The organism is Streptacidiphilus jeojiensis (assembly GCF_042510965.1).
Classification (GTDB): domain Bacteria; phylum Actinomycetota; class Actinomycetes; order Streptomycetales; family Streptomycetaceae; genus Streptacidiphilus; species Streptacidiphilus jeojiensis.
In genome coordinates this window covers 1-56,123 of sequence record NZ_JBEUKS010000016.1, presented here as the reverse complement: position 1 = coordinate 56,123, position 56,123 = coordinate 1, and the positions used below count along the sequence as shown (strand labels likewise).

Annotated in this window: 52 protein-coding genes (1 of these 52 running past the window's edge); 38 read left to right on the top strand and 14 right to left on the bottom strand. The window is 71.9% G+C overall.

Features of this window, described 5'->3' with window-relative positions; translation table 11 throughout:
* A protein-coding gene (locus ABUW04_RS33830) for a class I SAM-dependent methyltransferase (RefSeq protein ID WP_380568275.1) crosses the window boundary here: on the top strand, positions 1 to 261 show its end. 381 nt of this gene lie to the left of the window's left edge; 261 of the gene's 642 nt are visible here — the last part of the coding sequence; its start codon lies off the left edge, out of view; it ends in the stop codon at positions 259 to 261.
* A gap of 155 nt (positions 262 to 416) precedes the next feature.
* Positions 417 to 1,055 carry an MBL fold metallo-hydrolase gene (locus tag ABUW04_RS33825; protein ID WP_030248036.1) on the top strand — a complete coding sequence of 213 codons (639 nt, stop codon included), beginning with the start codon at positions 417 to 419 and terminating at the stop codon, positions 1,053 to 1,055.
* 78 nt (positions 1,056 to 1,133) lie between these two features.
* On the opposite strand, the gene ABUW04_RS33820 is transcribed toward ABUW04_RS33825, so the two are convergent.
* Both ABUW04_RS33820 and ABUW04_RS33815 read right to left on the bottom strand, forming a co-directional pair.
* Entirely contained in the window at positions 1,134 to 1,763 is a 630-nt protein-coding gene (locus ABUW04_RS33820) for a phosphatase PAP2 family protein (RefSeq protein ID WP_380568274.1), read from the bottom strand.
* Positions 1,760 to 2,416: a DedA family protein gene (locus ABUW04_RS33815; protein WP_030248027.1), complete on the bottom strand. Its 657-nt coding sequence runs from the start codon at positions 2,414 to 2,416 to the stop codon at positions 1,760 to 1,762. The genes ABUW04_RS33820 and ABUW04_RS33815 overlap by 4 nt, the downstream gene beginning before the upstream one ends.
* 128 nt (positions 2,417 to 2,544) lie before the next feature.
* On the opposite strand from ABUW04_RS33815, the gene ABUW04_RS33810 reads away from it, so the two are divergent.
* The 5 genes from ABUW04_RS33810 to ABUW04_RS33790 all read left to right on the top strand — a co-directional run bounded on the left by ABUW04_RS33810 (position 2,545) and on the right by ABUW04_RS33790 (position 5,913).
* Entirely contained in the window at positions 2,545 to 2,979 is a 435-nt protein-coding gene (locus ABUW04_RS33810; RefSeq protein ID WP_051724717.1) for a BlaI/MecI/CopY family transcriptional regulator, read from the top strand.
* Positions 2,976 to 4,058, top strand: coding sequence for a M48 family metalloprotease (locus ABUW04_RS33805; RefSeq protein ID WP_380568273.1), 1,083 nt, complete (start codon positions 2,976 to 2,978; stop codon positions 4,056 to 4,058). Before ABUW04_RS33810 ends, ABUW04_RS33805 begins: the two co-directional genes overlap by 4 nt.
* Before the next feature lie 30 nt (positions 4,059 to 4,088).
* A complete protein-coding gene (locus ABUW04_RS33800) occupies positions 4,089 to 4,505 on the top strand; it encodes a secondary thiamine-phosphate synthase enzyme YjbQ (protein WP_380568272.1) in 417 nt (138 codons plus the stop codon).
* Between the two features lie 146 nt (positions 4,506 to 4,651).
* A complete protein-coding gene (locus ABUW04_RS33795; protein WP_030248019.1) occupies positions 4,652 to 5,464 on the top strand; it encodes an SGNH/GDSL hydrolase family protein in 813 nt (270 codons plus the stop codon).
* 20 nt (positions 5,465 to 5,484) lie between these two features.
* Positions 5,485 to 5,913 (top strand): glyoxalase, encoded by a 429-nt coding sequence (locus tag ABUW04_RS33790; protein WP_380568271.1) that lies wholly within the window; start codon positions 5,485 to 5,487, stop codon positions 5,911 to 5,913.
* Here ABUW04_RS33790 and ABUW04_RS33785 read toward each other — a convergent pair.
* Positions 5,892 to 7,730, bottom strand: coding sequence for an AMP-dependent synthetase/ligase (locus ABUW04_RS33785; protein WP_380568270.1), 1,839 nt, complete (start codon positions 7,728 to 7,730; stop codon positions 5,892 to 5,894). The genes ABUW04_RS33790 and ABUW04_RS33785 overlap by 22 nt on opposite strands.
* 233 nt (positions 7,731 to 7,963) lie before the next feature.
* Here ABUW04_RS33785 and ABUW04_RS33780 point away from each other — a divergent pair, with 233 nt between their 5' ends.
* From ABUW04_RS33780 to ABUW04_RS33765, 4 genes are all read left to right on the top strand, one after another.
* Complete coding sequence (locus ABUW04_RS33780; protein ID WP_380568269.1) at positions 7,964 to 8,929, top strand: alpha/beta fold hydrolase; 966 nt, start codon at positions 7,964 to 7,966, stop codon at positions 8,927 to 8,929.
* A 220-nt stretch (positions 8,930 to 9,149) separates the two neighbouring features.
* Positions 9,150 to 11,786, top strand: coding sequence for a sensor histidine kinase (locus ABUW04_RS33775; protein ID WP_380568268.1), 2,637 nt, complete (start codon positions 9,150 to 9,152; stop codon positions 11,784 to 11,786).
* Positions 11,783 to 12,199 (top strand): roadblock/LC7 domain-containing protein, encoded by a 417-nt coding sequence (locus tag ABUW04_RS33770; RefSeq protein ID WP_030248008.1) that lies wholly within the window; start codon positions 11,783 to 11,785, stop codon positions 12,197 to 12,199. The genes ABUW04_RS33775 and ABUW04_RS33770 overlap by 4 nt, the downstream gene beginning before the upstream one ends.
* A gap of 8 nt (positions 12,200 to 12,207) precedes the next feature.
* Complete coding sequence (locus ABUW04_RS33765; protein WP_380568267.1) at positions 12,208 to 12,789, top strand: DUF742 domain-containing protein; 582 nt, start codon at positions 12,208 to 12,210, stop codon at positions 12,787 to 12,789.
* 139 nt (positions 12,790 to 12,928) lie between these two features.
* Here the strand turns inward: ABUW04_RS33765 and ABUW04_RS33760 are convergent, their stop codons facing one another.
* The gene (locus ABUW04_RS33760; RefSeq protein WP_380568266.1) at positions 12,929 to 14,764 is read right to left on the bottom strand and encodes a flavin monoamine oxidase family protein; all 1,836 of its coding nucleotides are present in this window, start codon (positions 14,762 to 14,764) and stop codon (positions 12,929 to 12,931) included.
* Between the two features lie 227 nt (positions 14,765 to 14,991).
* Between ABUW04_RS33760 and ABUW04_RS33755 the strand changes: the two genes are divergently transcribed.
* From ABUW04_RS33755 to ABUW04_RS33745, 3 genes are all read left to right on the top strand, one after another.
* Positions 14,992 to 15,486: a hypothetical protein gene (locus ABUW04_RS33755; protein ID WP_380568265.1), complete on the top strand. Its 495-nt coding sequence runs from the start codon at positions 14,992 to 14,994 to the stop codon at positions 15,484 to 15,486.
* Positions 15,483 to 16,214 (top strand): bestrophin-like domain, encoded by a 732-nt coding sequence (locus ABUW04_RS33750; protein WP_380568264.1) that lies wholly within the window; start codon positions 15,483 to 15,485, stop codon positions 16,212 to 16,214. Before ABUW04_RS33755 ends, ABUW04_RS33750 begins: the two co-directional genes overlap by 4 nt.
* A gap of 78 nt (positions 16,215 to 16,292) precedes the next feature.
* Positions 16,293 to 16,898 carry a GTP-binding protein gene (locus tag ABUW04_RS33745; protein WP_232241958.1) on the top strand — a complete coding sequence of 202 codons (606 nt, stop codon included), beginning with the start codon at positions 16,293 to 16,295 and terminating at the stop codon, positions 16,896 to 16,898.
* Between the two features lie 36 nt (positions 16,899 to 16,934).
* On the opposite strand, the gene ABUW04_RS33740 is transcribed toward ABUW04_RS33745, so the two are convergent.
* Positions 16,935 to 18,698: a hypothetical protein gene (locus ABUW04_RS33740; protein WP_380568263.1), complete on the bottom strand. Its 1,764-nt coding sequence runs from the start codon at positions 18,696 to 18,698 to the stop codon at positions 16,935 to 16,937.
* Between the two features lie 428 nt (positions 18,699 to 19,126).
* Between ABUW04_RS33740 and ABUW04_RS33735 the strand changes: the two genes are divergently transcribed.
* The 6 genes from ABUW04_RS33735 to ABUW04_RS33710 all read left to right on the top strand — a co-directional run bounded on the left by ABUW04_RS33735 (position 19,127) and on the right by ABUW04_RS33710 (position 26,360).
* On the top strand, positions 19,127 to 19,927 hold the full coding sequence (locus ABUW04_RS33735; RefSeq protein ID WP_380568262.1) for a hypothetical protein: 801 nt from the start codon (positions 19,127 to 19,129) through the stop codon (positions 19,925 to 19,927).
* A 76-nt stretch (positions 19,928 to 20,003) separates the two neighbouring features.
* The gene (locus tag ABUW04_RS33730) at positions 20,004 to 21,017 is read left to right on the top strand and encodes a LacI family DNA-binding transcriptional regulator (RefSeq protein WP_030247991.1); all 1,014 of its coding nucleotides are present in this window, start codon (positions 20,004 to 20,006) and stop codon (positions 21,015 to 21,017) included.
* Positions 21,018 to 21,214: 197 nt separating this feature from the next.
* Entirely contained in the window at positions 21,215 to 22,618 is a 1,404-nt protein-coding gene (locus ABUW04_RS33725) for an extracellular solute-binding protein (RefSeq protein ID WP_380568261.1), read from the top strand.
* Positions 22,619 to 22,709: 91 nt separating this feature from the next.
* Entirely contained in the window at positions 22,710 to 23,660 is a 951-nt protein-coding gene (locus tag ABUW04_RS33720) for a carbohydrate ABC transporter permease (protein WP_030247988.1), read from the top strand.
* An 8-nt stretch (positions 23,661 to 23,668) separates the two neighbouring features.
* Positions 23,669 to 24,562, top strand: coding sequence for a carbohydrate ABC transporter permease (locus ABUW04_RS33715; RefSeq protein ID WP_030247987.1), 894 nt, complete (start codon positions 23,669 to 23,671; stop codon positions 24,560 to 24,562).
* Positions 24,563 to 24,683: 121 nt separating this feature from the next.
* Positions 24,684 to 26,360, top strand: coding sequence for a glycoside hydrolase family 13 protein (locus tag ABUW04_RS33710; RefSeq protein WP_380568260.1), 1,677 nt, complete (start codon positions 24,684 to 24,686; stop codon positions 26,358 to 26,360).
* 201 nt (positions 26,361 to 26,561) lie between these two features.
* Here ABUW04_RS33710 and fahA read toward each other — a convergent pair whose 3' ends face one another.
* Together fahA and ABUW04_RS33700 are read right to left on the bottom strand one after the other, a co-directional pair.
* Positions 26,562 to 27,758, bottom strand: coding sequence for a fumarylacetoacetase (fahA, locus tag ABUW04_RS33705; RefSeq protein WP_380568259.1), 1,197 nt, complete (start codon positions 27,756 to 27,758; stop codon positions 26,562 to 26,564).
* Complete coding sequence (locus ABUW04_RS33700; RefSeq protein WP_380568258.1) at positions 27,755 to 28,993, bottom strand: homogentisate 1,2-dioxygenase; 1,239 nt, start codon at positions 28,991 to 28,993, stop codon at positions 27,755 to 27,757. The genes fahA and ABUW04_RS33700 overlap by 4 nt, the downstream gene beginning before the upstream one ends.
* Positions 28,994 to 29,342: 349 nt before the next feature.
* Here ABUW04_RS33700 and ABUW04_RS33695 point away from each other — a divergent pair, with 349 nt between their 5' ends.
* The 7 genes from ABUW04_RS33695 (at position 29,343) to ABUW04_RS33665 (ending at position 38,142) form a co-directional block, all read left to right on the top strand.
* On the top strand, positions 29,343 to 30,632 hold the full coding sequence (locus ABUW04_RS33695; RefSeq protein WP_380568257.1) for an extracellular solute-binding protein: 1,290 nt from the start codon (positions 29,343 to 29,345) through the stop codon (positions 30,630 to 30,632).
* 106 nt (positions 30,633 to 30,738) lie between these two features.
* Positions 30,739 to 31,734, top strand: a complete 996-nt coding sequence (locus ABUW04_RS33690) for a carbohydrate ABC transporter permease (RefSeq protein ID WP_380568256.1) — start codon at positions 30,739 to 30,741, stop codon at positions 31,732 to 31,734.
* A 47-nt stretch (positions 31,735 to 31,781) separates the two neighbouring features.
* Positions 31,782 to 32,684: a sugar ABC transporter permease gene (locus ABUW04_RS33685; protein WP_380568367.1), complete on the top strand. Its 903-nt coding sequence runs from the start codon at positions 31,782 to 31,784 to the stop codon at positions 32,682 to 32,684.
* Positions 32,685 to 32,742: 58 nt separating this feature from the next.
* Positions 32,743 to 34,434 (top strand): glycoside hydrolase family 13 protein, encoded by a 1,692-nt coding sequence (locus ABUW04_RS33680; protein ID WP_380568255.1) that lies wholly within the window; start codon positions 32,743 to 32,745, stop codon positions 34,432 to 34,434.
* Between the two features lies 1 nt (position 34,435).
* The gene (locus ABUW04_RS33675; protein WP_051724712.1) at positions 34,436 to 35,512 is read left to right on the top strand and encodes a LacI family DNA-binding transcriptional regulator; all 1,077 of its coding nucleotides are present in this window, start codon (positions 34,436 to 34,438) and stop codon (positions 35,510 to 35,512) included.
* A 183-nt stretch (positions 35,513 to 35,695) separates the two neighbouring features.
* Positions 35,696 to 36,979: an MFS transporter gene (locus ABUW04_RS33670; RefSeq protein ID WP_380568254.1), complete on the top strand. Its 1,284-nt coding sequence runs from the start codon at positions 35,696 to 35,698 to the stop codon at positions 36,977 to 36,979.
* A 137-nt stretch (positions 36,980 to 37,116) separates the two neighbouring features.
* Complete coding sequence (locus tag ABUW04_RS33665) at positions 37,117 to 38,142, top strand: LacI family DNA-binding transcriptional regulator (protein WP_030247964.1); 1,026 nt, start codon at positions 37,117 to 37,119, stop codon at positions 38,140 to 38,142.
* 110 nt (positions 38,143 to 38,252) lie between these two features.
* Here ABUW04_RS33665 and ABUW04_RS33660 read toward each other — a convergent pair whose 3' ends face one another.
* Positions 38,253 to 39,107, bottom strand: a complete 855-nt coding sequence (locus tag ABUW04_RS33660) for a sirohydrochlorin chelatase (protein ID WP_030247963.1) — start codon at positions 39,105 to 39,107, stop codon at positions 38,253 to 38,255.
* 456 nt (positions 39,108 to 39,563) lie between these two features.
* Between ABUW04_RS33660 and ABUW04_RS33655 the strand changes: the two genes are divergently transcribed.
* Positions 39,564 to 39,806, top strand: coding sequence for a DUF397 domain-containing protein (locus tag ABUW04_RS33655; RefSeq protein WP_030247960.1), 243 nt, complete (start codon positions 39,564 to 39,566; stop codon positions 39,804 to 39,806).
* Positions 39,807 to 39,907: 101 nt separating this feature from the next.
* Here ABUW04_RS33655 and ABUW04_RS33650 read toward each other — a convergent pair whose 3' ends face one another.
* Positions 39,908 to 40,492, bottom strand: coding sequence for an ATP-binding protein (locus ABUW04_RS33650; RefSeq protein ID WP_380568253.1), 585 nt, complete (start codon positions 40,490 to 40,492; stop codon positions 39,908 to 39,910).
* Positions 40,493 to 40,914: 422 nt separating this feature from the next.
* Between ABUW04_RS33650 and ABUW04_RS33645 the strand changes: the two genes are divergently transcribed.
* On the top strand, positions 40,915 to 41,781 hold the full coding sequence (locus tag ABUW04_RS33645) for a helix-turn-helix domain-containing protein (RefSeq protein WP_030247955.1): 867 nt from the start codon (positions 40,915 to 40,917) through the stop codon (positions 41,779 to 41,781).
* Between the two features lie 34 nt (positions 41,782 to 41,815).
* Here ABUW04_RS33645 and ABUW04_RS33640 read toward each other — a convergent pair whose 3' ends face one another.
* Positions 41,816 to 42,394 carry a TetR/AcrR family transcriptional regulator gene (locus ABUW04_RS33640; protein WP_037593945.1) on the bottom strand — a complete coding sequence of 193 codons (579 nt, stop codon included), beginning with the start codon at positions 42,392 to 42,394 and terminating at the stop codon, positions 41,816 to 41,818.
* A gap of 152 nt (positions 42,395 to 42,546) precedes the next feature.
* Positions 42,547 to 44,076 (bottom strand): MFS transporter, encoded by a 1,530-nt coding sequence (locus tag ABUW04_RS33635; RefSeq protein WP_380568252.1) that lies wholly within the window; start codon positions 44,074 to 44,076, stop codon positions 42,547 to 42,549.
* 87 nt (positions 44,077 to 44,163) lie between these two features.
* Between ABUW04_RS33635 and ABUW04_RS33630 the strand changes: the two genes are divergently transcribed.
* The 3 genes from ABUW04_RS33630 (at position 44,164) to ABUW04_RS33620 (ending at position 46,431) form a co-directional block, all read left to right on the top strand.
* On the top strand, positions 44,164 to 44,556 hold the full coding sequence (locus ABUW04_RS33630) for a MarR family winged helix-turn-helix transcriptional regulator (protein WP_084713289.1): 393 nt from the start codon (positions 44,164 to 44,166) through the stop codon (positions 44,554 to 44,556).
* Positions 44,557 to 44,632: 76 nt separating this feature from the next.
* A complete protein-coding gene (locus ABUW04_RS33625) occupies positions 44,633 to 45,199 on the top strand; it encodes a winged helix-turn-helix domain-containing protein (RefSeq protein ID WP_380568251.1) in 567 nt (188 codons plus the stop codon).
* Entirely contained in the window at positions 45,196 to 46,431 is a 1,236-nt protein-coding gene (locus tag ABUW04_RS33620) for an MFS transporter (RefSeq protein WP_380568250.1), read from the top strand. The genes ABUW04_RS33625 and ABUW04_RS33620 overlap by 4 nt, the downstream gene beginning before the upstream one ends.
* 70 nt (positions 46,432 to 46,501) lie before the next feature.
* On the opposite strand, the gene ABUW04_RS33615 is transcribed toward ABUW04_RS33620, so the two are convergent.
* From ABUW04_RS33615 to ABUW04_RS33605, 3 genes are all read right to left on the bottom strand, one after another.
* Positions 46,502 to 47,431, bottom strand: coding sequence for a DMT family transporter (locus tag ABUW04_RS33615; RefSeq protein WP_051724708.1), 930 nt, complete (start codon positions 47,429 to 47,431; stop codon positions 46,502 to 46,504).
* A 235-nt stretch (positions 47,432 to 47,666) separates the two neighbouring features.
* Entirely contained in the window at positions 47,667 to 48,620 is a 954-nt protein-coding gene (locus ABUW04_RS33610) for a M56 family metallopeptidase (protein ID WP_380568249.1), read from the bottom strand.
* A 150-nt stretch (positions 48,621 to 48,770) separates the two neighbouring features.
* The gene (locus ABUW04_RS33605; protein WP_380568248.1) at positions 48,771 to 49,409 is read right to left on the bottom strand and encodes a DUF5134 domain-containing protein; all 639 of its coding nucleotides are present in this window, start codon (positions 49,407 to 49,409) and stop codon (positions 48,771 to 48,773) included.
* Between the two features lie 368 nt (positions 49,410 to 49,777).
* Here ABUW04_RS33605 and ABUW04_RS33600 point away from each other — a divergent pair, with 368 nt between their 5' ends.
* From ABUW04_RS33600 to ABUW04_RS33575, 6 genes are all read left to right on the top strand, one after another.
* Entirely contained in the window at positions 49,778 to 51,055 is a 1,278-nt protein-coding gene (locus ABUW04_RS33600; RefSeq protein WP_380568247.1) for an MGDG synthase family glycosyltransferase, read from the top strand.
* Complete coding sequence (locus ABUW04_RS33595; protein ID WP_030247935.1) at positions 51,052 to 51,777, top strand: polysaccharide deacetylase family protein; 726 nt, start codon at positions 51,052 to 51,054, stop codon at positions 51,775 to 51,777. Before ABUW04_RS33600 ends, ABUW04_RS33595 begins: the two co-directional genes overlap by 4 nt.
* A gap of 204 nt (positions 51,778 to 51,981) precedes the next feature.
* Entirely contained in the window at positions 51,982 to 53,379 is a 1,398-nt protein-coding gene (locus ABUW04_RS33590; protein WP_030247933.1) for a DUF6421 family protein, read from the top strand.
* Complete coding sequence (locus ABUW04_RS33585; protein WP_380568246.1) at positions 53,376 to 54,173, top strand: SDR family NAD(P)-dependent oxidoreductase; 798 nt, start codon at positions 53,376 to 53,378, stop codon at positions 54,171 to 54,173. Before ABUW04_RS33590 ends, ABUW04_RS33585 begins: the two co-directional genes overlap by 4 nt.
* On the top strand, positions 54,170 to 55,252 hold the full coding sequence (locus tag ABUW04_RS33580) for a threonine aldolase family protein (protein ID WP_030247931.1): 1,083 nt from the start codon (positions 54,170 to 54,172) through the stop codon (positions 55,250 to 55,252). The genes ABUW04_RS33585 and ABUW04_RS33580 overlap by 4 nt, the downstream gene beginning before the upstream one ends.
* Positions 55,253 to 55,332: 80 nt before the next feature.
* The gene (locus ABUW04_RS33575) at positions 55,333 to 55,899 is read left to right on the top strand and encodes a GNAT family N-acetyltransferase (RefSeq protein ID WP_380568245.1); all 567 of its coding nucleotides are present in this window, start codon (positions 55,333 to 55,335) and stop codon (positions 55,897 to 55,899) included.
* Positions 55,900 to 56,123: the final 224 nt, after the last annotated feature.

Here is a 56,123-nt window from a genome sequence, read left to right as displayed (position 1 = left end):
CAGGACGTCGCCGAGGACCTGCTGACGACCTACCTGCCCTCGGTGCGGCCCGGCGGCAAGGTGGTGCTGATCACCCCGCAGGAGGCCGGCTACGCCAGCGACGCCACCCATGTGCGCTTCGTCGACCTGGACGGGCTGCGCGACCACGCCGAGACGGCCGGGGTCGAGGTGGTCCGGGCCTACTCCTTCCCGCTGCCGCGCGCGGCCGGACGGACCTTCAAGTACAACGAGTTCGTGATGGTGGGCAGGCTCCGTCCGTAACGGGAGCTGACACACCTTCCGGCGTCCCCGCCCGTACCGCCGCCGATGCCGCCGCCCACTCCGCCGTCCGGCCCTCCGCGGCTGAGGTGCGCCGCCCCGGACGGGTGCAGGATGGACTGATCACCCAGTGGCAGCGACAGACGACGAGGAGAGCCATGCGCCTCACCAAGATGTCCCACTCCTGCGTCCGGCTGGAGCGGGACGGCCGGACCCTGGTGCTCGACCCCGGTGTCTACTCCGAGGCCGAGGCCCTGGACGGCGCCGACGCCGTCCTGATCACCCATGAGCACTTCGACCACTTCGAGGAGTCCCGGCTCCGGGCCGCCGCCGAGGCCAACCCGGCGCTGGAGATCTGGACCAACGGCGCCGTGGCCGAGCAGCTGACCGGCCTGGGAGTGGGGCGGGTGCACCGGGTCGGGCACGGCGACGCCTTCACCGCGGCCGGCTTCGAGGTGGAGGTGCACGGCGAGTGGCACGCGCTGATCCACCCCGACATCCCACGGGTCGGCAACGTCGGTTTCGCCGTCGACGGCAAGGTGTTCCACCCCGGGGACGCGCTGACCGTACCCGATCGGCCCATTCCGACGCTGCTGCTGCCGGTGCACGCGCCCTGGTCCAAGACCGGCGAGGTCGCCGACTACGCCAGGGCGGTCGGCGCCGAGCGCGCCTTCGCCCTGCACGACGTGCTGCTGAGCCCGCTGGGGCTGGCCGGGGTGGAGCGCTTCATCGGGCTCCTGGTCGAGGACGCCGGCTACGAGCGGCTGGCGCCGGGCCAGGGTGTCGAACTGCACTGAACCGGGCCGGGCCCGGGCCCTACGCGGGGCAGGCCCGACGCGGGGCAGCCCGCGTCGGGCCAGGGCCGGGATCCCGACCTAGGCGGTCAGCAGCGGGCGCAGGAAGCCCGACTTCAGCCGGACCACCAGCGGCGGACCGTAGCGCCGGGCCGCCAGCACCACCGGTACCGCGACGACCGCTCCGACGACGAGGCCCACCAGCACGTCGTGCGGGTAGTGGGCGCCGACCCAGATCCGGGAGAAGCCCATCACCAGCGCGGCCAGCGTCGCGATGATCCCGAGCCTGCGGCTGATCAGCCAGATCGCGGCCGCCGCGGCCGCCGCGATGGCCGAGTGGTTGCTGGGGAAGGACCAGTCGCCGACCCCGGGGCAGGGCTGGACGGTCGCCGGGGAGGTGATCACCTGGCAGGGCCTGGCCTCGTCGAAGACGCTCTTGACGATGTCGTTGACGACGTACGCCAGGACCACCGCGACCGGGACGGCCAGCGCCATGGCCATCGCCACCGAGTCGCGCGAGCTGCGCGCCTGCCACCAGCACCAGACCATCATCAGCGCGAACAGGCCGAGGCCGTAGCTGGCGTACCAGGAGACCAGGTCGTCGAACCAGTGCGGGGCGTTGGCGGCCCGGGTGATGAACCAGTGGTAGAGGCTGCCGTCGATGGAGGCGCCGTCGAGCGCGGCGAGCTGTACGGGGGAGTGCTGGATCACTGAGCCGCCTTGGCGTCCCGGCGGCTGCGCAGCAGCTCCAGGGCGATCGGGATCAGCGAGACCACGACGATCAGGGCGATGATCGGCAGCAGGTACTTGTCGATGCTGGGGATGGTGTTGCCGAGGCCGTAGCCGGCCATGGTGACCCCGACGCTCCACAGCAGGCCGCCGACGACCTGCCACAGGGTGAAGGTGCGGACCGGCACGTTCAGTGCGCCGGCCATCGGGTTCAGCACGGTGCGGACCACCGGGATGAAGCGGGCCAGCACGATCGCCTTGGCATACCCGTACTTGGCCAGGATCTCCTCGGCCCGGACCGCGCCCCGCTGCAGGTGCTTGTTGCTGCTGCGGGCCAGCAGCGCCTTTCCGCCCTTGGCCCCGATCACATAGCCGACCTGGGCCCCGACCAGCGCGCCGACCACGGCGGCGACCAGGACCTCGGCCAGGTTGAGGTGGACGCCGTTCTTGCTGGTGGTGCAGAGCAGCCCGGCCGTGAACAGCAGCGAGTCGCCGGGCAGGAAGAAGCCGACCAGCAGTCCGGTCTCGGCGAACAGGACGACGGCGATGCCGATCGCCCCGAAGGAGGCGAGCAGCGAGTTCGCGTCCAGCGGGTTCACCGCCAGATTGATCAGGGCCGTCGGATCCGGGGCCATGGACGTCACACTCCTGCGATGGGGGACACTGTTCGAGTCCGGGCGCTATCGTCTACATGTGTGTAGACGTTCAGTGCCACTGTAGTGGATAGCCGCGGTAGGCCTGTGGGAGGCGGAAGTCCTTGACGATGATCGGACCGCAGCGTCGCCACCCCGGCGAGCTGGAGGCGAGCGTCCTCGCCGTGCTCTGGGCCGGGGAGCGGGCGCTGACGCCCGGCGACATTCAGCGTGCCATCGGTGGTGACCTCGCCCGGACCACGGTGAACACCATTCTCACCCGGCTCTTCGACAAGGGAGTGGTGGTCCGCACGCGTGTCGGGCGTGCCTTCGCCTACGCGCCGGCGCAGGAGGCACAGGACGCGCCCGGGCTCGCCGCCCGGCGGATGCGCTCCGAACTGGAGAAGGAGGCGGACCGCCCCACCGTGCTGGCCCGCTTCGTCTCCGGGCTGAGCGAGGACGACGAGCAGGTGCTGCGCGCCCTGCTCAGCCGGGAGGCGGGCCAGGACGGGCCGGAGGCCGGCCGGAACGGGTCGGGGCCGGTCGACGGGGGTGGTCGGTCGTGACCGTCAGCGTCTGGGCGCCGCTGCTGCTGCCGCTGCTGCTCGCGCCGCTGCTCGCGCTGCCCTCCATGGGGGCCCTGCCCGATCTGCTGCCGCCCAGGGCCGCCGCCTGGCTGCTCACCGCGACCGCGGCCGGGCTGTCCGCCGCGGGGGCCGCGGCGCTCGCCCTGCTGAGCGTGGCGGCGCTGCTGCACCTGCCGTTCGTCGCCGCGGTGGGCCACCTCGACCTGCCGGTCGCCCGGCATCTCGCCCCGGGGGCGGTGGTGCCGGTCGGCGCGGCCGCGGCGCTGGTGCTGGTCGTGCTGGCGGTGCGGGCGCTGCGGGTGCTGCGCCGGCACCGGGCGGAGCACGCCGAGGCCAGGTTGCTGGTCGCGCTCCACGCGGGCGCCGGGGCCGGTGACCTGATCGTGCTGCCGGACCGGCTGCCGGACGCCTATGCCCTGCCCGGCGGGCTGTTCCGGGGCGGGCGGGACCGGATCGTGGTCACCGCGGGCATGATCGAGGCGCTCCCCGCCGACGAGCGCGAGGTGCTGCTGGCGCACGAGCGGGCCCATCTGACCGGTCGTCACCACCGCTTCCTGCTGCTCGCCGACCTGGCCGTGGCGCTGCACCCGCTGCTGCGTCCGCTGCGCGACGGCGCCGCGTACAGCCTGGAGCGCTGGGCCGACGAGTCGGCCGCCGAGCGGGTCGCCGACCGGCGGCTGGTGGCCCGGGCGGTCGGCCGGGCGGCGCTGGCGGGGGCTGGCGCGGGTGCGCTGCGGATGGCGGCCGGACCGGTGCCGCGCCGGGTCGCCGCGATGCTGGAGTGCCGGGCCGCGCCGCGTCGGCGCCGGGCCTCGCTGCTGGCCGCCGCGGTGCTGGCCGGTGCGCTCGGGCTGTCGCTGGGCACCACCCTGGACGCGGCGAGCGATCTGCACGAGCAGGTCGAGGCGGCGCAGTCGGCGCCCTGGTGGCACGGGCCGCACGGCGCCCACGAGGCCGGCGACAGGGCAGCGGGCGGGACCCGGGACGGAGCGGTTCACGGGGCGGTCGACAAGGCGGTGGACGGGGCGGTGGACGGGGTCCGGGACGGCGCACGGTAGCCGCGCGCCCCGGTGGGCGAAGATGGGCGCATGTCCTTCACCACGCTGACGTTCGAGCTCACCACCGGCAGCCGCGAGGCCGCGGTGGACATCACCGACCGCTGCGACGAGTTCCTGCGCGAGGCGGCCGCGGGCCGCGACGGCCTGCTCAATGTCTTCGTCCCGCACGCCACCGCGGGCGTCGCCGTGATCGAGACCGGCGCCGGGAGCGACCACGACCTGCTGGCCGCGCTGCGCGAGCTGCTGCCCGCCGACGACCGCTGGCGGCACCGCCACGGCAGCCCCGGGCACGGCCGGGACCACGTGCTGCCGGGGCTGGTCGCCCCGCACGCCACCCTGCCGGTGGTCGACGGGCGGATCGCGCTCGGCACCTGGCAGTCGGTGGTGCTCGTCGACACCAACGGCGACAACCCCCGGCGCACCGTCCGGCTGTCCTTCATGGGCTGATGGGGCGGGTGGCTACACGAGTGACCAAATGGGTGACGACACGTCAGAATTTCATGGCATGGACACTATGGAAACGGGTTACCCGTCGGTATAAATGTGCGTGACGCACGTCACCCCGTGTGCCACCCATCTGCCGTGGAGGCCCCATGCGCTCACCCAGCGCACGCTCGCTCCGCACCGCGACCCTGACCCTCCTCACCACCCTCGGCCTGGCCGGCGCCGGGCTGGCCGCCGCGCCGGCCCACGCGTCCGAGCCCGGCTACGTCGCCCTGGGGGACTCGTACTCCAGCGGCGTCGGCGCCGGCAGCTACATCAGCTCCAGCGGCGACTGCGAGCGCAGCACCAAGTCCTACCCCTACCTGTGGCAGGCCGCCCACAGCCCGTCCTCGTTCTCCTTCGTGGCCTGCTCCGGCGCGACCACGGCGGACGTGCTGAGCAGCCAGCTCTCCACGCTCAGCAGCTCGACCGGACTGGTCAGCATCAGCATCGGCGGCAACGACGCCGGCTTCTCCAGCACCATGGAGACCTGCGTGCTGGACGGGACCAGCTCCTGCCTGTCCGCCGTGTCCACCGCCGAGACCTACATCAACGGGCCGCTCGCCGCCAAGCTCGACGCCACCTACGCGGCGATCAGCGCGCACGCGCCCAACGCCCATGTGGTGGTGCTGGACTACCCGCACCTCTACCAGGTCCCCGGGACCTGCCTGTTCGGCATCAGCGACACCTCCCGCAACGCCATCAACGGCGCGGCCGACGAGCTGGACAGCGTGATCGCCAAGCGCGCCGCCAACGCCGGCTTCACCTTCGTGGACGTCCGCGGGGCCTTCACCGGCCACGAGATCTGCTCCAGCGACTCCTGGCTGCACAGCACCACCCTGCCGATCGACGAGTCCTACCACCCGACCGCAGCCGGCCAGTCCGGCGGCTACCTCCCCGGCTTCACCTCCGCCGCGGGCTGATCCGTCGGACCATGGTCGTCATGAACGACGACCGCACCAACGACGACCGCACCAACGAGGACCCTAAGGGTCCGTCCTTCGTCCACCACGTCGAGCTGTGGGTGGACGACCTCGCCGCAGCCGAGCGCCAGTGGGGCCCTGTCCTGCTGGCACTCGGCTGCGCGCCGTTCCAGCACTGGGAGCACGGCCGCAGCTGGCGGGGCGGTGACGGCAGCTACCTGGTCATCGAGCAGTCGCCCGCGCTGCGCGCCGGCGGGCACGACCGCATGCGCGCCGGCATCAACCACCTGGCGCTGCGCGGCGAGCGCGGGCCGGTGCTGGCGGCGGCGCTGGCCGAGGGCTGGACGCAGCGGGTCGACACCGGGCGGGCCGTGCACCTGGTGGACGGGCAGGGGTTCGAGGTCGAGGTGGTGTACCGGGAGGAGGATCAGGCCGGGGAGGAGGCGTAGAGGGCGTCGATGTCGTCGGAGTAGGTCTTGGCGACGGCGCGGCGGCGGATCTTCAGGGACGGTGTCAGCAGCCCGCGGTCCTCGGTGAACTCGCCGGGGAGGACCCGGTAGGCGCGGATGGACTCGGCACGGGAGACGGCGGTGTTGGCCATGGCCACGCTGCGCTGCAGTTCGGCCTGGAGGTCCGGGTCGTGCCGGGCCGCGGTCGCCGGGGACTGGTCCGGCTTGCCGCGCTGCCGCTGCCAGCGCAGCAGCGCCTCGGCGTCCAGCACCAGCAGCGCGCCGATGTAGGGGCGGTTGTCGCCGACCAGCATGCAGTGCGCCACCAGGGGGTGGGACCGCACCCGGTCCTCCAGCACGGTGGGGGCGACGCTCTTGCCGCTGCTGGTGACGATGATCTCCTTCTTGCGGCCGGTGATGGTGAGGTAGCCGTCCTCGTCCAGATGGCCCAGGTCCCCGGTGGCGAGCCAGCCCTGACGCAGGGTCAGTCCGCTGGCCTCCGGGTCGTCCAGGTATCCCTGGAACACCTGGCCGCCGCTGATCCACACCTCGCCGTCCTCGGCGATCCGCACCGTGGTGCCCGGGACGGGGTGCCCGACCGTGCCGAAGCGCGGCTTGTCCGGCGGGTTGGCGGTGGCCGCCGCGGTGCACTCGGTGAGGCCGTAGCCCTCGTAGACGGTGATCCCCGCGCCGGCGAAGAACAGTCCCAGCTCCCGGTTCATCGCCGAGCCGCCGGACATGGCGTGCCGCACCCGGCCGCCCAGCACGGCCCGCACCTTGCTGTAGACCAGCCGGTCGTAGACCTGGTGCTGCACCCGCTGGGCCGCGCTCGGTCCTGGGCCGTCGCCGAAGGCGTGCCGCTCCACCGCCGCGGCGTAGCGCACCGCGGCGTCCACGGCCTTCTCGAACGGTGCGAGCTTCCCGGCCTCCTCCGCCGCCTCGCGGGCCCGCTGCATCAGCTTCTCGAAGATGTACGGCACGGCGAGGACGAAGGTCGGCCGGGCCGACTCCAGCGCCGGCATCAGGTCGGCCGGTGCCAGGCTGGGTTCGTGCGACAGCTGCACCCCCGCGCGCAGCGCCGCGACCTGCACCATCCGGCCGAAGACATGGGCCAGCGGCAGGAACAGCACGGTGGCCGGCTGCTCGCTGGCCTTGTTCTGGAAGACGTCGTGGTACCGGGCCACGATGTTGTCGGTCTCGGCCGCGAAGTTGGCGTGGGTCAGCACGCAGCCCTTGGGCCGTCCGGTGGTCCCGGAGGTGTAGATGACGGTCGCGGTGGACTCCGGGGTGACCGCCTGCCGGTGCCGGTCCAGCAGGTCGTCGGGGACGCTGCGGCCGGCCAGGGCCAGCGCCCGCAGCGCCCCGGCGTCCAACTGCCAGATGCTGCGCAGCTCCGGCAGGCCCTCGACCACCGAGCCCACCGTCATCGCGTGGTCCTCGTGCTCGACGACGCAGGCCACCGCCTTGGAGTCGGCGAGGATCCAGCGCACCTGCTCGGCGGAGGAGGTGGGGTAGACCGGGACCGGCTGGGCGCCGATGGTCCACAGCGCGTAGTCCAGCACCGTCCACTCGTACCGGGTCCTGGACATCAGGGCGACCCGGTCGCCGAAGCGGACGCCCTGGTGCAGCAGGCCCTTGGCGATGGCCACGACCTCGTCGCGGAACTCGGCGGCGGTGACGGTCTGCCAGCCGCCGTCCTCGGTGCGCCGGGAGAGGGCGGCCAGACCGGGGTCCGCGACGGCGGTCGCGAAGACGGACTCGGCGAGGCCGCCGTGGGTCGGCGGTTCCGTGAGGGCGGGAACCGAGAACTCGCGCACACTTGCTCTCTCCGTCGGCGGCGCCGTTTCTGCGCCGGTCTGTGCCGGAAAGTTACCCGAAGGTAAAACCTCTGGCCAGGGGTCCGCAGTCGATCTCCACCGATCCCCACCGATCTCCACGTGATGTGCACGCGTGGATCGGGTCAGGTCGTGCACACCCGTTGACGGGGCGTCGGGGCCGGACATAACTTACCAGTCAGTAAGTTCAGCTCTCCCCTCATCGGAGGCCGTTCATGTCCGCCGTCCCAGGCGTCCCAGGCGTCCCGGCCGTTCCCGCCGCCACTTCTACCACCGCTCTGCGCACGGTGACCACCGCGGACGGGGCCTCGCTCGCGGTCCGGACCGACGGCCCCGAGGACGCCCCGGTCACCCTGGTGCTGGCCCACGGCTGGACCCTGGACGCCGGCGCCTGGGAGCGGCACGCCCAGGAACTGTCGGCCAACGGGACGGTACGGGTGGTCCGCTACGACCAGCGCGGCCACGGCGGCTCCACCGGCGGCAGCGCCCGGCCCTGGAGCATCGACCTGCTCGGCGAGGACCTGGACCGGGTGATAGCGGAGACCGCGCCGAGCGGTCCGCTGGTGCTCGGCGGCCACTCCATGGGCGGGATGACGGTGATGGCGCTGGCCGCGGCCCGTCCCGAACTCTTCGCCGAGCGGGTGGCCGGGGTGCTGCTGACCAGTACCTCCGCCGGGCAGCTGGACCCGCGGGGCCGCCGCGGTGCGCCGCTGCGGCTGCGGGCGCTGGGCCACGTCGAGTCCGCCTTCTTCGGCTACTGCTCGCGCACCGCCGAGCGCTCCGAGCGGATCCGCACCCGGCTGCCCGGCCCGGACGGGCGGCTCAACCCGTACCTGGTCAAGCGCTACCTCTACGGCCCCAGGGCGGCCCGCGAGGCCGTGGTCGCCGGGGCGCGCATGATCCACGCCTGTCCGATGGCCGCGGTCGCCGACTGGTTCCCGGCGCTGATGCTCCATGACAAGGCGGGCGCGCTGGGCGCGTTGCGGGGGACGCCGGTGGAGATCGTGGTCGGCTCGCTGGACCGGCTCACCCCGGTCGCGCACAGCCGTCGGCTGCTGGAGGAACTGCCGGAGGCGCGGCTGGAGATCGAGCCGGGCTGCGGCCACATGCTGCTGATGGAGCGGCCCGAGGCGGTCATCGGCCCGCTGCGGAGGCTCTGCGCCGGGGCGCTCGCGCACTGACCGGGCCCGGACAGCGGGCCGTTGCCGCGGGCCGGACGCGGGCCGGAGAACGCGACCGTGGGCCGGGAAAGCCGTAAGTGAGCGAAGCTCGAACTGACGCGCCCACTGGTAGTAGGCTCTCGCCGACACAGCGCCATCCCTGCCACCACCGTCCCTCATCCATGCCGTCCAGTCGCGTCCGCCTCCGCGTGCACCTCCTGCGGTCGGTCCGGAGGAGTCCATGCGCATTCGCAGCAGGTCGATCCGCGCGAAGATCGTCGCGCTGCTCCTGGTCCCGCTGGTCTCGCTGACCGGCGTCTGGACCTGGACCACGGCCACCAGCGTCGACCAGGTATGGGGCCTGGTCCAGGTGAGTTCGGACTACCGCTGGTTCGGCACACCCGCCGACGACCTCTCCCGCGCGCTGCAGGACGAGCGCAGGGCGGCGGTCGCCTATGTCGCCGCGGCCGCCGGCAAGGGCGACCGCGCCGCGCTGCAGAAGGCGGAGGCGGCCACCGACCAGCAGGTCGCGGTGTTCCAGGAGCACGCCACCGACGGCGGGCGGCTCGACGATCTGACCGGTGCTCAGAAGCTGGCGCTGCAGGGAATCCAGGCACAGATCGGCGGCCTGACGATGGAGCGCGCCCAGGTCTCCGGGCACAAGGAGGACTGGGACGAGACCTTCACCTGGTACACCGGCGCCCAGGACCCCTTCTTCAACCTGCGGCTGGCGATGAGCAACTTCCAGGCCGGAGACCTGACCCGGGAGGCCGGGAACCTGATCGAGCTGGTGCGTGCCCGCGAGTACCTCTCGGAGGAGGACGCGCTGATGTACGGCGCCCGGGCGACCGGCTTCTTCAGCTCCGGCGAGTACCAGCAGTTCCTCACCGTCAGCGATGGCGAACGGCTGCTGTTCCAGGTGCACGTACCGCAGTTGCCGGACCAGGAGCAGACGCTCTTCCAGGACTTCACCACCGGTGAGATCTACACCCGGGTGAACAGCCTGGAGGCCGCGGTGAGCACGCTGGACGCCCAGCAGGCGCCCAAGCTGATCGACGGCGCCGCCTGGGTGGCCAGCTACGGCACGGCGCTCAGCCAGCTGTCCCAGCTGGACACCCAGTCGGCCACCCTGGCCGGCAACCGGGCCAGGTCGTACGCCATGGGCGTGATCTGGCGCGCCGTCGCGGTCGGCCTGATCGGACTGCTCGCGGTGGTGCTGACGCTGGTGCTGTCGCTGCGGATCGGCCGCGGCCTGGTCCGCGAACTGGTCGGGCTCCGGGACGACGCCTTCGACCTGGCCGGGGTCCGGCTGCCCGAGGTGATGCGCAGACTGCGCGGCGGCGAACGGGTCGACCTCGCCGCCGAGGTGCCCCAGGTGACCGTGCGGCCCAGCGGCAACGACGAGATCGCCCAGGTCGGCCGGGCCTTCAACGCGGTGCAGCGGGCGGCCGTCGAGGCCGCGGTCGAGCAGGCCGACCTGCGCCGCGGCGTCGCCGCGGTCTTCGTCAACCTGGCCCGGCGCAGCCAGGCCCTGCTGCACCGTCAGCTCACCCTGCTGGACGAGATGGAGCGCCGCGCCGACGACCCGGACGAGCTGGAGGACCTGTTCCGGCTCGACCACCTCACCACCCGGATGCGCCGCCACGCCGAGGGCCTGATCATCCTCTCCGGGTCGGCGCCCGGCCGCAACTGGCGCCGCCCGGTGCGGATCCTGGACGTGGTGCGGGCCGCGGTGGGCGAGGTCGAGGACTACGCCAGGGTGCGGGTGCACCGGATGCCGCAGGTCGCCGTGGTCGGCGGGGCGGTGTCCGACATCGTGCACATGATCGCTGAACTGGTCGAGAACGCCGCGGTGTTCTCCCCGCCGCACACCCAGGTCAGGGTCCAGGGCGAGGAGGTCGCCAACGGCTTCGTCCTGGAGATCGACGACCGCGGTCTCGGCATGGGCGAGGAGGCGATGGCGGCGGCCAACGAGCGGCTCGCCACCGGCGGCGACTTCGACCTCAGCGACACCGACCGGCTCGGACTGTTCGTCATCAGCAGGCTGAGTGCCCGTCACGGGGTGAAGGTGTCGCTGCGGCGGTCCCCGTACGGGGGGACGACCGCGGTGGTGCTGCTGCCGCGTGAGCTGATCACCGAGGTGCCCTCGCGGGGCGGCGACGCCCCGGTGGAGGAGTCCGAGGCGACGGCCGAACACCCTTTGCCGGCCAACCAGTTGCAGACCGCCTCGCTGCAGGTGACCCGGTCGCGGACGCGCCGGGAGCTGCCGACGGGCACCGGCGGCGGCACCGGGGCGGGCGAGGACGGGCGGCCCGGCGGGGCCGGGACGCCGGGGGAGCCCGGACCGCAGCGCAGGAGGAGCGGGCCCCGGCACGCGGCGCCGTTCCCGGCCGCGGTCCCGGAGGTCCTGGAGGTCTCGGGGGAGGAGCAGGGCCTGGCGGCCCTGCCCAAGCGGCGTCCGGTGTCCAGCCGTGCCGACTCCTACCTGGCGGCGCGGGACGCGTCGCTGCGGGAGGCGCCGGTGCGCGAGGTGCCTGTGCGCGAGGCATCCGTGCGCGAGGCGCCGGTGTCCGATCCGGCGCCGCTGCTGCCGCGCCGGGTGCGGCAGGCCAGCCTGGCCCCGCAACTGCGGGTCGCCGCCCAGGAGTCCGGTGCGGAGCACGCCGAGCACACCGATCCGGGCGGGCCGGCGCAGCCCGCGGTGCGCGAGCGTTCCCCCGAGGAGGTACGGGCCACCTTCTCCTCGTTCCAGCGCGGCCTCAGCCGGGGCCGCGGTCGGGTCGGCGCCGAACAGGGCCAGGCGCTCCCAGCCGACGATCCGCACGCCGCCCGCGCGGACGCAGCCCCCGAACCCTCAGCGGAAGGACCCTCCCGATGACCGTACCGACCACGAACTCCGGCGACCTCAACTGGTTGCTCGACGATCTGGTGCGCCGTGTCCCCGAGGTCCGGCACGCGGTCGTGCTGTCCAGCGACGGTCTGGCCACCGGGGCCTCCTCGGGGCTGACCCGCGAGGACGCCGAGCACCTGGCCGCCGTCGCCTCCGGGTTCCACAGCCTGGCCAAGGGCGCCAGCAGACACTTCAAGGCCGGCGGCGTCAGACAGACCATGATCGAGCTGGACCACGCCTTCCTCTTCGTCACCGCCGCCGGGGACGGCAGCTGCATGGCGGTTCTCAGCGAGGCCGAGGCCGATGTCGGCCTGGTCGCCTACGAGATGGCGCTGCTGGTCAAACGGGTCGGCGAGCACCTCGGCAGCGAGCCCCGGGCGGGCCTGCCCACGGGGCGGTGAGTGGCATCGTGCGGAATACGGGGGGCCCTGGCGGACGGGGCAGGAGGGCCTGGGGCGACAGCTCCTGGGAGAACGACGGAGTACCGGAGGAGGAGGGTGCCGAACAGGACGGCGCTCCCCATCAGGACGGCGGCGGTGAGGACGGCAGGCACGAGGGCGGCAGGCACGAGGACGACGGCTCGCTGCGGGACGGCCAGCCGGCCGAGGAGGACTGGGACGACGACGCCGAACTGTCGCAGCTGGTCCGCCCGTACACGCTGACCCGGGGCCGGACCCGGCACGCCGAGGGCGCCGCGTTCGACGTGATCGCCCAGGTGGTCGCCGCGGACCGGGACGGCCTTGCCGACCCGGACGGGGCGGAGGGCGCGGACGACCCGGAGCACCAGCAGATCCTGGAGCTGGTCCGGTCCGCTCCGCTGTCGGTGGCGGAGATCGCCGCGGAGACCGATCTGCCGCTGGGCGTGGCCCGGATCCTGCTGGGAGACCTGCTGGACGCGGAACTGATCCGGGTGAGCCGGCCGGTGCCTGCGGCGTTGTTGCCGGATGTGAGTGTGCTCCGCGAGGTCATTCAGGGGCTGCGGGCGTTGTAGCGGGTTCTGACGGATCGTCGGGTGCGGGCCGTAGCTGGCTCGTCGCGCAGTTCCCCGCGCCCCTGGGGGCTGCAACTCATCCACGGTGGGTAAGTTGCACCTACCCAGGGGCGCGGGGAACTGCGCGACAAGCCACCCCCTACGGCCGCCCGTGCACCTCAAGGAAGGTCCGCACAGCGGATTCCAGTGCGCCCTCGATCCACGCGGGCTTCAGACTGGTGTGCTCGCCCGCGAAATGCACCCGTCCCTCGACCGTGCGCCCCGCCGCATGCAGCTCGTGCAGCTGGCCGGGGGTGAAGACGACCGCCTCGCCCAGCGCGTAGCGGGCCCGGGCCCAGGACTGGGTCGCGCCGGTACCGGTGAACTCCCGCCGCACCACCGGGCCGAACAGCGCCTCCAGGTCGTTCAGCGCGAACGCGTACCGCTCGCCGTCGGTCAGTGAGTCCCACCGCATCGCGTCGTCCGACCAGGTGTACGCGGCCAGGACCACGCCGCCCTTGGAGCCGTCGGGTGCGTGCGAGGGGAAGTAGCTGAAGCGGCTGGGGCTGTCGGAGACGCACCCGCCGCCGGTGAAGCCGCCGGCCCCCTGCTCCCAGAAGCGGGTCCTGAACTCCAGCAGCACCTTGGTCGCCGAGTCGTAGTGCAGCTCGTTGACCGCGCGCCGCTTGGGGTAGGACATCAGCGGTTCGACCTGGCAGAAGCGCAGGGCGCTGAAGGGGATGGTGACGATCGCGTAGTCACCCTCGAAGGTCTCGGTCGGGGCCACCGGCCGGCCGGTGAAGCCGGACTCGGACCCGGTCTCGGCGGTGGTCTCCACCCGTACCCCGCCGGCGGTCTGGACCAGCCGGGTCATCCGGCGACCCATCCGCAGGTCGTTGCGCAGCGGCTCGGCCAGCGCGTCGGTGAGGGTGGCGGTGCCGCCGGTGAGCTCCCAGTAGCGGCCGGTGGGGGAGATGGCGGCGTGGTCCATCAGGGTGGGGATCAGCGAGTAGTGCAGCCGCGAGGTGAGGTTCTCCAGGGTGCCCGCGGCCTGGATCTGGTCCAGGGACCAGCCGGCCTCCTCCACCAGGAAGCGGTGGGTGGAGTAGCCGTCGTACTTCTGCAGCAGCTTGGACCAGCCGTCGATCTGGTCGGCGATCGGGCCGCCGGGGACGGTCACCGGCGCCAGCACCTGGTTCACCGCGGCGGTGGTGGTCTGCGTGCTGTCCACGCCGAAGGTGGCGTTCACCGCGGCCGGGGCGCTCGCGTAGCGGGACCGAGTGGTCGTGCTGCCGTTGACCCGGATCAGGGTGCGGTTGGTGGCCGCCGGAGCGGTGAAGCCGGGTGCGTCCGGACCGTTGCGCCACTGCATGCCGGTGAAGGACTGGTACACCACCGGCGGTGTGCTGCCGGTGGGCTCGGCGCCGGGGGCGACGTCGGCGTTGTAGAACAGCCGCCGCTTCAGCTTGAGTTGGTCGGCCAGGGCGAGGACCAGCGGATGGAAGTCGGGCAGTCGCATGGCCCCGGCCTCGGCGTGCAGGGCGGGGTCGGTGAAGACGCCGCGGAAGGTCTTGACCCGGCCGCCCACCCGGTTGCCGTTGGCCTCGATCACCACCACCTCGTGCCCGGCCCGCTTCAGCAGCCCGGCGACCGTCAGCCCGGCCACTCCGGCGCCGACCACCAGCACCTTCTTGCGCGGGGAACGGGGCGGCAGCTGCCCGTCGATGAGGATCTTCAGGTACTCCAGCTTGAGGTCCTCCCCGTTGTCGCCGACCAGCAGCATCTTGCGGGCCAGGTCCCGGCTGACCTCGGGGTCGGCCCCGCCCGGATATGACGCCGGGTCAGTTCCCGTCTCCGGCCGGGACGGGGCCGGTGCGAAGCCGGTCGCGCCGAAGAGCGCGGCGGCCGCTCCGGTGCCCAGGACGGTCCTGCGTCCCATCGTGGTACGGGCGTTGGGGACGGGGGTGGGGCCGGTTCGGCGGAGGAAAGCTGGCATGGGGACTCCTGGGGTGCTGAACTGCCGGTCAGGGGCCGTGGGATGGCCCCGGGTCCAGTCTCTGCACGGTTCGGCCGCGAACGGCCGATTCACTCGTTCGGCGTCGAGTCCTCCGGCGGTGTCGCCACCACCCCTGCTGAATCAGATGTTTGAGAGGTATTCATCCTCATGGGTGGGTTTGCCGGATCTGCCCCATGCAGCGCAGCGCCGTCGGGCAATCCTTGCGCATGGCTCCGTCCCACCACCATCACCGGCAGTGCACCGTCCCGCCACCACCACCCGTGCCCGCGCCGCCGAAGCCGCCCGTCGGCGGTGCGCCGCCGACGTCGTTCCCCAGCTTCCCGTCCTTCCCGCCGTTCCCGCACTGCAGCACGCCGCCCGCGCCGCGTCCGACGCCGACGCCGCACCCGCACCCGACGCCGCATCCCACGCCGCGCCCGGTGCACCATCCGGCGCCGGTCGTGGTGGTGCACCACCACCCGGCACCGAAGCCGACGCCGCGTCCGACCCCGCCGCCGCACCCGCTCGCTGTGCTGCCCACCCCCACGCCGCACGCCCAGGTGCACACCACCACCGCGCCGCCGCGCATCATCACCGACACCGCGGCCCCGGCCACCAACGGGTCCCCGGAGGCGGCGTTCATCCTGGTCGCGGTGACCCTTCCGGCGCTGATCGCGGCCGGTGCCAGCTTCATCAACCACGCTGTCGGGAGGCACCGTTGATCCTCGGTTTCATTCTCTTCGTCCTGCTCGGCACGCTCGCGGCGGTCGGGGTGCTGGCGGCCTTCGGCCGCACCGCGCGGTCCAGGGAGGGGACCTTCTCAGGCGGCGCGCTCAGCTTCCTGGGCTCGGCCTCTCTGTCCTCGTTCATCCTGGTGGCCGCCTTTCTGATCGCCGGCTCCTGGTCCAACATCAACACCGCCCGCGGGCACACCTTCGACGAGTCCCGGGCCCTCAACGCCGCCTACACCGACGCCGACACGACCACCCGCCCGCTGCTGACCAGGTACGTCACCTCGGTCATCGACGGCGAGTGGGCCACCATGTCGCACGGCGACGCCGATCCGGCCACCTGGAGCGACCTGGACGCGGTGCGGGCCCACGTCGAGGCGCTGCCGGCCACCAACCCCAGCAGGGCCCAGGAGTTGACCGACCTGGCCAGCGTCTACACCACCCGTCAGATCCGGTTGGCCGACACCCAGGCCTCGCTGCCGGCCCCGCTCTACCCGGCGCTGATCGGCGCCGGACTGCTGGTGCTGCTGTACGCACCGATCGCCGGACTGACCTTCCACCTGCGCGAGTCGATCGCCCTGGGACTGGTCGGCGCGGTGGTCGGCTTCGGCATCTACCTGGTGCTGCACATGACCCACCCGTACACCGGCCCGGTCCATGTGACCCCGGTCGCCTACACCCAGAGCCTGGCCCGCTTCGCCCAACTGTCGGCGGGCTAGCAGGGATCCGAAACCGTCGCCGACCAGCGGTGCCGCCCCGCCTCCCCCGCTCCGCGCAATCCCGCTAGGATCTCGCGGGTGGACCCGATATCCCGCCGCAACGGCGCTGCCGCCGCCCCCGTGGCGCTCAAGATCCTTGTGGCCGGCGGGTTCGGGGTGGGCAAGACCACGCTGGTCGGCGCGGTCAGCGAGATCCGTCCGCTGCGCACCGAGGAGCAACTGAGCGAGGCCGGACGGCCGGTGGACCGGACCGAGGGCGTGGAGGCGAAGACCACCACCACCGTGGCGATGGACTTCGGCCGGATCGACATCCGCGAGGGCCTGGCCGTCTACCTGTTCGGCACCCCGGGCCAGGACCGCTTCTGGTTCGTCTGGGACGAGCTCGCGGTGGGCGCGCTGGGTGCGGTCGTGCTGGCCGACACCCGGCGGCTGGACGAGTGCTTCCCCTCGGTGGACTACTTCGAGCGGCGCGGCATCCCCTTCGTGGTGGCCGTCAACTGCTTCGAGGGCGCGCGCCCCTACCCGCTGGAGCAGGTGCGCGCGGCGCTCGACCTCGGCGCGGAGATCCCGCTGGTGCAGTGCGACGCCCGGGTGCGGGACTCGGCCAAGGCGGTGCTGGTCTCCGTCGTCGAACTCGCCCTGAGCGCCGCGAGCCCGGTGCCCGCTGTCCGTCCCGGCGAGTGAGGCGCCGCCGCCGGCGAGCGGCGGCACCGTCCCGGCTCACGGCTTCGCGGCGGATGCGCCCGCAGTCGGGATCACGGCGCTGGTGAGGGTCTGCGGGTCGTCGGTGAACACCCGCAGGTAGGTCGAGCCGCTGCCGCCCGACGGGTTGCCGCGGCGGATCAGCCGGTAGCTGCCGGAGCCCCCGGGGGCCAGCATCGACGGGCCGGACTCCACCCTCCAGTCGAAGCTGGTCCAGGCGCTGCTGCTGGAGGCGAACTGCGGGGTGAGCACCGCGTCCGAGGTGTTCGTCAGTCTGACGGTCAGTGCGGTGACGGCCGACGAGCCCTTGCCGGCGGCGGTCGTGGTCCGTACCGCGGAGATGTCCATCCTCAGCGGGACCGGCGAGGCGACCGCGACCGCCAGGCAGAGCAGCGCCGGGACGGCGAGCAGGGCGGGCAGCGCCACCCGGAGGCGGCGGTCGGCGAGCAGCCGGGGCCGCCACTGCCGGAGCCCCTGGTAGTCCTCCTGCGGGCAGCTGGCGAAGGCGATCAGCCACAGCGGGGCCAGCAGCACGAAGTAGGTCTCGGGGGAGCGCGGCGCCAACAGGAAGGCGGGCCAGGGGAGCAGGGCCAGGGCCGGGGCCAGCCGCCGGGGGTACACCAGCAGCGCGACCAGGGTCGCGGCCAGCAGCAGCGCGGCGGCGTAGGAGTACATCGCCAGGTTGCCGGAGCCGGAGGTCAGGTAGTAGCTGATGTCGATCGCGCCCAGCCCCTGCGGGGTGGCGTGCTGGGTGAGCACGCTGCCGATCCCGCTGACCCAGGCGCCGCCGTCCCGGATCATGAAGGGCAGGTTGACCAGCAGGAAGGTGCCGAGGGCGATGGCCGCCCAGCGTCCGGTCACCAGCAGCGCGCCGCGCCAGGGCAGTTCGCCACGCCGGGCCAGCAGGATCCCGAGGAGCAGGAACGGCGCCAGGAACCAGCCGAGCTGGTGGGCGGAGGCGGCGATGCCCAGGCACAGCGCGGAGAGCACGCCCCGCCGGCCCAGCACCCCGCCGGCCCCGGTACGGGTCCACCGGTGCACGGCGACGGCGAGGAAAGGCAGCGCCAGGAAGACCGGGTAGCCGTTCCTGACGTAGAAGAAGTACCAGCTCATGCCGAAGCAGACCAGGGTGGCGGCGGGGCGCAGCTGCACCGGCAGGGTCCGGAACATGAACAGCGCGGTCGCGCTCAGCGCGGCGAAGGCGAACAGGCCGAGCAGGGGCACCCAGGAGGGCAGAGAGCTGACGAAGGGCGCGGCCAGCAGGGCGCTGAGCGGCGGGTAGCTGAAGGTGTCCGCGAACCGGCCGTTCATCAGCGGGGTGGTGCCCACCCCGAACTGCTGGGCGAAGTGCGGCCAGTGCCGTCCGTAGACGTGGCCGCCGGCGGCCAGGGCCCGGGCCGCGAGGGTGACCAGCGGCCCCTCGTCGTCCTGGTACGGCCGCTGGCTGGAACCGACCGACCCCACGAAGATCGCGGCGAAGCGCAGGAAGCCGGCCAGCAGCACCGCCAGGTCCACCCGGACCAGCGCCCGCTGCCGGCGCACCGTCAGCGCCAGCACGGCCAGCAGCACCATCGACGCGTACAGCACCAGCAGCAGCACCAGCACCTTGTGGTTGGCGAGGGCGTGCGAACGGATCGCGTCGGCCATGCCCTGGAACAGGGAGAGCACGGCGAGCAGGCTCAGCGTCCGGTGCAGGTACGAGGGACGCTCCTGCCCGGACTCCGGGCGCTGGCGCAGGACCGTGAAGCGACGGCTGGTCAGAGCCGTGGAAGGAACGGACATACTGAGAGAAGGTCCCCAAGTTCGGTCAAATGACTCGGTCGTCGAGGCCAAGCTAGTGGACCGGGGTAAGACCCGGGGCGCGACTCGGGTGAACACCTGGTGCGAAAGTCACCGGTGCGCCGCTCGGTGCGCCCGGGCACGGCCGGCTGCGCCGGGGCCGGGTGCGGGCTTCGCCTCGCCCGGAACCAGTACCCTGGTGCTCCGCCCATCGGCGTAGTCCGGCCGGTGCCACGGGCCGGATTCCCCGGCCGCGCCGGACCGAACTCCCGGGGAGCCGGCGCCGTTCGGGGCGGTGAGCGGCCTGCGCCCGCGCGACCGCGGCCGTTCGTCCGTAAACCTGCTCGACAGGGCTCACAATTGTTCTTCACCGGACTGGCACATCTGGGAGTCTGTCCGGCAGAGGTGGGCGAGGGGAGGGGGAGACAGCCGTGGCCGGACTCGCCATGCAGCCGGACGCCCACGGCCGTCTTCCGCGTCCCCGGTTCCGCTGGCGGTACGGCCTCGGCCTGCTGCTGCTGCTCTGCAGCCTGCTGGCGCTGGTGGCGGTGGGTCAGTTCGCCGGCTGGATCGGCTCCGGGCGCGGGCGCGCCCAGGCCGAGGCCGCCGCGGACTACCGGGCGTCCACACTGCTGCTGGCACTCCGCGGGATACCCGCGGCCGGCTCCCCCGGGGCGGTGCCGGTGGGCGAGGCGGCGTACGCCGGCGCGGTGCGCCGGGTCGGCGGCCAACTGCTGGACGCCCGCTACGGTCCGGCCCCCGGCCAGGTCGCCCTGACCGTGCGGATCACCGGTACGTCCGTGCGCGGAGCGCTGAGCGGACACCGGACCACGACGGTGCGGCACTGCTACGCCTACAGCTGGACGGGTGCTCCGGCCGCGGCCGTGCGGAGTTCGACGGACTGCCCGCCGGTGGCGGCCGCGCTGTACCTGTCGGCCGGGAAGGCCGAGGTCCTGGCGGGCCGGCTGGCCCTGCTGTCCGGTACCGCGGCGGCGCGGCAGGCGGATCTGCCCGGTCTGCTGTCCGCCGCCAAGGCGCCGCCGAACACGGCATTTCAGCGGACGGAGGTCTCCGCGAGCCCGAAGAGCAGTACCGTCGTCACTGCTATCTCCGATCCCGAGGACGGCTGCGTCTTCGTCGAACTGAGCTCCGGGGTGCTGACCGCCTGGCCCGCTCCGCTGCTGGCGGCGTGCACGCCGGCTCGCGCGACCCAGGCCGTGCAGGTCGGCTGAGTCCGGGTCAGTTTTCTTGTCACCAGGTTGCAAGAAATAGTAAGCAGCTTGCGCATCATGACATACACTTGCGGGCATGACACGACGACTTGCTGAAGTGGCGAAGAAAGTCGGGGTCAGCGAGGCGACGGTCAGCCGCGTCCTCAATGACAAGCCCGGCGTCTCCGAGAACACCAGGACGGCGGTGCTGACCGCACTCGACGTGCTCGGGTACGAACGGCCGACGCAGCTCCGCGGGGAGCGCTCCCGGCTGGTCGGCCTGGTGCTGCCGGAGCTGCAGAACCCGATCTTCCCGGCCTTCGCCGAGGTGGTCGGCGGGGCGCTGGCCCAGCAGGGGTTCACCCCGGTGCTGTGCACCCAGACCGCCGGCGGGGTGTCCGAGGCCGACTACGTCGAACTGCTGCTGCAGCAGCACGTGTCCGGAGTGGTCTTCTTCGGCGGCCTCTACGCGCAGGCGGACTCCCCGCACGAGCACTACGAGCGGCTGGCCCAGCGCGGCCTGCCCACGGTGCTGCTCAACGCGGCCATAGACGGGCTCGGCTTCCCGCAGGTCTCCTGCGACGACGCGGTGGCGGTGGAGCAGGCGATGGGGCACCTGGTCTCGCTGGGCCACCGGAAGATCGGCCTGGTGCTGGCCACGCCGGACCACGTGCCCTCCCGGCGCAAGCTCGCCGCGGCCCGGATCGCCGCCGAGCGGGCCGGCGTGGAGCTGCCGGACGAGCACATCGAGCACGCGCTGTTCTCGCTGGAGGGCGGCCAGGTCGCGGCGGGACGGCTGGTGGCCCGCGGGGTCACCGGCATCATCTGCGCCAGCGACCCGATCGCGCTGGGCGCGGTGCGCGCGGTGCGCCGGGCCGGGCTCACCGTCCCCGGCGACGTCTCGGTCGTCGGCTACGACGACTCCTCCTTCATGACCTGCACCGACCCGCCGCTGACCACCATCAGGCAGCCGATCGAGGCGATGGGCAGGGCGGCGGTGGACCTGCTGGCCAGCGAGATCGCCGGGGCCAGGGTCACCCACGACGAGCTGCTCTTCGAGCCGGAGCTGGTGGTCCGCGGCTCCACCGGGCCGGTGGGCGGCCGGGGCTAGCGCGGCCGGATCCGCACGCAGCGCACTGTCAAGGGGTCGGACGGTAATCGTCCGACCCCTTTGTCATGCCCTCTCGTTACCATGTCGAAATCTTGCAATCTTTGGTCGACATATTGTGGTCATCTGCTTGCGATGGTTAAGTGTCCCGCATCACAGCGCAACGACACCCTGAATCGCCACCCAGAAGGGTCCTCACAATGACCAGTGAGCGACTGACCAGTCCTCGCACCCGTAGAACGGCCGCCCTGCTCCTCGCGGCAACTGTCGGACTCACCGCGGCCGCCTGTGGCAGCAGCACCAAGACTGCTTCCAACGGCGGTAGCGCCAGCGCGGGTTCGGGCGGCGGCAAGGTGACCATCAGCATCGACTGCGAGCCGCCGACCAGCCAGCCGGTTCCCCGTCAGCAGTGGGTCGACGACATCGCCGCGTTCGAGAAGCAGAACCCCAACGTCACGGTCAAGAGCATCGACACCTTCCCGTGCGAGACGCCGGCGCTGTTCACCGCCGCCCTCGCCGGGCACACCGAGCCGAACGTCTTCTACACCTACTTCACCGACAAGCAGCAGGTGCTGGACTCCGGCCAGGCCGCGGACATCACCCAGTACGTCAACACCACCAGCGTGCCCACCCTGAACGACATCCTCCCGTCCGTGCTGGACGGCCAGAAGTCGGACGGCAAGCTGTACGGCATCCCGCGGAGCAACTACTCCATGGGCATGATCATCAACCGCAACCTGTTCAAGCAGGCGGGCCTCAACCCGGACAAGCCGCCGACCACCTGGGCGGAGGTCGCCACCGACGCCGCGGCGATCCAGAAGCTGGGCGGCGGCATCAGCGGCTACGGCGACTACAGCGCCGGCAACAACGGCGGCTGGCACTTCGTCGCCGAGATGGACGCCCTCGGCGCCCCGGTCGTCAGCAGCGACGGCAAGACCGCCGCCTTCAACAACGCCCAGGGCCTCGCCGTCCTGCAGAACCTGCACGACCTGCGGTTCAAGGACAGCGCCATGGGCACCACCCAGCTGTTCAAGTGGGGCGACCTGCAGAAGCAGATGGCCACCGGCAAGCTCGGCATGTACATCGCGGCGCCGGACGACATCACGTATATGGTGCAGCAGCTGAACGCCAAGTACTCGGACTACGGCATGGGCCCGATCCCCGGCACCGACGGCCCCGCCAAGGGCACCCTGGCCGGCGGCGACGACTACATGTTCAACGTCAAGGACACCCCGGACCAGATCAAGGCCGGCGTCGCCCTGGTCAACTTCCTCAAGCTGACCATGGGTCAGGGCCAGTTCAACTACGCCCGGGCCAAGAGCACCAACCAGGCCGTCGGACTGCCCGAGCCGGAGTTCTACTCGGGTGCCTCGCTGCAGGCCGACAACACGCTCAAGGCCGCCAACGCGACCATGCCGGTGAACAACTACGCGCCGTTCATCCAGGCCGCGGTCCCCGGTGACCTGGAGCCCGGCAACGCCCAGGACATCTACAAGGTGCTGGACACCGCCATGGCGTCCACGCTGACCAACCCCAACGCCAACCTCCAGCAGCTGCTGAAGACCGCGGAGACCCAGGTCAACCAGGTCCTCGCGAACAAGTAGCCGGCAACCGATCCGAACGTCGGAGTGGGGCGGCCGCCAACCGGGCCGCCCCGCCACCGTCGTCCCCGTCCAGGCATTGTCAGGAGCCCCGATGGCGGCAATCGAGGTACTGGTGAGCACCACCGAACCGGGGCCCACCCCCCGGCGCACACCGCGCAGGCAGGGCGACTTCGTCCGGGAGCTGCGGCGCAACGTCAGCGCCTACGGCTTCCTGATCGGAGCGCTGCTCTGCTTCGGCCTCTTCTCCTGGTACCCCATGGTCCGGGAGTTCATCATGAGCTTCCAGAAGCAGAAGCTCGGCCGTACCCAGTGGGTCGGCATGCACAACTTCAACCAGATCTGGAACGACCCCAGCTTCGGCCAGGCCTGGCGGAACACGCTCTACTTCACCCTGCTCGCCCTGCTGCTCGGCTACGTGGTGCCGTTCTTCGTCGCCATCGTGCTCAACGAGTTCCGGCACGCCCGCGCCTACCTGCGGGTCGTGGTCTACCTGCCGGTGATGCTGCCCCCGGTCGCCTCACTGGTGCTGTTCCAGTACTTCTACAACCCCGAGTACGGCCTGTTCGACCACATCCTGCACGCGGTCGGGCTGCCCACGCTGCAGTGGCTGCAGTCGCCGAACACCTCCATGATCGCCGTGGTGATCGCCTCCACCTGGATGAACATGGGCGGCGCCACCCTGATCTACCTCGCCGCCCTGCAGGGCATCCCCGGTGAGCTCTACGAGGCGGCGGAGATCGACGGGGCCGGCATCCTGCGCCGCATCTGGCATGTGACGATCCCTCAGACCAGGCTGATCCTCAGCATGCTGCTGATGCTGCAGATCGTGGCCACCATGCAGGTCTTCGTCGAGCCCTTCGTGCTCACCAACGGCGGACAGGGGGTCGACAACTCCACCACCACCATCGTCTACCTCGTCTACCAGTACGCCTTCAACTTCAGCAACTACGGCGCCGCGTCCGCCCTGGGGCTGCTGCTCCTGCTGGTGCTCATCGTGTTCGCCCTCATCTACCGGTGGGTCAGCCGCCGAGCGGAGCAGTGAGGTCAGCCATGGCAGTCGCAGTCGACACGTCCACCCGAACCCTGGTCTCCCGGGTCCAGCTGAACCGCCCGCGCGGTCGGATCGTCTACTGGTCCGTGCTGGTGCTGACCCTGGTGGTGTTCACCCTGGTCTTCATCGGACCGCTCTACATGATGGTCACCGGCGGCCTGAAGACCACCGCCGAGGCGATCCAGAGTCCGCCCACGCTGTACCCGCACAAGATCACCCCCGGCACCTACAGCACCGCCTGGACCCAGCTCAACCTGGCCAAACTGCTGACGAACACGCTGATCTACGCCTTCGGAGCGCTGCTCCTCCAGCTGGTCTTCGACATCAGCGCGGCCTACGCCTTCTCCAAACTGCGCCCGGTCCTCGGCAACCTCGTGCTGGGTGCGATGCTGGCCACCCTGATGATCCCGGCCATGGTGCTGATCGTGCCGCAGTACCTGACCGCGATCGACGTGCCGATCCTGCACGTCAACCTGCTCAACACGCCCTGGGCGATCTGGCTGCCCTCGGTGGCCAACGCCTTCAACATCTTCCTACTGAAACGATTCTTCGACTCGATCCCGCAGGAGCTGCTGGACGCGGCCTCGATCGACGGAGCCGGATCGATCCGGATCCTTTGGTCGATCGTGCTGCCGATGTCCAGGCCGATCATCTCGGTGGTGTCGATCTTCGCCCTGGTCGCGGTCTGGAAGGACTTCCTCTGGCCGCTGCTGGCGGAGCCCTCCCCGACCAAGCAGACCCTGAACGCCGGCATCTACTCGCTCTCCCAGGGCGTCCCCGAGAACGTGCTCATCGCGGCCTCGGCCATCTCGGCGGTGCCGACGATCCTGTTCTTCCTGTTCTTCCAGCGCAACATCATGGCCGGCCTGACCGCGGGCAGCCTCAAGGGCTGACACCCCGACAGACTGCCGCGGACACCCTCCCGCAGTGCCGCGCCCCGTCCCGTGATTGGTCCTGCCCGGGACCGGTCCCTCCCCGGACCGGTCCCAGGCGGACCAGCCTCGTCCCCGACAGATGGAGACCCCTACCGTGCACGAGCCCCAGTGGTGGCGCGGCGCCGCGATCTACCAGGTGTACGTACGCAGTTTCGCCGACGCGGGCGGCGACGGAGTCGGCGATCTCGCCGGCGTACGCTCCCGGCTCCCCTACCTCTCCGACCTCGGTGTCGACGCACTCTGGTTCACCCCCTGGTACGCCTCGCCGCTCGCGGACGGCGGCTACGACGTCGCCGACTACCGTGAGATCGACCCGGCCTTCGGCACCCTCGCGGAGGCCGAGAAGCTCATCGCGGAGGCGCTCGACCTGGGCATCCGCACCATCGTCGACATCGTCCCCAACCACGTGTCGGACCAGCACGTCTGGTTCCAGCAGGCACTGGCCGCCCCGCCGGGGTCGCCGGAGCGGGCCCGCTTCTGGTTCCGCCCCGGCCGCGGCGAGCACGGCGAAGTGGCGCCCAACAACTGGCGCTCCCAGTTCGGCGGTTCCGCCTGGACCAGGGTCACCGAGCCGGACGGGACACCGGGGGAGTGGTACCTGCACCGCTTCGCCCCCGAGCAGCCCGACCTCAACTGGGACCACCCGGAGATCCGCCGCGAGCACGAGGACGTGCTGCGGTTCTGGTTCGACCGGGGCGCGGCCGGGGTCCGCATCGACTCGGCCGCCGAACTGGTCAAGGACCCGGCCCTGCCGGACTACGACTACGAGGCGCCGCACGCCCCGGACGAGCCGCACCCCTACATCGACCGGGAGGAACTGCACGACATCTACCGCTCCTGGCGGGCCATCGCCGACTCCTACCCGCAGCCCCGCGCCCTGATCGGCGAGGTCTGGCTGCCGGACCCGGTGCGCTTCGCCCGCTACCTGCGGCCGGACGAGCTGCACACCGCCTTCAACTTCGGCTTCCTGGCCTGCCCCTGGGACGCGGTCGAACTGCGGGACACCATCACCACCACGCTGGCCGTGCACGCCCCGGTGGGGGCCCCCGCCACCTGGGTGCTGGCCAACCACGACATCACCCGCACCGCCACCCGCTACGGCCGCGAGCACACCGGCTTCGACTTCGCCGACAAGGCCCACGGCATCCCGACCGACCTGGAGCTGGGCACCCGACGGGCCCGTGCCGCCGCACTGCTCTCGCTGGCCCTGCCCGGGTCGGTCTACCTGTACCAGGGCGAGGAGTTGGCGCTGCCGGAGGTGGAGGACATCCCCGCGGACCGGATCGAGGACCCGATGTACCACCGCACCGGCGGTGTGGACCCGGGCCGCGACGGCTGCCGGGTACCGATCCCCTGGTCCGGGGTGGTCCCACCGTACGGCTTCAGCCCGCCGACGGCCGAGGCCGAGCCGTGGCTGCCGCAGCCGGCCGCGTGGGCGCGGCTCAGCGCGGAGGCCCAGGACGGCGACCCGGCCTCGATGCTGACGCTCTACCGGCAGGCGCTGCGGATCCGCCGCGACGAAGCTGCGCTGGGCGACGGGCCGATGGAGTGGCTGACCGAGGAGGCGGACGGCGCCGCGCTGGGTCCGCGGGTGCTGGCGTTCCGGCGCGGTGCCGGCTTTACCTGCCTGGTGAACCTCTCCGACGCGGCGGTGCCGCTGCCAGGGCCTGCGGCGGCCGAGGTGCTGCTGGCCAGCGGACCCACCCCGGGCGGCCTGCTGCCCCCCGATACGGCGGTGTGGCTGCGGACCACCTGACAGGTCCTCAGCGGTGCCGCTTCGCGCCGTCCCGTACGCGCCGAGGGTCGCGTACGGGGCGTCGCAATTCTTTGCACAGCACTTGCATGGCTGGTCGCGCAGTTCCCCGCGCCCCTGTCTGGCTTGCAACTGAGCCAGTTGCACTTGCTCAGGGGCGCGGGGAACTGCGCGACCAGCCATCTACGGTCCGCAGATGCACACCTACCCCACCACGGTCCCGCTGACCTCCCCCAACCCCATGCGCCCGCCGCCAACCCCCGGCGCACTCCCGCGAATCGACACCGTGTCCCCGTCCTGCAGAAACGCCCGTTCGCTCCCGTCGCGAAGCCGCAGCGGCCGTTCCCCGTTCCAGCCCAGCTCGATCAGCGAGCCCCGCTCGGCGTCCCCCCGGCCGGACACCGTGCCGGAGGCGTACAGGTCCCCGGTGCGCAGCGACGCGCCGTTGGCGGTCAGATGGGCCAGCATCTGCGCCGGGGACCAGTAGGTGTCGCGGTAGGGCGGCCGGGAGACCACCTCCCCGTTCAGCAGGATCTCCAACTGCAGGTCCAGCCCCCAGGGTTCCTTCTCGGCCAGGTACGGCAGCGGCTCGGGCCGCTGGTCCGGCCCGGCAACCCGCGCCGCCTCCAGCGCAGCCAGCGGCACCACCCACGGCGAGACCGAGGTGGCGAATGACTTGCCCAGGAACGGCCCCAGCGGCTGGTACTCCCAGCGCTGCAGGTCGCGGGCGCTCCAGTCGTTGACCAGGACCACGCCGAAGACATGGTCGGCGAAGGCCCCGGTGCCGACCGGTTCGCCCAGCGCCGACGGTGCGCCGACGACGAAGCCGATCTCGGCCTCGATGTCCAGCTTGAGGGTGGGGCCGAAGTCGCCGGCCGCCCGCTGCCCGCAGGGCCGCCGCACCACCGTACCGGAGGGCACCACCGTGCCGGCCCGGCCGTGGTAACCGACCGGCAGGTGCTTCCAGTTGGGCAGCAGCGGCTCCGCCGTCTCCGGGCGGAAGATCCGTCCCAGATTGGCGGCGTGCGCCTCGGAGGCGTAGAAGTCGACGTAGTCGGCGACCTCGACCGGCAGACGCAGCGTCACCTCGTCGACGCGGTGCAGGTTCCGCTCGCAGAAGCGGCGGCGTTCGTCGGTCTCCAGCATCCGGCGGACCTCGGCGCGGACGTAGGCCCACTCCCGCGGTCCGCGCCGCAGGAACCGGTTCAGCGAGCCGGTGGCCAGGTCCGCGCCCAGCGGGGTGCCGGCCCACATCGCGGCCAGGTCCAGGACGTGCTCGCCGATGGCCACCCCGACCCGGGGCCCGCCGACCGGCCGGCCGCCGCGCAGCGGCGTGAACACCCCGTAGGGCAGGTTGTCGAGGGTGAATCCGGAGCCGTCCGGGACCGGGACCCAGCTCATCCCTCACCACCGGGCCCGCGACCGCTCCAGCTCCAGGCGTAGCGGCCGTCGTCGACGGCCCGGCCGCCCTCGGCCAGGTCCAGCGGGCGGAAGGTGTCCACCATCACCGCGAGTTCGTCGAAGAACTCGGCGCCGATGGAGCGCTCGTAGGCGCCGGGCTGGGGGCCGTGGGTGTGGCCGCCGGGGTGCAGCGAGACCGAGCCCTGGCCGATGCCGGAGCCCCTGCGGGCCTCGTAGTCTCCGCCGCAGTAGAACATCACCTCGTCGCTGTCCACGTTGGAGTGGTAGTACGGCACCGGGATGGACAGCGGGTGGTAGTCCACCTTGCGCGGGACGAAGTTGCAGATCACGAAGCCGTTGCCCTCGAAGACCTGGTGCGCCGGCGGCGGCTGGTGGACCCGGCCGGTGATCGGCTCGTAGTCGCTGATGCTGAAGGCGTAGGGGTAGAGGCAGCCGTCCCAGCCGACCACGTCGAAGGGGTGGGTGGGCACGGTCAGCACGGTGCCGCCGATGGCGCCGCCGACCCGGTGCTTCACGTAGACGTCCACATCGCCGTCCACATCGCCGTCGGCGTCGCCGCCGAGGTCCTCGGCGAGCAGCGGTCCGACCGGTCCGCGCAGGTCGCGTTCGCAGTAGGGCGCGTGCTCCAGCAGCTGGCCGTACTTGGACAGGTAGCGCCGGGCCGGGGTGATGTGGCTGTTGGCCTCGACGGCGTAGAGCCGCAGCGGGGCGTCCCCGGTGGGCAGCCAGCGGTGCGTGGTGGCCCTGGGCACGATGACGTAGTCGCCCTGGCCGACCTCGATGCTGCCGAAGACGCTCTCCAGCACCCCGCTGCCGGATTCCACGTACACGCACTCGTCCCCGGTGCCGTTGCGGTAGAGCGGGGAGGGCAGCCCGGCGGCGACGTAGCCGATCCGGACGTCGGCGTTGCCGAGCACGGTGCGGCGGTCGCGGACCGGGTCGGCCTGGCGCCAGCTCTCGCCGGGGAAGAGCTCGTGCAGCCGGAAGTGGTACGGCTTGAGCGGATGGTTGGGCTCGGGCTTGTCCTCGGGGAGCTGCCAGACCCGGCTGTCCACCATCGCCGAGGGCAGGTGCCGGTGGTAGAGCAGCGACGAGTCGGAGGAGAAGCCCTCCTCGCCCATCAGCTCCTCGAAGTAGAGCCGGCCACTCTCCGCGTCCCGGTGCTGGGTGTGCCTCTTCGGGGGGATCGTGCCCGCGCTGCGGTAGTACGCCACCTTCGCCTCCTGAGCGACCTGAGCGACTCTGACCAGGACGCACGCCCTCGGGGTCGCCGAAGGGCCTGCCCTCACATCCCACGGCCCGGCCCTGCCGCTGTCAAGCAGTGGACTCCGGAGCCGGCCGGGGTCAAGCCGGGGTCAATGAGCCGAGTGGCAACGACCTGGACACATGAATGTAACGATCACCCAGCCTTTCAGAAAGTTGCTGCAAGGTCTTTCCACGCCGCTCACGCGCCTGTTACGTTCCTCCCCAAGCCCGACGGCAGCAACGGTGCGTCGGCTCGGGGAGGTTCCTTCGCAGGTGCCGACCCACCCACTCGGGCATCCACCCTCCAAGGAGTTCACAATGCGTCGTGGCATTGCGGCAGCCGTTCTGGCGGCAGCGATAGCGGTTTCTGCAAGCGCTTGCGGGAGTAGCAGCAGCGGAAGCAGTGGTTCTGGCGCCAAGGCCGACAGCCCGGTCACCATCACCTGGTGGGACACCTCGGACGCGACCAATGAGGCCCCCACCTACAAGGCCCTGGTCGCCGCCTTCGAGAAGGCCAACCCGACCATCACGGTGAAGTACGTCAACGTCCCCTTCGCCGACGCGCAGACCAAGTTCCAGACCGCCGCGGGCAGCTCCGGAGCCCCGGACGTGCTGCGCGCCGACGTCGGCTGGACCTCCGGCTTCGCCAAGGCCGGCTACCTGGTCCCGCTGGACGGCACCGCGGCCACCGCCGACAGCAGCTCCTTCGAGAAGCAGCTGGTCACCCAGGCCAGCTACAACGGCCACCAGTACGGCGTGCCGCTGGTCACCGACACCCTCGGCCTGATGTACAACAAGGCGCTCTTCGCCAAGGCCGGCATCACCGCGGCCCCCACCACCTGGGACGAGCTCAAGGCCGACGCCGCGCTGGTCAAGCAGAAGGACGGCGTCGACGGCTTCGAGTTCAACGCCGCCTCCTACTACGCGATGCCGTTCCTCTACGGGGAGGGCACCGACATGATCGACGCCTCCTCGCAGAAGATCACCGTCAACTCGGCCGCCGCGGTCAAGGGCATCGACACCATCAAGAGCCTGCTGGCCAGCCCCGGCGTCACCAAGCTGGACACCACGGCCAACGCCTACGCGACGATGATGGACAAGTTCGGCAGCGGCAAGATCGCCATGATCGTCCAGGGCCCCTGGGAGACCACCAACGTCTACAAGGGCTCGGCCTTCACCGACAAGAGCAACCTCGGCGTGGCCCAGGTCCCGGCCGGTTCCACCGGCAAGGCCGGCGCCCCGATCGGCGGCCACAACCTGGTCGCCTACGCCGGCGCCGACACCGCCCACCAGGCCGCCTCGGAGAAGTTCATCGCCTTCATGACCTCGGCCGCCTCGCAGGTCACCATCGCGACCAAGAACGCGACCCTGCCGACCCGGTCCGACGCCTACACCTCCGCGGTCACCTCGAACCCGGGCATCGCCGCCTTCCAGGCGATCCTGGCCGCGGGCGTGCCGCGCCCGGCCGTGCCCGAGTACAGCTCCATGTACACCCCGTTCAACACCGACCTGCTGAAGATCCTGGCCGGCCAGGAGAGCACCCAGACCGGTCTGAACAACGCCTCGGTCGCCATCAAGAAGCTGGTCCCGTCCTACGCGACCCAGTGACCCCCGGCCCGGCGGGCCGGTCCCCGATCCGGGACCGGCCCGCCGGGCGCCTGCCGTGCCCCTCGCGCCGTACGAACAGCCGCAGATCCGAAGAGGTGTCAGACCGATGACCGTCGCCGTCCAGGGCAGAGCCCGCAAGGAGCGCCGCGACCGCGAACCCCGGCCGGGGCTGATCGCCCGGCTTCGGCGTTCCTACGACCAGCACTGGTACGCCTGGGTGATGTGCACCCCGGTCGTCGTGGTGCTGGCCGTGCTGGTCGGCTACCCGCTGGTGCAGGGGGTGATCCTCACCTTCACCAACGCCAACAGCCTCAACGTCGGCCGCACCATCGGGGTGAACCACATCCCGGACAGCTACACCTGGATCGGCTTCCACAACTACGTCGACCTGCTCACCGGCCCGGACAACCAGCTGGTGCCGCACTTCGTCTGGACCGTCGTCTGGACCTTCGTCTGCGTGGTCCTCACCGTCGGCACCGGCTTGGGCCTGGCCGTGCTGATGAACCGCAAGATGCGCGGCCGCGCCGTCTACCGGATGCTGCTGATCCTGCCCTGGGCGGTGCCGACCTTCGTCACCGTCTTCTCCTGGCGGCTGCTGCTCAGCGACGGCGGCGCCGTCGACGGGCTGCTCGGCGCGCTGCACCTGCCCCAGCCCAGCTGGCTCAGCGACCCGCTGGCGATGAAGGTCGCCGCGATCCTGGTGAACACCTGGGTCGGCTTCCCCTTCATGATGCTGTCCTTCCTCGGCGGACTGCAGTCCATCCCCAGCGAGCTCTACGAGGCCGCCGAGATGGACGGCGCCACGCCCTGGCAGCGCTTCACCCAGGTGACCCTGCCCGGGCTGCGCCCGGTGAGCAGCACCGTGACGCTGCTCGGAATCATCTGGACCTTCAACCAGTTCAATGTCATCTACCTGCTGTTCGGTTCCAACGGAACCGACAGCGTGCAGATCCTGGTCACCTACGCGTACCAGCTGTTCTTCGGTCAGATGCCGCAGGACTACGCGGAGTCGGCGGCGGTGGGTGTGATCTGCCTGTCGATCCTGGTGGTCTTCACCGGCTTCTACCGCCGCTGGATGACCAGGAACGAGGCCGCGGCATGAGCACCAGCGTCCTCCCCGAACCCGGCGACACCGCAGGAGCAGACCCGATGTCCACCCTCACCACAGCCGACCGGCCCGTCGCGGTCGGTGCCGCGAAGCCCGCCCGGCGCCCGCTGCGGCGCGGCGAGCGCGGGAAGCTCGCCTCGGTGGGCCTGCACAGCCTGCTGACGGTCTGCGCGTTCGTCGCGGCCTTCCCGGTGGCCTGGATCCTCTACATCTCCCTGGGCGCCGGCAAGGACGACTACCTGCACCCGGGCCGGATCTTCAGCCGGATGACGCTGTCCAACTACAGCTTCGTCGTCAACCACACCGGCTTCGGCACCTGGATGCTGAACTCGCTGATCGTGGGCCTGGGCACGATGGCCGTCGGCGTGCTGATCTCGGCCAGCGCCGGCTACGCGGTCTCCCGGATGCGCTTCCCGGGGCACCGCCCGCTGATGTACACCTTCCTGCTGACCCAGATGTTCCCGGTGTCGGTGCTGATGGTCCCGCTGTACAAGATCATGGCCAACCTGGGCCTGCTGGACACCTACCAGGGCCTGATCCTGATCTACTGCTCCACCGCCGTCCCCTACTGCGCCTGGCTGCTGAAGGGCTACTTCGACACCATCCCGGTGGACATCGACGAGGCGGGGCAGATCGACGGGCTCTCGCCGTTCGGCACCTTCTGGCGGCTGATCGTGCCGCTCGCCAAGCCCGGCCTGTCGGTGGCGGCGTTCTACACCTTCCTCACCGCCTGGGGCGAGGTCGCCTTCGCCTCGCACTTCATGCTCTCCGCCGACAAGTACACCCTCGCGGTCGGACTGCAGACCTACATCAGCCAGTACAACTCCCAGTGGAACTACATGGCGGCCAGCGCGGTGCTGATCGCCATCCCCGCCGGAGTGGTGTTCTACCTGGTACAGAAGCACCTGGTGGCCGGCCTCACCGCCGGCGGCACCAAGGGCTAGCGGCCCCGGGCCGCCGCACCACCCGTCACTCGACCGTCTCTGAGACCCAAGGGATCCCATGACCCCCCAGCACCCCGCCAACCCGACCGCCCCTGCCGCCGACTCCGGCCGCAGATCCGGCTGGTGGCGCGACGCGGTGATCTACCAGGTCTACCCGCGCAGCTTCGCCGACGCCGACGGCGACGGGATGGGCGACCTGGAAGGTGTCCGCAGCAGGCTCCCCTACCTGCGGGACCTGGGCGTCGACGCGGTCTGGCTGTCCCCCTTCTACGCCTCGCCGCAGGCCGACGCCGGCTACGACGTCTCCGACTACCGGGTCGTCGACCCGATGTTCGGCGACCTCGCCGACGCGGAGCGGCTGATCGGCGACGCGCACGGTCTGGGCCTGCGGGTGATCGTGGACATCGTCCCCAACCACGCCTCGGACCAGCACGCCTGGTTCTGCCAGGCACTGCGCGAGGGCCCCGGCAGCCCGCTGCGGAACCGTTTCCACTTCCGTCCCGGCCGGGGCGAGGGCGGCGAACTGCCGCCGAACGACTGGGAGTCCATCTTCGGCGGACCCGCCTGGACCCGTACCGTCAACAGCGACGGCACCCCGGGGGAGTGGTATCTGCACCTCTTCGCCCCCGAGCAGCCCGACCTGAACTGGGAGAACGCCGCCGTCGCCGACGAGTTCCGCTCGGTGCTGCGGTTCTGGCTGGACCTCGGCGCCGACGGCTTCCGGATCGACGTCGCCCACGGCCTGGTCAAGGCGGCCGGGCTGCCCGACATCGGGCGCCACGACCAGCTGAAACTGCTCGGCAACGACGTACTGCCGTTCTTCGACCAGGACGGCGTGCACGAGATCTACCGCGACTGGCGCCGGATCCTGGACGAGTACGGCACCGACCCGGACACCCGCCGCATCGCCGTCGCCGAGGCCTGGACCCCGACGGTCCAGCGCACCGCCAACTACCTACGCCCCGACGAGCTGCACCAGGCCTTCAACTTCCAGTACCTGGGCACCGCCTGGGACGCCGAGGCGCTGCGCGAGGTGGTGGACCTGACCCTGGACGCGATGCGCCCGGTCGGCGCCCCGGCGACCTGGGTGCTGTCCAACCACGACGTGGTCCGCCACCTCACCCGGCTGGGCGACGGCAACGACGCCGAGCAGGACCTGCGCCGGGCCCGCGCCGCCACCCTGCTGATGCTGGCCCTGCCCGGCTCGGCCTACCTCTACCAGGGCGAGGAGCTGGGCCTGCCCGAGGTGCTCGACCTGCCGGACGCGGTCCGTCAGGACCCGGCCTTCACCCGCGCCAAGGGCACCAACGCCGAGGGCCAGGAGGGGATGCGCGACGGCTGCCGGGTGCCGCTGCCCTGGTCCGGCACCGAGGCCCCGTTCGGCTTCGGCCCGGTGCCCGGCGGCCCCAGCTGGCTGCCACAGCCCGCCGAGTGGGCCAAGCTCGGTGTGGAGGCCCAGACCGGCGACCGCAGCTCCACCCTGGAGCTGTACCGCGCCGCCCTGAAGGCCCGTCGCGAGCACCCGGCGCTGGGCACCGGCGACAGCGTGACGTGGCTGGACGCCCCGGCCGGGGTGCTCGCCTTCCGCCGCGACAGCCCCGACGGCGCGTTCGCCTGCTTCGCCAACACCGGTGACCAGGCGGTGCGGCTGGCCGCCCCGGGACGGCTGCTGCTGGCCTCGGAGCCGGTCACCGTTGTGGAGGACGAACTGGTGCTGCCGGCCGACGCCACCGTCTGGTGGGCCGTCTGAGATGGGCTCTCCCTCAGCGGCGTCCCCGTCGGCGGCATCGCCCCAGCCGGCGCAGCCGACGGCTCGGCTCGCCGACATCGCCGCCCAGGCCGGGGTCAGCGAGGCGACCGTGTCCCGGGTCTTCAACGGCCGGGCCGGGGTCTCCCCGACGACCCGTCAGTCGGTGCTCGCCGCCCTGGACGTGCTCGGCTACGACCGCCCGGTGCGGCTGCGGCAGCGCAGCGCCGGACTGATCGGGCTGATCACCCCCGAGCTCAACAACCCGATCTTCCCGGCGCTGGCCCAGGTCATCGAGCAGGTGCTGACCCGCTACGGCTACACGCCGCTGCTGTGCACCCAGACCCCCGGCGGCTCGACCGAGGACGAACTGGTCGACATGCTGGTGGAGCGCGGCGTCACCGGCATCGTGTTCGTCTCCGGGCTGCACGCGGACACCACGGCCGACATGGAGCGCTACGCCCGGCTGGCCGGCCGCGGTGTGCCCTATGTGCTGATCAACGGCTACAGCGAGCGGATCTCCGCGCCGTTCGTCTCCCCGGACGACCGGGCGGCGATGCGGATGGCCGTGCAGCACCTGGTCGAGCTCGGCCACGAGCGGATCGGGCTCGCCCTGGGCCAGCGCCGCTTCGTCCCGGTGCTGCGCAAGCTGGAGGGCTTCACCGCCGCCTGCCGCGAGCTCCTCGGCCAGTCCGACGAGGAGATCGCCGGCCGGATCCAGCACACCCTGTTCAGCGTCGAGGGCGGCCACGCGGCAGCGGCGGCGCTGCTGGAGGCCGGCTGCACCGCCGTGGTCTGCGGCAGCGACCTGATGGCCTTCGGCGTCATCAGGGCCGCCCGCCAGCACGGCTTCCACGTACCGGGCGACGTGTCGGTGGTCGGTTTCGACGACTCCCCGCTGATCGCCTTCGCCGACCCGCCGCTGACGACGATCCGTCAGCCGGTCGAGGCGATGGGCGCGGCGGCGGTCGACGCGCTGCTGGAGGAGATCAACGGCAACGCCCTGCACCGTGCCGAGTTCGTCTTCCAACCCGAGCTGGTCGTCCGGGGCTCCACCGGGGCGGCCCGCCCGCGCGTCTGAGGGGTCGCGCGGGCCCGCAGGAGAGCGGGACCGGACGGGAGGTGCCTCCCCGTCCGGCCCCGCTTCCGGCATGCCCCGGGATCCGCGCCCCGGACACCCCGGGCCCGGAAATAACCTGTTGCACCTGCGGCGATGCCGGATCCCATACTGACGGGGCCAATCCGCAGACACTTCAGGAGAGTTGTGTTCAGTAGTTACCGCCGGGTCTTCGTGGAACCGGGTACCGTCGCCTTCGCCCTCACCGGGCTGCTCGCCCGGTTCCCCATGGGGATGACCGGCGTCGCCGCCGTTTTCATGATCACCGGCTGGCGGCATTCCTACTCGCTGGCCGGCTCGCTGGCCGCCACGGTGCTGGTGGTGGTCGCCGTGGCGGGCCCGCAGATATCCCGGCTGATGGACCGTCACGGCCAGGCCAGGGTGGCGGTTCCGGCCGTGCTGGTGTCGACCGCCGGCGGCTTCGCCGAGCTGCTGTGCCTGCGCTTCGACGGCCCCGGCTGGCTGCTCTTCGGCACCGCCGCGGTCACCGGCCTGGGCCCCAACATCGGCACCATGTCCCGGGCCCGCTGGGCCGCGCTGTACCGGGGCGACGAGGAAGTGCTGCACAGCGCCTACGCGTTGGAGGCGGTGATCGACGAGATCTGCTTCATCCTCGGCCCGCTGGCGGCGACCATGCTGGCCACCACCCTGTTCCCGGCCGCCGGCTTCCTGGCGGCCGGAGTGGTCATGCTGCTGGGGACGGTGCTGTTCTGCGCCCAGCGGCGCACCGAGCCGCCGGTGGCCCGGGCCGGCGCGGACGGTGCTGACGGCGCGGACGGTACGGACCGCGAGGCCCGCGGCGGCTCCGCGCTGCGCTCGCCCGGGCTGCGGGTCCTGGTGCTGACCCTGCTGGCCACCGGCGGGGTGTTCGGCGTCAACGAGATCACCGTCATCGGCTTCGCCGACCACCTCGGCCACAAGGCCGCCGCCAGCCTGGTGCTGGCCTGCTACGCGCTGGGGTCGTGCCTGTCCGGACTCGCCTTCGGGCTCTGGAAGCCCAAGGGCGCCGCCGCGGTGCGACTGCCGCTGTGCCTGCTGCTGATGACGGCGCTGCTGGCGCTGCTGCCGCTGGTCGGCAGCCTTCCGACGCTGGCCGCGGTGCTGTTCGGGGCCGGGCTCAGCACCGCGCCGACCATGGTGACCGGCATGGGCCTGGTCCGCGACTGCGTTCCGCCGCAGAAGCTCAACGAGGGCTTCGGCTGGGCCGTCACCGGCCTGCTGCTGGGCGTCTCCGGGGGCGCCGCGGTGGGCGGTTGGGCGGTGCAGCACCTGGGCCCCGGCGCCGGGTTCCGGATCCCCGCGGCGATGAGCGGTCTCGCCCTGCTGATCGCGCTGCTGGGCCGGCGCGGACTCGCCGCGCCGGCCGCCGGCGCCGTCCGGCCGGAAGGAGAACGTTCCGAAGCGCCCGGACCGGTCAGTCAGGTGCAATAGGGTGCGATGCTGTACGGCAGCGGACCGACACTGACTGGGGAACACTTGCTCAAAACCTTCGGGGGGCGACCCCCCGCACCCCCACGTGAACACGTGTCGGCCGGCCCCTGCGCCAGGACTTCCCGAGGAGAAGCTGAGTGAACACCGCACGGCTGGCGGATATCGCGGCACAGGCCGGGGTGAGCGAAGCCACCGTCTCCCGGGTGCTGAACGGCAAGCCGGGGGTCTCCGCCACCACCCGGCAGATGGTGATCGCCGCCCTGGACGTCCTGGGGTACGAGCGGCCCACCCGGCTGCGCCAGCGCAGCGCCGGGCTGATCGGGCTGATCACCCCGGAGTTGAGCAACCCGATCTTCCCGGCCTTCACCCAGGTCATCGAGCAGGTGCTGACCCGTTACGGCTACACGCCGGTGCTGTGCACGCAGACCCCGGGAGGCTCCACCGAGGACGAGTTGGTGGAGCTGCTGGTCGAACGGGGCGTCACCGGCATCTGCTTCATCTCCGGGCTGCACGCGGACACCAGCGCCGACACCGAGCGCTACGCCAGGCTCACCGGCAAGGGCGTCCCCTTCGTCATGATCAACGGCTACAGCTCGAAGATCGCGGCCCCGTTCATCTCCCCGGACGACCGTGCGGCCATGCAGATGGCGGTGCAGCACCTGGTGGGCCTCGGCCACCGGCGGATCGGACTGGCGGTGGGCCCGGCCAGGTTCGTGCCGGTGGAGCGCAAGCTGGAGGGTTTCGCCGAGGCGATGCGCACCCGGCTGGGCATGGAGCCGGCCGAGTCCGCCGAACTGGTCCAGCACTCGCTGTTCAGCGTGGAGGGCGGCCAGGCGGCCGCCGGGGCGCTGCTGGACAAGGGCTGCACGGCGATCGTCTGCGGCAGCGACCTGATGGCCTTCGGGGCGATCCGCGGGGCACGCTCGCGGGGCCTCTCGGTGCCCGGGGACGTGTCGGTGGTCGGTTTCGACGACTCCCCGCTGATCGCCTTCGCCGACCCGCCGCTGACGACGATCCGTCAGCCGGTCGAGGCGATGGGCGCGGCGGCGGTCAACGTCCTGCTGGAGGAGATCGGCGGCAACCCGGCGCAGCGCGGCGAGTTCGTGTTCCAGCCGGAGCTGGTGGTCCGCGGCTCGACCGGGGCGGCCCGGCCGCGCGACTGACGGCGGAGAACAGCACAGCACGGCACAGCACGGCGGGGGCACCGGGCAACCGCCCCGCGCCCCCGCCGTGCTGTGCCCGCTCGGCCGGGTCCCGCTCAGCTGAGGTCGGCTCAGGTGAGGTCGGGGTCCAGTTCCATGCCCAGAGCCGTCAGGTAGAGCCCCAGCACCAGCCGCGCCACCGTCGGGTACGCCCCCAGCGGCTCCGACGCCTGGCACTCGGCCTCCGCCGTCACCGACTTGAGCAGGTCCGGGTCCACCTCGGGACCGAAGACATAGGGGGCCAGCGCGGGTTGGGCACTGCCGGTCGCGCGCAGGTGCGCGGCCGCGGCGGCCACCGATCCGGGCTCGTCCAGCGCGGCCGCCACCACCGGCACGGCCAGCCGGGCGGCCAGCAGCACCGCGGTCACCTCGGCGAGCTGCAGCGCCTCGGCACCGCCGACGGTGGCGAGCACCACGCCGTCGGCGGAGGTGTTGATGGCGAACAGCCTGGCCCGGTCGGCGCGGGCGAGCCCGGCCTCGGACAGCCGTACGTGCAGGGCCTCGGCCAGCAGCGGGTGCGGGCCGAGCGTGTCGGTGACCCTGACCTCGCCGGGGATGCCGCTGACGGCGTCCCGGAAGGAGTCGGAGGGACCGGGCAGCAGCGGCACGACCACCGGGGCCGGACGCTCCTCGGCGGCGGCCGCGCTCAGCAGCGCGGCGAGGGTCTCGGTGCCGTCGCCGTCGGTGCCGTTCGCGGACAGGTACCCGGCCCGCGCGTCGATCCCGGGCTGCTCGGCGCGGATCAGCGCGACCAGCTCGTCGGCGATCTGCTGCGTGGCCGGAGTGGCCTCGGCGGGTACGGCCAGAAGCAGCGCGGGGGCCTCCGCGGGGATCTCGTGGCGTTCGGGCCGACGGTGCCGGCCGCGTGCCCTGGTCCCGGGCGTGCGGACGGGCAGCGGTGTGCTGGGGGTGGCGGCAGAGCTCATGTCGGACGATCGTAGGTCATGTGTGCGGACTGCTGAAGTCGGGCACCCTTCTTTGCGGTTCAGCGGCGTGGCCATACCCCCTGAATCATCCTCAAATCCGGTCATATATTTGCGGCGCCTGTGCGCGTTGCAACCGGATCACGGTGAGCAGCGTCACATAGGTGTGCGACGCACATGATTACTGACTGTGTGTCACCGGGGCGCTGCGCGCTGTGGATCTTGATTGCCGGTCGGCGGCGCGTTGCAGTGCGCCCGTAGCCCAGAGCGACGAGTCAGGTGGCTTTTGTCCCTTTCGATCCGTCAGCCCAGCATTACGGAGCGGAAGTTGTCACATGTGGTGAACGCACGTGCACGCGCATAAGCAGCTGCACGTGCAAGTGCACTGGCGTTATCATCACGTGCAGTGAGGCGCCTCTCTGGCCCATCCTGCACGGCTCGCACAACCAGGAGACACCGATGCTTCGCATGTACAACGGCATGGCCGCCACGGAGATCGAGGGTGTGGTCTGGCAGAAGAGCCGTCTGAGCAATTCGCAGGGTGACTGTGTCGAGTTGGCCCGGCTGGCGGACGGCGATGTGGCGGTGCGCAACTCGCGGTTCCCCGAGGGGCCGGCCCTGATCTACACACGGGCCGAGATAGCGGCGCTGATAGACGGGATGAAGAAGGGCGAGTTCGACCACCTCGCCGAGCCGGCCTGAGCGCCGGAGCGGTCGGCGGCCCGGACCCCGGTCCGGCCCCGACCGCCGCTGGACCCGGCCGGCGGCCGGACCCGACACACGGAGCGGCGGTGCCGGGGGAGTCACTCCCCCTGGTACCGCCGCTCCGTCTGTGTCTCCCCGATGTCCTGGAGCGCGCCCTCCTGGAGGGCGGCTGCCTCGTCGAGCTCGAACAGGGCCCAGACCACCTTTCCGGCGGCCACCGGGTGCCAGCCCCAGGACTGGCTGAACGAGTCCACCAGGTGCAGGCCGCGTCCCGACTCGGCGACCCAGTCCGGCTCCCGGGTGACCGGACCCGAGCTGCTGGGGTCGCTCACCGCGCACACCACCTGCGGCGCCCGCCGGACCAGGCTGAGGCGTATCAACGGGGCGGGGGCCTGCGGGGCGTCGCCGAACTTCTGGGTGATCGGTCCCGGGCTGCCGGCCCCGCGCTTTCCCCAGGCGCTGGTCCGCTGTTCGGGCACGCTCGCGGCCGCGAGCGCGTGGCGCAGCGCGTTGGTCACGAGTTCGCTGGTCACCAGGGCGATGTCGTCGAAGAGGTCGCCGAGACCCCACCGGTTCAACGTCAGCTTGGTGAACTCACGTGCAGTGCGCACGGATTCCAGCCGGGGGGCGAGGGCGCAGTTGACCACGTCGGGGTCCGTGGCCAGTGCCGGGCTCAGGCCCATGAAGAGCTCCTCCCATAAGGGCGCTGCAGGCATTTCTGCCGAGGTCTGCCCTGCCGGGGTCGCGCGCGCGACGCCGAGCTCCGCCGCGTCACCGAACGGTTGACGGGGCGGTGGCGCGGAGTGGCGTGAGGGGGGAGCGGGCTCCCCGCAGGACTGCCAGTGGGTGTGCATGTGCACGTGCATCATGCTCCTCCCCGCTCACGCCAGATGCAAGGGTGGATTCACGTGCATGTGCGACCCGGGCATCTGCACGTGCATCTTCGTGTGCAAGGAGTAGTCTCATGGTTGCTCGCCGCAGGCGTCACTACTGACGTGGGGCCATCCCGTCCGGGTTCTTGACACAAACCTGTCCGTTTGGGCACCCTTCGCCACCGGACAGTGGCAGACTGTGCGCTGATTTCATTGGGTGGAGGTTCAACGGAATGACCACAGTTCAGCCGGGGAGCGGCTCGATGGTGCGCCGTATCCTCCTCGGCTCCCAGCTGCGCCGACTCCGTGAGGCTAAGGGGATCACCCGTGAAGACGCGGGCTACACCATCAGGGCCTCCGAATCGAAGATCAGCCGCATGGAACTCGGCCGCGTCAGCTTCAAGGAGCGGGACGTGACGGACCTACTGAGCCTGTACGGCGTCGATGACGAGACCGAGCGCGCCGCTCTGGTGACCCTGGTGCGCGAGGCCAACCAGGCCGGCTGGTGGCACAGTTTCAGTGACGCCATGCCCAACTGGTTCCAGACCTACGTCGGCCTGGAGGAGGCGGCGGCGCTGATCCGCACCTACCAGGTGCAGTTCATCCCCGGCCTGCTGCAGACCGAGGACTACGCCCGGTCGATCATGCTGCTGAACCGCCCGCACACCGACCCCGGTGAGCTGGAGCGCCGCATCAACGTGCGGATGCGCCGTCAGAAGCTGGTCGCCGAGGGCGACGGGCCCCGGCTCTGGGCCGTGGTCGACGAGGCCGCGCTGCGGCGTCCGGTGGGCGGCCCGGCGGTGATGAAGGCCCAGATACAGCGCCTCATCGACGCGGCCGACATGCCCAACATCGTGGTGCAGGTGATGCCGTTCCGCTTCGGCGGCCACGCCGCGGAGAGCGGTGCCTTCACCATCCTGCGCTTCCCCGAGCAGGACCTGCCCGACGTGGTCTACCTGGAGCAGCTCACCAGTGCCCTGTACCTGGACAAGCGCGACGACGTGGACCAGTACGTCCAGGTGATGGAGCGGCTCAGCGTCGACAGCCTGACCCCGGAGAGCAGCGTGGAGCTGCTGTCCTCGCTGCTCAAGGAGATCTGATCCGGGCGGTCCGATCCGGATCGCCCGGGGCCGGTCAGGGCTCCAGGCCGTAGCGGGCGAACAGGTCCGCGCGGATCAGCGCGTAGGACGTCTCCGCCCCGGGCAGCAGCATCCCCATGCAGGCGCCCATCAGGGCGCTGCGGAGCACCGCGTGCTCCGCGACCGGGTCGGCGGCCCCGCGCCGCCGCAGCACCCCCTGGAGCAGCGCGCCGAACCGCCGCTGCTCCTCGTCCTGGATGAACCCCTCCGCGCTCGGCGCCAGGATCAGCGCCAGGTGGGTGCGCATCAGCGTCGGCCGGTCCCGGGTCAGCGTCAGCACCGTGTCGATCGAGGTGGCCAGCCAGAGGTCCGGCGGATCGGTCTCGGCCAGCTTCGCCAGCTCCGCCGCCAGGGACAGGTGCATCAGCCGGTGCATCGAGGACTGCAGCAGGTAGCGCTTGCCCGGGAAGTAGTACGAGACCAGGCCCCTGGCCAGGCCGGCCCGCTCGGCTATGTCGCCGAGAGTCGTGCCCGTAAAGCCCCGTTCGTCCACCAACTCGACGGTGGCCTGCATGATCCGCGAACGGGACCGGGCCCGCATGGCCTCGTTGACTGATGCGCGTCGGGGTGACATGGTGCTCCTGCGTTCATTGGCTGCTGGCCAATATACGGCCACGCTCGAACGCATGTGGCCGCCCGGGTAGTTCGCCGACGCGGGGGATCGGCGAACTACCGGGCGGCCCGCCCGAACCCCGTACGGGCGGGCTCTCAGGGGCGCTGGACGGCCTATTCCGCGGCCGAACCGGCCGGTGCGCCGTCCAGAACGTCAACTCCCGTTCCAGGGGCCGTCGCAGGGCCCGCGCCGGGCGCCGGGACCGGGTAGTCCGGCACCGGGTGGGCGGCGGCCGTGGCCCGTGCCGTCCGCCGGTCCTGCACCGCGCCCAGCGCGGTCACCAGCAGCCCCAGCAGCGCCACCCCGGCCACCACGCCCACCGCCCGGTGGTCGGCGCTCAGTTGGGCGTGCACGCCGCCGCTGCCACCGCTGGTCACCACCGCGGTGACCACGGCCAGCACCACCGCGCCGCCGATCTGGAACGAGGTGTTCACCAGCCCGGAGGCCAGCCCCTGCTCGTCGTCGGCGACCCCGTCGGTGGCCTGGATGTTGAGCGAGGGGAAGACCAGCGCGAAGTGGATCCCGAGCAGCACCATCGACGGCAGGATCACCGTCAGGTAGTCCGAGTGCGGGCCGATCCGCAGGAAGTTGGCGTAGCCCAGCAGCGCGGCCGGGAAGCCGACCAGCATCAGCTTGGTCGTCCCGAAGCGGTCCACCAGCGCGCCCATCCGGGTCGCCGAGGCCACCACCAGCACGCCGGCCGGCAGGAAGCCCATCGCCATCTCCAGCGCGGACCAGCCGAGCAGCGACTGCAGGTACAGCGTCGCGATGAACTGGAAGCCGACGTAGGCGCCGAAGCAGGCCAGCGCGCCGATGTTGGCCCGGGCCACCAGCCCGTTGCGGAAGATCCCCAGCCGCACCAGCGGATGCGCGGTGCGCTGCTCCACCGCGACGAAGGCCGCGAACAGCGCCGCCACCCCGACCAGCGACAGCACGGTACGGGCGCTGCCCCAGCCGACCCCCTGGGCCTGGGTGACCGTGTAGACGAGCAGCAGCAGGCCGCCGGTGGCGGTCACCGCGCCGAGCAGGTCGTAGCCGCGTCCCTCGCGCTGCGGCCGCTCCTGACGCGGGATCAGCCTGCTTCCGGCCGCCAGCGCCAGCAGTGCCAGCGGGAACGGCAGCAGGAAGGTCCAGCGCCAGCCGACCTCGGTCAGCAGCCCGCTGAGCACCAGGCCGAGCGAGAAGCCGCTGGCGCCGCAGGTGGTGTAGATGCTCAGGGCCCGGTTGCGCTGGTGCCCCTCGGGAAAGGTCGTGGTGATGATGGACAGGCCGGCCGGCGCGGTGAAGGCGGCGGCGACGCCCTTGACGAACCGGGTGGCGATCAGCAGTCCGCCGTCGTCCACCAGTCCGCCGAGCAGCGAGGCGACGGCGAAGACGGCCAGCGCGGCGAGGAACACCCGCCGCCGCCCGAGCAGGTCGGCGGCCCGCCCGCCGAGCAGCAGCAGCCCGCCGTAGCCGAGGACGTAGCCGCTGACCACCCACTGCAGCGACGTGGTGCTCAGATTCAGGTCGGTTCGGATCGAGGGAAGGGCGACCCCGACCATCGACACATCCAGGGCGTCGAGGAACAGGGCCGCGCAGAGGACGACGAGGGTGCCCCAGAGGCGGGGGCTCCATCGGGTAGTGGTGGTGGCTGTGGTCATGCGGAGGAGACTACATGCATGTGCATTCAATGCACGTGAATTAAATGTTAACTCATTAAGTTCCACTGCAACTGCTACACTGCTCTGGTGAGCGCTCCCACCGACCCCGAGCTCGTCGAAGCCTGGCGCACCCTCCTCGCCCGCCAGGCCGCCACCGCGTGCGCCCTGGACCGTGAGCTGAACGAGCGTCACGGTCTGGGCATGAGCGAGTTCGAGGTGCTGGAACGCCTGGTGGAGGGCACCTCTGGGGACTGCGCCGCCTCGCTCCGGGTACAGGAGCTGGCCACCTCGGTCCACCTCAGCCAGAGCGCGCTGTCCCGACTGATCGCCCGCCTGGAGAAGGCCGGCCTGGTCGAGCGCTCGATGTGCCCGGAGGACCGCCGCGGCGTCTCCGTCTGCCTCACCCCCGCCGGCCGCGACCGCCACACCGACGCCGTGCCGACCCACCGCAGCGTGCTCGCGGAGATGCTGACCGGCTGAAGCCCGTCCCGTGCCCTCACCTTCTTTCGGTGTGCCTCTTGTCGAAAGAACTCTTTCGAGCGTAACGTTTCGAAACATGTCTTCCGAAGAGCCGCGGCCGCTGAGAACCCTCACCGATCCCAAGGCCATGCGCGCGATCGCCCACCCCACCCGGATCGCGCTGCTGGAGGCCCTCGGCCGGGACGGTGCCCTCACCGCCACCGAGGCCGCCGCCGTGGTCGGCGAATCGCCGACCAACTGCGCCTTCCATCTGCGCACCCTGGCCAAGTACGGGTTCGTGGAGGAGGCCGGCGGCGGCACCGGGCGCCGCCGGCCCTGGCAGCTCAAGCACGTGGGCTTCCGCTTCGACGAGGACACCGTGGAGGCCAATGCCCTGGCCGGCTTCCTGTGGGAGACCTGGCTCGCCCGGCTCGCCAAGGTCGCCGGCCGCCGGGCCAGCTTCTCCGAGGAGTGGCGCAAGGCCACCAGCGCCTCGGAGACGGTGCTGTACCTCACCCCGGAGGAGGCCAAGGCCTTCCACGAGGGGATGGCGGACCTGGTGCTGCGCTACCACAACCGCATGGAGAACCCGGCGCTGCGCCCGCCCGACAGCCTGCCGCTGGAGCACATCCAGTTCACCTACCCGTACGACGCGGTCCGATGAGGCGCCTGCTCGCCCGGCGCGAGCTCCGCTGCTTCATAGCCGGCCAGGTGCTGTCCACCCTCGGCGACAGCGCCATGTGGATCGCCGTCGGCATCTGGATCAAGATGCTCACCGGCAGTTCCTCGGCCGCCGGGCTGTCCTTCTTCGCCTTCATCGTCGGCAACGCCTGCTCCCCGGCCGCCGGGCTGCTGGTGGACCGGGTCCGGCGCCGTCCGCTGCTGATCCGGCTGAACCTGCTGGCGGCCGTGGCGATCCTGCCGCTGTTGCTGGTCCACGGCCGGCACGGCCTGTGGATCATCTACACCGTGATGGTCGGCTACGGCTTCCTCAACGGCCTGATCGCCTCGGCCCAGACCGCGCTGATGCAGACCGTCGTCCCGGCCGGGGAGCTGGGCGAGGCCAATGGCCTGCTGCAGACCCTGCTGCAGGGGCTGCGCCTGGTCACCCCGCTGCTGGGCGCCGGCGCGGTCGCCGTGGTCGGCATCGGCACCCTGGTCGTGGCCGACGCGGCGACCTTCCTGGCCGCCGCCCTGCTGCTGGTCCTGATGCGGACCGAGGAGCCGGCGCCGGTGCGTTCCGCCGAACGGATGACGCGTCAGGTCACCGCGGGCGTACGGCATGTGCTCTCGGTCCCGGCGCTGCGGCAGCTGGTGCTGGCCGCGGTCCTGGCGGTCACCGCGTTCGGCTTCGCGGAGTCCGTCTGCTTCGCCGTCGTCGACCAGGGCCTGCACCGGCCGCCGGCCTTCCTCGGTGTGCTCACCTCGGCCCAGGGCGCGGGCGCCGTCGTCGCCGGGATCGGCGCGGCCGCGCTGATGCGCAGGATCGGCGAGGGCCCGCTGGTCGCCCTCGGCCTGGTCGCCGCAGGGGCCGGCTTCCTGCTGCTGGCGCCGGGCATCCTGGCCGCCGCCCTGCTGGGCACGGCCCTGGTCGGGGCCAGCCTGCCGTGGATCCTGATCGGCCTGGTCACCTCGCTCCAGCGGCGCACCCCGCCCGAGCTGATGGGCCGTGCCGACGCCGCCTTCAACGTCCTGGTCACCGTCCCCCAGGCGGCCTCCATCGCGGTCGGGGCGGCGCTGCTGGCCGTCGTCGACTTCCGGCTGCTGCTGTGCGCCATGACCGCGCTGATGCTGCTGGCCGCCGCCTTCCTGGGCACCCGCCGGGACCAGCGGACCGACCGGACCCCGGAGGCCGCCGAAGCGGCTGTGCAGACCGTGGCGGGGGTCGAACCGTGACGGCGGAGCCGGACGACGGGCCGACCGAGGGGCGAGTACTGCTCCTGGCGTAGGCGGGCGCCCGAGCGGGTCAGCCCCGCACGCCGGCCCGCTGGGCGGCGGCGGCCTCGCGCTGGGCGGCCCGGACGGCCTCCTCGACGCAGCTCTCGGCGCAGGCGTCCGGCATCGCCGGGTGCCTGCCGATGATGATCACGCCCAGCACGATGCAGACCAGGCCGACGGCCTCGCCGGCCAGCGCCCCCGGGGTCAGCCGGAGCCGGTCGCCGAGGAATCCCACCCCGCAGGCGATCCCCGCCAGCGGCTGGGCGGCGGTCAGGGCCGGCAGCGACATCCGCAACGGGGCCGACTCGAACGCGCTCTGGACCAGGATCAGGCCGATCACGCCGATCGCCACCACGGTCCAGGTCTGCCAGCTGCTCAGCAGCAGGGCCAGACCGCCGTGCTTGAACCGCTGTCCCGCGGTCCGCGTCAGCGCGTCCTGGAGGCCGTAGAGCAGGCCCGCGGCCAGCGCCAGCAGGGTGGCCTCCTCGAACAGCGGCAGCCGTCTGGCGATGGAGACCAGCAGCAGGGCGACCCCGGCCACCACTCCGAACACCAGCCAGTGCCGGAGCACCCCGGCCTCGGTCCCGCCGCCGGTCGGCTCCCCGCTGGTGATGAACGCGGTGACCCCGGCGGCCAGCAGCAGTACCCCGCCCCAGCCGGAGCGGCCCAGCCGCTGGCCGGTGATGGTGCGCGCCAGCAGCATGGCGAACAGCAGATTGGTGGCCAGCAGTGGCTCCACCAGTGAGATCCGTCCGGCCGACAGCGCCATCGCGCTGAGCACCTGGCCGCCGACCATGAAGGCGATCCCGAGCAGCCACTCCGGCTGTCGCATCAGCCGCAGCAGCAGCCGGTAGGACAGGATGTCGGAGCGCGGTGCGCGCTGCGCCGCGTGCTGCTGGAGAACGAAGCCGAGTCCCAGCAGACATGCAGCGCCCACACCGAGCAGAAACACCGTCACGAAGTGTTCACCCCACGTCCCAGCCCGCACTGACCAGCCGGAATTCCTGCTCTCCGCCTGCCCACTGCCGGTTCGTCCATACGCCCGTGCTCACGCGGACGTTTCGGACACCGTCTGTTGCGGGGAAGCCTAGCGCGGTCGGCTGGGAATGGCCTGCGCGTCAACGCAAATCACAGCCGGGCAGGAAAGGCTTCAGAAACCTCTCAGGCCGACTGCAGAAAACCTCAGAAACCCCTCAGATGAGCACACGCAACCCGGGTGCGAACACCAGTGCCAGCGGTGCGCTGAGCGCGGCCAGGGTCGCCGCGGTGAGCCGCAGCCGCCGGGCCACCGGCAGCCGCGGCTCACCGGCGAGCAGCCGCTCCACCCGTCCGGGGACCTGGTCCAGCAGCCCGGGACACTGCGGGACGGGGCCGTGCGCGGTGTTCAGCTCGACCAGGGCGACGGCGGTGGCCAGCCGTCCGTGCCGGCGCGCGGCGGAGTCGTCGGCAGCCAGCTCCACCAGCCGTCCCACCTGCTCGCGGAACAGCCGGAAGATCCCGGCGCCGGGGAAGCCGCTGTTGAGCGCCTCGGCGCACTGCAGCAGCCAGTGGTGCCTGGCCCGAACGTGTCCGCGCTCGTGCTCCAGCACCGCGGCCAGCTCCCGGTCGCTCAGCCGGTGCAGCGCGCCGGTGGTGACCACCAGACGGGTGGCCGGACCCGGCAGCGACCAGGCGTTCGGCTTGGCGCTCTCCAGGACGACCAGCCGCTCGCCGGCGTCCGGGCGGCGGACCCGCTCCAACCCCGAGGGCAGTTCCGGAGCCCGCAGCCGCAGCTCCCGCAGTCGGCGCCGGCGCAGCGCACGCGCCGAGCGCACCTCGCTCCCCAGCGCCAGCGCGGTACGGGCGCCGCCCACCGCGAGCAGCACGGCGGCGGCGACGGCCCAGGGGCGGGAGAGCGGTATGCCGTAGGCGGCCTCGACACCGCGCGGCGCTCCGGAGAACAGCAGGGTCCGCACCTCGGGCCAGGCCGCGGCCGCGGTCAGCAGCAGCGCCAGGCCGCAGCAGAGCAGCGCGGCCAGCACCAGGCACTGCCAGGCCCAGAGCGCCAGCACCGGTTCGCGCTCGGCCCAGCGGGCCCGGGCCAGCAGCCGCGGGCCGGCCGTGGCCAGTACCAGGCCGAGCAGCAGTAGGGCGGGCAGCGCGTTCAACCAGACCTCCGCCGGCGGGACCCAGGACACGCGACACTGCGTGCGGGCCAAACCTATGCGGCACGGGGTCGCCGTGGCAGCGGAATCCGAAGGGCGTGACGCACGCCACGCCGCCGCCGGCCGCTGCCCGGACTGTCGGCGGCCGGCGGCTCAGATGGCCAGCAGCATGGTGAACATGCCCAGGCCCAGCACCATCCGGCAGGCCTGAGGCAGTTCCGGCGCCCCCAGCAACCGGCTCGTCACCGACCCGCGCCCCGGCGTGCCACCCCCGGCGAGGGCCGGCGCGGCGATCAGCCGGGCGCCGGCCAGCACCGCGTACCCGCCGAAGAACACCAGCAGTGCTCCGGTGACCAGGGGCACCCCGGCGCCGGCGGTCGCGGTGGCCATCCCGGCCATGCCCGGCATCGCGGCCTGCCCGCCGGCACCGGCCGCTCCCAGTCCGGCGCCCATCACCACGGCCATGTAGACCATCGCCAGGTGCCCCACCCCGTGGTAGAGGTGATGGCCCCGGTGCCCTTGGGACGCCCCGCCGACAGGGAGCAGGCCCACTGCGAGCGACCACACCGCCGCGACGCCGAAGAGCGCCACCCACACCGCCGCCGGCACCTCCCGCCCCAGCCCGAGCGGCAGTGCCATCGCCGCCATGCCCAGACCCTTCAGCGCCTCCGAGGCGTCGAGCTCGCGCTCGGCCCGGGAGGCGCTCCTGCGCACCAGCCTGACCAGGCAGTACAGTCCGGTCGCTCCCATCAGTCCGGTCAGCAGCCATCCGACGGCGGCGGGACCATGCATCCGGTCTCCCCTCGAGTCCTGTTCCCACCATGACGCTGAGTGGCCGAGAACTACAGGGCGCAACAGGGGGCGCACGAGTGCAGTCGGCCGCCTGCCACCCCCGGTGCCGCCGTCCGCGCCCTGCCCCGCCCCGGATGTCGGGGTCCTCCCGGGTGCACTCCCTGAGAACCGCCGTACTCCCACGGGAGTACGTGGCCGATTCCCTGCCTCAGTGGGACTACGTGGCTGGTGGGGCTGAATCATCCCCGGGTCTGTCTTCCGGTGGGACGGAGATCGTTAGGTTGGGGATGCCCGAGCCCCCAGGCCGCAGCACGGAGCACCACCGCCTCGGAGGCCAAGCATCCAGAAGCAGGAACGAGACCTCGACCATGGGCCGACTGATCCGCATTCCCCGGCAGCGCAGCGCCGGTACTGGCGCAACCACCCCGCCGCCGCGTGCCGTCATCGTGTCGGCGAGCGTCGGGGCCGGTCATGACGCGGTCGCGGAGCAGCTCGCCGCACGCCTGGAGGAGGCCGGGATGGTCGTGGACCGCCACGACTTCCTGGACCTGATGCCGGGATCCACCGGCCGGGTGTTCGTCGGCTCGTACCACGGCATGATCTCGCGGGCCCCGTGGACCTGGAAGCTGCTCTACGGCGGGATGGACAACCCGCGGATGGCCGGGATCCAAGCGTCGCTGTTCACCGCCCTTGCCGGGCGCAGCATCCGCAGGGCGGTCCAGGGCGACACCACCCGCATGGTCATCGCGACCTACCCGCTGGCCAGCCAGGTCCTGGGCCGGCTGCGGCTGCGCGGCAAGGTCTGCACCCCGGTGCACACCTATCTCACCGACTTCTCGGTGCACCAGCTCTGGGCCGCCCCCGGCGTGGACGCGCACCTGGCGCTGCACCAGGTCGCCGCCGTCCAGGCCCGCGCGGTCGGCTGCGCGGACGTCTCGGTGGTCGCCCCGCTGGTGGACCGGCGGTTCACCCCGGCGACGCCGGAGGCCCGCTTCGCCGCCCGGGCCCGCTGGGGCCTGCCGCAGGACGCACGGCTGGCGCTGCTGGTCGGCGGCTCCTGGGGCGCCGGCGAGCTGGAGCGCACCGTCGCGGACGTCGAGGCGGCCGACCCGGGGATCACCTGCGTCGTGGTCTGCGGCCGCAACGAGGGGCTGCGCGAGCGCCTGCTCGCCGCCGGGGTCAAGCACGCCCACGGCTGGGTGGACGACATGCCGAGCCTGATGCACGCCGCCGACGTACTGGTGCAGAACGCCGGCGGGATGACCGTCCAGGAGGCCGTCGCCAGCGCCCTGCCGGTGGTGACCTACCGCTCCATACCCGGGCACGGGCTCACCAACGCGGCCGCGCTGGACGAGGCCGGGATAGCCCGCTGGGCCCGGCACTCCGGCGAGCTCGCCGGGGCCCTGGCCGGTGCCCTCTCGGACCGGGTCACGCCGATCTCGGCGGCCCGCCGTCCCGGCGCGGACGCCGTCCAGGTCCTGCTCGCCTACGCGGGCCTGGACCGCCTCGCGGCAGCCGGCGACGACGCGGCCGCCGACCCGGCCGCGGGCTCGGCCGCCCGCTCCAGCGTCGCCCTGCCTGCGGTGGCCCTCCCCGCCGCCGCGCTTCCCACCGCCGTCCCCGCCACGATGGAGTCCGTCCGTTGAGCCGCGTAGTCAAGGCAGCCGCCGCCGTCGCCGGGGGCCTGGCCCTCGCCCACGCCGCCCCGGCCGTCACCGCCGTCCAGCCGCTGGAGACCCTGCGGACCCGGCTGCTCCCCGGCTACGGCGGGCAGGGCGCCCCCGACCACATCGCGCTGACCTTCGACGACGGCCCCGACCCGCTGTCCACCCCGCGCTTCCTCAGCCTGCTGGAGAACCGGGGCGTCAAGGCGACCTTCTTCCTGCTGGGCTTCATGCTGGAGCGCGACCCCGGGCTCGGTCGGGCGATCACCGACGCCGGGCACGAGATCGCGGTCCACGGCTACCTGCACCGCCCGATGGTGCTCCGTACGCCCGGACAGACCCGCGACGACCTCACCCGCGCCCATGCGCTGGTCACCGAAGCGACCGGGGAGACCCCGCGCTGGTACCGGCCCCCGTACGGCGTCGCCACCACCTCGGCGCTGGTCACCGCGCGCGGCCTGGGGATGCGCCCGGTGCTGTGGACCAGCTGGGGCGCGGACTGGCGCGCCGGCGCCACCGGCAGCTCGGTCTTCGACACGGTCACCCGCAATCTGCGCGGCGGCGGCACCGTCCTGCTGCACGACTCCGACTGCACCTCGGCCCCGGCCTCCTGGACCGCGACCCTCAGCGCCCTGCCGCGGCTGCTGGACCACTGCGAGGAGCAGGGCTGGAAGGTCGGCCCGCTCGCGGAGCACGGCCTGTAGTCACCCCTGCTCCTTATTACACCCGACGTCAGCGACGGCACCCCGGCCCATCGGCCGGGGTGCCGTTCTGCGTGATGGGGCAGGTCGGGCGAGAGTGGTCTGTGAGGTGTGTCATTTTCGCTCCGTCGACCTTCCCTTGAACAGAAGAACCTTCTGTATATACGGTGTCCGGACAACAGTTCCTTCGGTACAGGCAGGGTTGTCATGCAAAATCTCTCGCCCGAACTCCCTTCGGCAGTCAGCCCTGCCTGGATGCGGCTCAAGGAGGCCGTCGAGGCGATCCGACCGCTGCAGTCCAAGGACGGCTCCATTGACCTCAACTCCCGCGGCGCCGGGACCCGTGACGAGGCCGACGCCCTGCTCACCGCCATCACCGCCGCGGTGCGCGAGCTCGCCCCGCACTTCCCGCACGACGCCGCCTATCTGGACGCCGTGGTCACCGACCTGGAGCGCTGGCGCGCCTCCGGCTACGCCGTGCCCGACTTCCTGGACTCGCTGCTCGCCTTCCAGCCCGCGGCGCAGCGCGAGGACGGCCTGCTCCACCTGGTCGTCTTCCCGATGTACACCCAGAACGGCAACCCGGACCGCAACATCGAGGCCGTGCTGCTCACCGTGGTCTGGCCGGACTGGCTGGCGGAGCTGGAGCGCACCCGCTTCGACAACCCGATGTTCGTACCGATCACCTTCATCGACTTCACCTCCGGGTACGACACCAACTCCGCGGTGCTGTTCCCCGAGACCGTCGCGGTGCGCGAGGCCCCCGAGCGCTTCACCTGGGGCGGCATCTTCTGCGACCGCGAGGCCGCCCGCTTCCGCGCCGTCAGCAGCGCCGCCGTCGGCGCCCTCGGCCTGGACATCCCCGCCGACGCCGCCGCGCTGCTGGACGACCAGAAGCTCTCCCAGGAGACCTTCGTGCTCTGGGACCTCATCCACGACCGCACCCACAGCCACGGCGACCTGCCGTTCGACCCCTTCATGATCAAGCAGCGCAGCCCGTTCTGGATGTACGGGCTGGAGGAGCTGCGCTGCGACCTCACCGCCTTCAAGGCCGCGGTCCAGCTGGAGAAGGAGGGGCAGCCGCACTCCGGCCCGATGGGCCGCAACGTGCAGTACGCCATCCTCTTCGACCGGATGTTCCGCTTTCCGGTCAGCGGCGGCCGGGTCCGCAACTACGACGGCCTGGGCGGCCAGCTGCTCTTCGCCTACCTGCACAAGCACGACGCGCTGCGCTGGACCGACAACCGGCTGCGGATCGACTGGGACCGCGTCGCCGACGTCACCACCGACCTCTGCACCGAGATCGAGACCCTCTACCGGGACGGCATCGACCGGCCCAAGACCGCGCACTGGATCGCGGCCTACCAGCTGGTCTCGCGCTACCTGACCCCGCACCCCGCCTCGGTGTGGGCCAAGGGCCCCGACGCGCTGCCGCTGACCGAGCACAGCGACGCCAAGTCGCTCAACAAGGCGCTGTGCGACGCCGTCCTGCCGGACGAGTTCCCGCTCAGCATGTTCTTCGAGGCCCTGTCCAAGAAGCTCGGCGGGGTCATCGCCTCCACCACCGGGATCACCGGCACCAGCGAGCTCCGGAGCGCCGCATGAGCGCCGGCACGGCGGCCACCGCCGGGTCCGCGTCCTCGTCCGGGTCCGCGCCCCTGCCGATGCAGGGACGCGTCGTCGCCGTAGCCGGCGCCACCGGTCCGGCGGGACGGGCGGCCGTACGGGCGCTGGCCGCCGCCGGTGCCACCGTGGCCTGCGCCGGGACCGACCCGCGCCGGCTGGACGCGCTGCTCGACGCCACCCGCCGCGCTGTCCCCGGCGCCACCGTCGTCGGCCAGGTGCTCGACCTGCTGGACCCGCAGGCCGCGGGGGACTGGTCCGACCACATCGAGGCCGAGCACGGCAGCGTCGACGGGCTGATCCACCTGGTCGGCGGCTGGCGCGGCAGCAAGAAGTTCACCGACATCGACCTGTCGGACTGGGACTTCCTGCACGACCAGCTGGTCCGCACCCTGCAGCACACCACCCTGGGCTTCCACGACGCGCTGCTGCGCAGCCCGCAGGCCCGCTTCGCGGTCGTCTCGGCGGCCGGCGCCGCCAAGCCCACCGCGGGGAACGCCGCCTACGCGGCCGCCAAGGCCGCGGCCGAGACCTGGACGCTGTCGCTCGCGGACTCCTTCCGCACCCTGGTTGCCGCGGAAGAGCAACCCGAGCGTGCGGCGGCTGCCATCCTGGTCATCAAGGCCCTGGTCACCGATGAGATGCGGGTGGCCAAGCCGAACGCCAAGTTCGCCGGCTTCACCCACGTCGACGACCTGGCCACCACCATCACCGACCTGTGGAACCGACCCGCAGCCGACCTGAACGGACAGCACCTGTGGCTGACGCCCCGATGACCGAAGCCGCCACCACCAGCACGGACGCCCAGCGCCGTCACGACCCCTCCGTACGCGGCTTCGCCAGCGACAACTACGCCGGCGTCCACCCGGAGGTCCTCGCCGCCCTCGCCCTCGCCAACGGCGGCCACCAGATCTCCTACGGCGAGGACGAGTACACCTCGCACCTCCAGGACGTCTTCCGCAGCCACTTCGGCGAGCGGGCCGAGGCGTACCCGGTCTTCAACGGCACCGGCGCCAACGTGGTCGCGCTGCAGGCGCTGCTGCCGCGCTGGGGCGCGGTGGTCGCCGCCGAGACCGCCCACATCAACGTCGACGAGTGCGGCGCACCGGAGAAGATCGCGGGCCTCAAGCTGCTCACCGTCCCCACCCCGGACGGGAAGCTGACCCCTGAACTGATCGACCGTCAGGCCTGGGGCTGGGGCGACGAGCACCGCGCCCAGCCGCTGGCCGTCTCCATCACCCAGAGCACCGAGCTCGGCACCCTCTACACCGCCGAGGAGATCCGGGCGATCTGCGACCACGCCCACGAGCGCGGCATGCTCGTCCACGTGGACGGCTCGCGCCTTGCCAATGCGGCGGCGTCGCTGAACCTCCCGCTGCGGGCCTTCACCACCGACGCGGGCGTGGACGTCCTCTCCTTCGGCGGCACCAAGAACGGGCTGTTGATGGGCGAGGCCGTGGTGGTGCTCAACCCGGACGCGGTGAAGAACATCCTCTTCCTGCGGAAGATGTCGATGCAGCTCGCATCGAAGATGCGCTTCGTCTCGGTGCAGTTCGAAGCGCTGCTGAGCGGCGACCTCTGGCTGCGCAGCGCGAGCCACGCCAATGCGATGGCCCGCCGCCTCGAAGCCGCGGTCCGCGACATTGACGGCGTCGAGGTGGTCCGCCCGGTCCAGGCCAACGCGGTCTTCGCGCTCCTCCCGCGCGAGGTCAGCGAGCGCCTGCAGAAGAGCTACCGCTTCTACTTCTGGAACGAGCACACCGGCGAGGTCCGCTGGATGGCGGCCTTCGACACCACCGAGGCCGACATCGACTCCTTCGCGGCGGCGATCGCCGAGGAGATGGGCAAGCGCTGATCGGGTCGGGTTCGGCAGAAGGGCCCCGGGGTTGTGAACCCCGGGGCCCTTCGTCTGCGGACGTGGGTAACTTGGGGCCCATGACGATCAATCTCTCGGCCGAGCCCGGGCTGACCCTGCGCCCCTGGCGTGCGGAGGACCTGCCGTCGCTGGTCGCGGCCCACCAGGACCCGATGATGCAGCGCTTCCTGGACAACCGCGTCACGGGGATGGCGGAGGCCCGGGTGTGGCTGGCCGCCCAGGAGGCCGGCTGGGCCGACGGCACGCGGTGCAGCTTCGCCGTCATCGAAGACGTACGGGCGGAGGCCGGCCCCATCGGCCATGTGGTCGTGAAGAGGCTGGGCCTGGCCGACCCTGGTGGCGCCGGTGGCGCCGGTGGCGACGGTACGGCCTCGGGCCCCGCCGAGATCGGGTACTGGACCGCGACGGAGGTCCGAGGGCGCGGGATAGCCCCGGCCGCGGTGTCGGCCGTTGCCGAATGGGCGCTGCGGCAGGTGCCCCGGCTGCAACTGCTCCACAGCGTGGAGAACCACGCCTCCTGCCGCGTGGCCGAGAAATCCGGCTTCACCTTTGCCGACCACCTACCGGCCCATCCACCACGCTTCCCGGACGAGGGACACCGACACGTCCGTGAGTCCACGATTTGACTCCACCTGGGCCGTCCACGTAGTGTCCTGCGAGTTGCCCTGCGGACAGCGGTGGCGGCGAAACCCCTGATGAGACGGCACGGCTCTTCTTTGGCATGCCTTTTATCGGGAAAACGGCGGAATTGGCTCGGACCGAGAAATTCCGCTAGAGTTTCACTCGTCGGAACGGGCCGGAAACGGTCTGGTACGGTGGAAAACGAAGGAAGCGCCCGGAGGGCTGGTGT

Excerpts from the sequence above, each read along its gene's own strand:
- ABUW04_RS33605 (WP_380568248.1), bottom strand. The coding sequence starts at position 49,409 with ATGCATGGTCCCGCCGCCGTCGGATGGCTGCTGACCGGACTGATGGGA.
- ABUW04_RS33755 (WP_380568265.1), top strand. The coding sequence starts at position 14,992 with ATGGCTCCGTCCCACCACCATCACCGGCAGTGCACCGTCCCGCCACCA.
- ABUW04_RS33575 (WP_380568245.1), top strand. The coding sequence starts at position 55,333 with ATGACGATCAATCTCTCGGCCGAGCCCGGGCTGACCCTGCGCCCCTGG.
- ABUW04_RS33810 (WP_051724717.1), top strand. The coding sequence starts at position 2,545 with ATGATCGGACCGCAGCGTCGCCACCCCGGCGAGCTGGAGGCGAGCGTC.
- ABUW04_RS33625 (WP_380568251.1), top strand. The coding sequence starts at position 44,633 with ATGTCTTCCGAAGAGCCGCGGCCGCTGAGAACCCTCACCGATCCCAAG.
- ABUW04_RS33815 (WP_030248027.1), bottom strand. The coding sequence starts at position 2,416 with ATGGCCCCGGATCCGACGGCCCTGATCAATCTGGCGGTGAACCCGCTG.
- ABUW04_RS33740 (WP_380568263.1), bottom strand. The coding sequence starts at position 18,698 with ATGTCCGTTCCTTCCACGGCTCTGACCAGCCGTCGCTTCACGGTCCTG.
- ABUW04_RS33800 (WP_380568272.1), top strand. The coding sequence starts at position 4,089 with ATGTCCTTCACCACGCTGACGTTCGAGCTCACCACCGGCAGCCGCGAG.
- ABUW04_RS33760 (WP_380568266.1), bottom strand. The coding sequence starts at position 14,764 with ATGCCAGCTTTCCTCCGCCGAACCGGCCCCACCCCCGTCCCCAACGCC.
- ABUW04_RS33685 (WP_380568367.1), top strand. The coding sequence starts at position 31,782 with ATGTCCACCCTCACCACAGCCGACCGGCCCGTCGCGGTCGGTGCCGCG.
- ABUW04_RS33790 (WP_380568271.1), top strand. The coding sequence starts at position 5,485 with ATGAACGACGACCGCACCAACGACGACCGCACCAACGAGGACCCTAAG.
- ABUW04_RS33710 (WP_380568260.1), top strand. The coding sequence starts at position 24,684 with ATGGAGACCCCTACCGTGCACGAGCCCCAGTGGTGGCGCGGCGCCGCG.
- ABUW04_RS33720 (WP_030247988.1), top strand. The coding sequence starts at position 22,710 with ATGGCGGCAATCGAGGTACTGGTGAGCACCACCGAACCGGGGCCCACC.
- ABUW04_RS33585 (WP_380568246.1), top strand. The coding sequence starts at position 53,376 with ATGAGCGCCGGCACGGCGGCCACCGCCGGGTCCGCGTCCTCGTCCGGG.
- ABUW04_RS33715 (WP_030247987.1), top strand. The coding sequence starts at position 23,669 with ATGGCAGTCGCAGTCGACACGTCCACCCGAACCCTGGTCTCCCGGGTC.
- ABUW04_RS33640 (WP_037593945.1), bottom strand. The coding sequence starts at position 42,394 with ATGTCACCCCGACGCGCATCAGTCAACGAGGCCATGCGGGCCCGGTCC.
- ABUW04_RS33650 (WP_380568253.1), bottom strand. The coding sequence starts at position 40,492 with ATGGGCCTGAGCCCGGCACTGGCCACGGACCCCGACGTGGTCAACTGC.
- ABUW04_RS33795 (WP_030248019.1), top strand. The coding sequence starts at position 4,652 with ATGCGCTCACCCAGCGCACGCTCGCTCCGCACCGCGACCCTGACCCTC.
- ABUW04_RS33655 (WP_030247960.1), top strand. The coding sequence starts at position 39,564 with ATGCTTCGCATGTACAACGGCATGGCCGCCACGGAGATCGAGGGTGTG.
- ABUW04_RS33675 (WP_051724712.1), top strand. The coding sequence starts at position 34,436 with ATGGGCTCTCCCTCAGCGGCGTCCCCGTCGGCGGCATCGCCCCAGCCG.
- ABUW04_RS33635 (WP_380568252.1), bottom strand. The coding sequence starts at position 44,076 with ATGACCACAGCCACCACCACTACCCGATGGAGCCCCCGCCTCTGGGGC.
- ABUW04_RS33680 (WP_380568255.1), top strand. The coding sequence starts at position 32,743 with ATGACCCCCCAGCACCCCGCCAACCCGACCGCCCCTGCCGCCGACTCC.
- ABUW04_RS33645 (WP_030247955.1), top strand. The coding sequence starts at position 40,915 with ATGACCACAGTTCAGCCGGGGAGCGGCTCGATGGTGCGCCGTATCCTC.
- ABUW04_RS33690 (WP_380568256.1), top strand. The coding sequence starts at position 30,739 with ATGACCGTCGCCGTCCAGGGCAGAGCCCGCAAGGAGCGCCGCGACCGC.
- ABUW04_RS33600 (WP_380568247.1), top strand. The coding sequence starts at position 49,778 with ATGGGCCGACTGATCCGCATTCCCCGGCAGCGCAGCGCCGGTACTGGC.
- ABUW04_RS33590 (WP_030247933.1), top strand. The coding sequence starts at position 51,982 with ATGCAAAATCTCTCGCCCGAACTCCCTTCGGCAGTCAGCCCTGCCTGG.
- fahA (WP_380568259.1), bottom strand. The coding sequence starts at position 27,758 with ATGAGCTGGGTCCCGGTCCCGGACGGCTCCGGATTCACCCTCGACAAC.
- ABUW04_RS33580 (WP_030247931.1), top strand. The coding sequence starts at position 54,170 with ATGACCGAAGCCGCCACCACCAGCACGGACGCCCAGCGCCGTCACGAC.
- ABUW04_RS33730 (WP_030247991.1), top strand. The coding sequence starts at position 20,004 with ATGACACGACGACTTGCTGAAGTGGCGAAGAAAGTCGGGGTCAGCGAG.
- ABUW04_RS33770 (WP_030248008.1), top strand. The coding sequence starts at position 11,783 with ATGACCGTACCGACCACGAACTCCGGCGACCTCAACTGGTTGCTCGAC.
- ABUW04_RS33660 (WP_030247963.1), bottom strand. The coding sequence starts at position 39,107 with ATGAGCTCTGCCGCCACCCCCAGCACACCGCTGCCCGTCCGCACGCCC.
- ABUW04_RS33725 (WP_380568261.1), top strand. The coding sequence starts at position 21,215 with ATGACCAGTGAGCGACTGACCAGTCCTCGCACCCGTAGAACGGCCGCC.
- ABUW04_RS33695 (WP_380568257.1), top strand. The coding sequence starts at position 29,343 with ATGCGTCGTGGCATTGCGGCAGCCGTTCTGGCGGCAGCGATAGCGGTT.
- ABUW04_RS33775 (WP_380568268.1), top strand. The coding sequence starts at position 9,150 with ATGCGCATTCGCAGCAGGTCGATCCGCGCGAAGATCGTCGCGCTGCTC.
- ABUW04_RS33620 (WP_380568250.1), top strand. The coding sequence starts at position 45,196 with ATGAGGCGCCTGCTCGCCCGGCGCGAGCTCCGCTGCTTCATAGCCGGC.
- ABUW04_RS33825 (WP_030248036.1), top strand. The coding sequence starts at position 417 with ATGCGCCTCACCAAGATGTCCCACTCCTGCGTCCGGCTGGAGCGGGAC.
- ABUW04_RS33780 (WP_380568269.1), top strand. The coding sequence starts at position 7,964 with ATGTCCGCCGTCCCAGGCGTCCCAGGCGTCCCGGCCGTTCCCGCCGCC.